This is a genomic window from Nostoc sp. S13 (genome assembly GCF_029379315.1).
Classification (GTDB): Bacteria; Cyanobacteriota; Cyanobacteriia; order Cyanobacteriales; family Nostocaceae; genus Nostoc.
In genome coordinates, this window is the sequence record NZ_JAQYWQ010000042.1 from 1 (window position 1) to 49,160 (window position 49,160).

The 49,160-nt window shown below is 41.2% G+C and carries 43 protein-coding genes, 2 tRNA genes and 2 pseudogenes; 19 read left to right on the plus strand and 28 right to left on the minus strand.

Features of this window, described 5'->3' with window-relative positions; all coding sequences use genetic code 11:
• Nucleotides 1-368 precede the first annotated feature (368 nt).
• The 12 genes from PUQ00_RS15020 to PUQ00_RS15075 form a co-directional block, all read right to left on the minus strand.
• Nucleotides 369-1,316, minus strand: a complete 948-nt coding sequence (locus PUQ00_RS15020; RefSeq protein ID WP_300417872.1) for a F0F1 ATP synthase subunit gamma — start codon at nucleotides 1,314-1,316, stop codon at nucleotides 369-371.
• Between the two features lie 139 nt (nucleotides 1,317-1,455).
• On the minus strand, nucleotides 1,456-2,976 hold the full coding sequence (gene atpA, locus PUQ00_RS15025; protein ID WP_300417875.1) for a F0F1 ATP synthase subunit alpha: 1,521 nt from the start codon (nucleotides 2,974-2,976) through the stop codon (nucleotides 1,456-1,458).
• Nucleotides 2,977-3,244: 268 nt separating this feature from the next.
• A complete protein-coding gene (gene atpH / locus PUQ00_RS15030) occupies nucleotides 3,245-3,799 on the minus strand; it encodes an ATP synthase F1 subunit delta (protein ID WP_300417877.1) in 555 nt (184 codons plus the stop codon).
• Nucleotides 3,796-4,368 (minus strand): F0F1 ATP synthase subunit B, encoded by a 573-nt coding sequence (locus PUQ00_RS15035; RefSeq protein ID WP_300417880.1) that lies wholly within the window; start codon nucleotides 4,366-4,368, stop codon nucleotides 3,796-3,798. The genes atpH and PUQ00_RS15035 overlap by 4 nt, the downstream gene beginning before the upstream one ends.
• 160 nt (nucleotides 4,369-4,528) lie before the next feature.
• The gene (locus PUQ00_RS15040) at nucleotides 4,529-4,960 is read right to left on the minus strand and encodes a F0F1 ATP synthase subunit B' (protein WP_300417883.1); all 432 of its coding nucleotides are present in this window, start codon (nucleotides 4,958-4,960) and stop codon (nucleotides 4,529-4,531) included.
• Nucleotides 4,961-5,363: 403 nt separating this feature from the next.
• Nucleotides 5,364-5,612: an ATP synthase F0 subunit C gene (gene atpE / locus PUQ00_RS15045; protein WP_196521630.1), complete on the minus strand. Its 249-nt coding sequence runs from the start codon at nucleotides 5,610-5,612 to the stop codon at nucleotides 5,364-5,366.
• A 148-nt stretch (nucleotides 5,613-5,760) separates the two neighbouring features.
• Nucleotides 5,761-6,522: a F0F1 ATP synthase subunit A gene (atpB, locus tag PUQ00_RS15050; protein WP_292801679.1), complete on the minus strand. Its 762-nt coding sequence runs from the start codon at nucleotides 6,520-6,522 to the stop codon at nucleotides 5,761-5,763.
• A gap of 60 nt (nucleotides 6,523-6,582) precedes the next feature.
• Entirely contained in the window at nucleotides 6,583-7,023 is a 441-nt protein-coding gene (locus PUQ00_RS15055; RefSeq protein ID WP_300417896.1) for an ATP synthase subunit I, read from the minus strand.
• 525 nt (nucleotides 7,024-7,548) lie between these two features.
• Nucleotides 7,549-8,751: a class I SAM-dependent methyltransferase gene (locus PUQ00_RS15060; protein ID WP_300417898.1), complete on the minus strand. Its 1,203-nt coding sequence runs from the start codon at nucleotides 8,749-8,751 to the stop codon at nucleotides 7,549-7,551.
• A gap of 82 nt (nucleotides 8,752-8,833) precedes the next feature.
• Nucleotides 8,834-9,163, minus strand: coding sequence for a XisI protein (locus PUQ00_RS15065; protein ID WP_300417900.1), 330 nt, complete (start codon nucleotides 9,161-9,163; stop codon nucleotides 8,834-8,836).
• Nucleotides 9,151-9,567 carry a XisH family protein gene (locus PUQ00_RS15070; protein ID WP_300417902.1) on the minus strand — a complete coding sequence of 139 codons (417 nt, stop codon included), beginning with the start codon at nucleotides 9,565-9,567 and terminating at the stop codon, nucleotides 9,151-9,153. The genes PUQ00_RS15065 and PUQ00_RS15070 overlap by 13 nt, the downstream gene beginning before the upstream one ends.
• The gene (locus PUQ00_RS15075; protein WP_300417904.1) at nucleotides 9,557-9,688 is read right to left on the minus strand and encodes a hypothetical protein; all 132 of its coding nucleotides are present in this window, start codon (nucleotides 9,686-9,688) and stop codon (nucleotides 9,557-9,559) included. Before PUQ00_RS15075 ends, PUQ00_RS15070 begins: the two co-directional genes overlap by 11 nt.
• A gap of 233 nt (nucleotides 9,689-9,921) precedes the next feature.
• Between PUQ00_RS15075 and PUQ00_RS15080 the strand changes: the two genes are divergently transcribed.
• The 3 genes and pseudogenes from PUQ00_RS15080 to PUQ00_RS15090 all read left to right on the plus strand — a co-directional run bounded on the left by PUQ00_RS15080 (nucleotide 9,922) and on the right by PUQ00_RS15090 (nucleotide 11,501).
• A complete protein-coding gene (locus tag PUQ00_RS15080; RefSeq protein ID WP_300417906.1) occupies nucleotides 9,922-10,125 on the plus strand; it encodes a hypothetical protein in 204 nt (67 codons plus the stop codon).
• A 15-nt stretch (nucleotides 10,126-10,140) separates the two neighbouring features.
• Nucleotides 10,141-10,695 (plus strand): annotated as a pseudogene (locus tag PUQ00_RS15085) (SDR family oxidoreductase); the annotation flags it as partial.
• 71 nt (nucleotides 10,696-10,766) lie between these two features.
• On the plus strand, nucleotides 10,767-11,501 hold the full coding sequence (locus tag PUQ00_RS15090; RefSeq protein ID WP_300417908.1) for a 2-phosphosulfolactate phosphatase: 735 nt from the start codon (nucleotides 10,767-10,769) through the stop codon (nucleotides 11,499-11,501).
• On the opposite strand, the gene galE is transcribed toward PUQ00_RS15090, so the two are convergent.
• Nucleotides 11,502-12,518, minus strand: coding sequence for a UDP-glucose 4-epimerase GalE (gene galE, locus PUQ00_RS15095; RefSeq protein ID WP_300417911.1), 1,017 nt, complete (start codon nucleotides 12,516-12,518; stop codon nucleotides 11,502-11,504). It abuts the gene before it with no gap.
• Between the two features lie 9 nt (nucleotides 12,519-12,527).
• A complete protein-coding gene (locus PUQ00_RS15100; RefSeq protein WP_300417912.1) occupies nucleotides 12,528-13,940 on the minus strand; it encodes a sugar transferase in 1,413 nt (470 codons plus the stop codon).
• A 759-nt stretch (nucleotides 13,941-14,699) separates the two neighbouring features.
• Between PUQ00_RS15100 and PUQ00_RS15105 the strand changes: the two genes are divergently transcribed.
• The 6 genes from PUQ00_RS15105 (at nucleotide 14,700) to PUQ00_RS15130 (ending at nucleotide 23,248) form a co-directional block, all read left to right on the plus strand.
• Entirely contained in the window at nucleotides 14,700-16,913 is a 2,214-nt protein-coding gene (locus PUQ00_RS15105; RefSeq protein WP_300417915.1) for a polysaccharide biosynthesis tyrosine autokinase, read from the plus strand.
• A gap of 74 nt (nucleotides 16,914-16,987) precedes the next feature.
• Nucleotides 16,988-18,514 carry an oligosaccharide flippase family protein gene (locus PUQ00_RS15110; RefSeq protein WP_300417918.1) on the plus strand — a complete coding sequence of 509 codons (1,527 nt, stop codon included), beginning with the start codon at nucleotides 16,988-16,990 and terminating at the stop codon, nucleotides 18,512-18,514.
• A gap of 29 nt (nucleotides 18,515-18,543) precedes the next feature.
• Entirely contained in the window at nucleotides 18,544-19,773 is a 1,230-nt protein-coding gene (locus tag PUQ00_RS15115; RefSeq protein ID WP_300417921.1) for an O-antigen ligase family protein, read from the plus strand.
• A gap of 73 nt (nucleotides 19,774-19,846) precedes the next feature.
• Nucleotides 19,847-21,007: a glycosyltransferase gene (locus tag PUQ00_RS15120; RefSeq protein ID WP_300417924.1), complete on the plus strand. Its 1,161-nt coding sequence runs from the start codon at nucleotides 19,847-19,849 to the stop codon at nucleotides 21,005-21,007.
• A gap of 34 nt (nucleotides 21,008-21,041) precedes the next feature.
• Complete coding sequence (locus PUQ00_RS15125) at nucleotides 21,042-21,881, plus strand: glycosyltransferase family 2 protein (RefSeq protein ID WP_300417927.1); 840 nt, start codon at nucleotides 21,042-21,044, stop codon at nucleotides 21,879-21,881.
• Between the two features lie 182 nt (nucleotides 21,882-22,063).
• A complete protein-coding gene (locus PUQ00_RS15130; protein ID WP_300417930.1) occupies nucleotides 22,064-23,248 on the plus strand; it encodes a glycosyltransferase family 4 protein in 1,185 nt (394 codons plus the stop codon).
• On the opposite strand, the gene PUQ00_RS15135 is transcribed toward PUQ00_RS15130, so the two are convergent.
• Complete coding sequence (locus tag PUQ00_RS15135) at nucleotides 23,174-23,815, minus strand: YdcF family protein (RefSeq protein ID WP_300417933.1); 642 nt, start codon at nucleotides 23,813-23,815, stop codon at nucleotides 23,174-23,176. The two genes, PUQ00_RS15130 and PUQ00_RS15135, sit on opposite strands and share 75 nt — an antisense overlap.
• A gap of 105 nt (nucleotides 23,816-23,920) precedes the next feature.
• Here PUQ00_RS15135 and PUQ00_RS15140 point away from each other — a divergent pair, with 105 nt between their 5' ends.
• Both PUQ00_RS15140 and PUQ00_RS15145 read left to right on the plus strand, forming a co-directional pair.
• Nucleotides 23,921-24,829 carry a hypothetical protein gene (locus tag PUQ00_RS15140; protein WP_300417936.1) on the plus strand — a complete coding sequence of 303 codons (909 nt, stop codon included), beginning with the start codon at nucleotides 23,921-23,923 and terminating at the stop codon, nucleotides 24,827-24,829.
• A gap of 939 nt (nucleotides 24,830-25,768) precedes the next feature.
• Nucleotides 25,769-26,752, plus strand: coding sequence for an NAD-dependent epimerase (locus PUQ00_RS15145; protein WP_300417939.1), 984 nt, complete (start codon nucleotides 25,769-25,771; stop codon nucleotides 26,750-26,752).
• 16 nt (nucleotides 26,753-26,768) lie between these two features.
• On the opposite strand, the gene PUQ00_RS15150 is transcribed toward PUQ00_RS15145, so the two are convergent.
• Together PUQ00_RS15150 and PUQ00_RS15155 are read right to left on the minus strand one after the other, a co-directional pair.
• Complete coding sequence (locus PUQ00_RS15150) at nucleotides 26,769-27,416, minus strand: YdcF family protein (protein ID WP_300417942.1); 648 nt, start codon at nucleotides 27,414-27,416, stop codon at nucleotides 26,769-26,771.
• Nucleotides 27,417-27,444: 28 nt separating this feature from the next.
• Nucleotides 27,445-27,975: a hypothetical protein gene (locus PUQ00_RS15155; protein WP_300417945.1), complete on the minus strand. Its 531-nt coding sequence runs from the start codon at nucleotides 27,973-27,975 to the stop codon at nucleotides 27,445-27,447.
• Between the two features lie 601 nt (nucleotides 27,976-28,576).
• Here PUQ00_RS15155 and PUQ00_RS15160 point away from each other — a divergent pair.
• From PUQ00_RS15160 to PUQ00_RS15175, 4 genes and pseudogenes are all read left to right on the plus strand, one after another.
• Nucleotides 28,577-31,879: pseudogene (locus PUQ00_RS15160) on the plus strand (phycobilisome rod-core linker polypeptide); the annotation flags it as partial.
• Nucleotides 31,880-32,255: 376 nt separating this feature from the next.
• The gene (gene apcA, locus PUQ00_RS15165; protein ID WP_094341663.1) at nucleotides 32,256-32,744 is read left to right on the plus strand and encodes an allophycocyanin subunit alpha; all 489 of its coding nucleotides are present in this window, start codon (nucleotides 32,256-32,258) and stop codon (nucleotides 32,742-32,744) included.
• A gap of 64 nt (nucleotides 32,745-32,808) precedes the next feature.
• Nucleotides 32,809-33,297 carry an allophycocyanin subunit beta gene (gene apcB, locus PUQ00_RS15170; protein WP_104908010.1) on the plus strand — a complete coding sequence of 163 codons (489 nt, stop codon included), beginning with the start codon at nucleotides 32,809-32,811 and terminating at the stop codon, nucleotides 33,295-33,297.
• Between the two features lie 223 nt (nucleotides 33,298-33,520).
• Nucleotides 33,521-33,727: a phycobilisome linker polypeptide gene (locus PUQ00_RS15175; RefSeq protein WP_012411143.1), complete on the plus strand. Its 207-nt coding sequence runs from the start codon at nucleotides 33,521-33,523 to the stop codon at nucleotides 33,725-33,727.
• 198 nt (nucleotides 33,728-33,925) lie between these two features.
• Here the strand turns inward: PUQ00_RS15175 and PUQ00_RS15180 are convergent, their stop codons facing one another.
• Entirely contained in the window at nucleotides 33,926-36,313 is a 2,388-nt protein-coding gene (locus tag PUQ00_RS15180; protein ID WP_300417952.1) for an EAL domain-containing protein, read from the minus strand.
• 304 nt (nucleotides 36,314-36,617) lie between these two features.
• A complete protein-coding gene (locus PUQ00_RS15185) occupies nucleotides 36,618-37,328 on the minus strand; it encodes a hypothetical protein (protein WP_300417955.1) in 711 nt (236 codons plus the stop codon).
• Nucleotides 37,329-37,438: 110 nt separating this feature from the next.
• Between PUQ00_RS15185 and PUQ00_RS15190 the strand changes: the two genes are divergently transcribed.
• The 3 genes from PUQ00_RS15190 to PUQ00_RS15200 all read left to right on the plus strand — a co-directional run bounded on the left by PUQ00_RS15190 (nucleotide 37,439) and on the right by PUQ00_RS15200 (nucleotide 39,270).
• On the plus strand, nucleotides 37,439-37,588 hold the full coding sequence (locus PUQ00_RS15190; RefSeq protein WP_300417958.1) for a hypothetical protein: 150 nt from the start codon (nucleotides 37,439-37,441) through the stop codon (nucleotides 37,586-37,588).
• Nucleotides 37,589-37,733: 145 nt separating this feature from the next.
• Nucleotides 37,734-38,936 (plus strand): FtsW/RodA/SpoVE family cell cycle protein, encoded by a 1,203-nt coding sequence (locus PUQ00_RS15195; protein ID WP_300417961.1) that lies wholly within the window; start codon nucleotides 37,734-37,736, stop codon nucleotides 38,934-38,936.
• A gap of 193 nt (nucleotides 38,937-39,129) precedes the next feature.
• Nucleotides 39,130-39,270, plus strand: coding sequence for a hypothetical protein (locus PUQ00_RS15200; protein ID WP_300417964.1), 141 nt, complete (start codon nucleotides 39,130-39,132; stop codon nucleotides 39,268-39,270).
• A 132-nt stretch (nucleotides 39,271-39,402) separates the two neighbouring features.
• Here the strand turns inward: PUQ00_RS15200 and PUQ00_RS15205 are convergent, their stop codons facing one another.
• Nucleotides 39,403-40,692, minus strand: a complete 1,290-nt coding sequence (locus PUQ00_RS15205) for a hypothetical protein (protein ID WP_300417966.1) — start codon at nucleotides 40,690-40,692, stop codon at nucleotides 39,403-39,405.
• Between the two features lie 223 nt (nucleotides 40,693-40,915).
• Here PUQ00_RS15205 and PUQ00_RS15210 point away from each other — a divergent pair, with 223 nt between their 5' ends.
• Nucleotides 40,916-41,395, plus strand: coding sequence for a hypothetical protein (locus PUQ00_RS15210; RefSeq protein WP_300417991.1), 480 nt, complete (start codon nucleotides 40,916-40,918; stop codon nucleotides 41,393-41,395).
• Nucleotides 41,396-41,468: 73 nt separating this feature from the next.
• On the opposite strand, the gene PUQ00_RS15215 is transcribed toward PUQ00_RS15210, so the two are convergent.
• The 8 genes from PUQ00_RS15215 to PUQ00_RS15250 all read right to left on the minus strand — a co-directional run bounded on the left by PUQ00_RS15215 (nucleotide 41,469) and on the right by PUQ00_RS15250 (nucleotide 48,955).
• Nucleotides 41,469-41,540: transfer RNA gene (locus tag PUQ00_RS15215), tRNA-Gln, on the minus strand.
• Between the two features lie 293 nt (nucleotides 41,541-41,833).
• Complete coding sequence (locus tag PUQ00_RS15220) at nucleotides 41,834-43,021, minus strand: glycosyltransferase family 4 protein (protein ID WP_300417994.1); 1,188 nt, start codon at nucleotides 43,019-43,021, stop codon at nucleotides 41,834-41,836.
• A gap of 371 nt (nucleotides 43,022-43,392) precedes the next feature.
• Nucleotides 43,393-44,658 carry a glycosyltransferase family 4 protein gene (locus PUQ00_RS15225; RefSeq protein WP_300417997.1) on the minus strand — a complete coding sequence of 422 codons (1,266 nt, stop codon included), beginning with the start codon at nucleotides 44,656-44,658 and terminating at the stop codon, nucleotides 43,393-43,395.
• 145 nt (nucleotides 44,659-44,803) lie between these two features.
• Nucleotides 44,804-45,601, minus strand: coding sequence for a WecB/TagA/CpsF family glycosyltransferase (locus tag PUQ00_RS15230; RefSeq protein WP_300417999.1), 798 nt, complete (start codon nucleotides 45,599-45,601; stop codon nucleotides 44,804-44,806).
• Nucleotides 45,602-46,234: 633 nt separating this feature from the next.
• Complete coding sequence (locus tag PUQ00_RS15235) at nucleotides 46,235-46,486, minus strand: hypothetical protein (RefSeq protein ID WP_300418002.1); 252 nt, start codon at nucleotides 46,484-46,486, stop codon at nucleotides 46,235-46,237.
• 32 nt (nucleotides 46,487-46,518) lie between these two features.
• Nucleotides 46,519-46,602 (minus strand) — tRNA-Leu (locus PUQ00_RS15240).
• 104 nt (nucleotides 46,603-46,706) lie between these two features.
• Nucleotides 46,707-47,831 (minus strand): alpha-hydroxy acid oxidase, encoded by a 1,125-nt coding sequence (locus PUQ00_RS15245; protein WP_300418005.1) that lies wholly within the window; start codon nucleotides 47,829-47,831, stop codon nucleotides 46,707-46,709.
• Nucleotides 47,832-48,010: 179 nt separating this feature from the next.
• Entirely contained in the window at nucleotides 48,011-48,955 is a 945-nt protein-coding gene (locus tag PUQ00_RS15250) for a hypothetical protein (protein ID WP_300418008.1), read from the minus strand.
• Between the last annotated feature and the right edge of the window lie 205 nt (nucleotides 48,956-49,160).

Below are 49,160 nucleotides of genomic sequence, written 5' to 3' on the forward strand. Positions count from 1 at the left end.
ATACAACGGGAAGAGTATCTCTATCTTATATTTAATTAAGTTGACCTACTTATAAACTTGGTTGCTATGCTCAGTGTTCTGCTTCGTCTGTAACGAAAGCACTTAAAAAATTATTGTCTCCACAATTTCGGCAAATCATACTATTATCGAACGCTCAGTATCGACTAACTGATCTTGGGTCTAAACGTTTAAGGGAAGAATTAGCCGAAAAACTGTTGCTTCAATAACTATATTGAGAGGGTCTGTATGCAGTTAATGTTATTTAGTTAAAAATTCCCAAATACTAAAAATAACCAATTGCTAATCTTAAAATAATTAGCAATTGGCTATATATTACAATGCACTACAAATAAATAATTAGCTATTCCCTAAGTTAGTGCTTCAGCACCACCAACAACCTCAAGGAGTTCTTGGGTAATTGCAGCTTGTCGGGCTTTGTTGTAAGACAGCGTAAGGGTATTAATTAGTTCACCGGCATTGTCACTGGCATTACTCATGGCTGTCATTCGCGCTGCTAGTTCACTAGCCGCAGATTCTTGCAGCGCCCGCAATAGCTGGTTACTCAGATACAAGGGCAATAGAGAATCGAGAATCTGCACTGGATCTTGCTCGAAAATCATGTCAGGAGCCAACGGGCGGACTTGCTTAGTCACTTTCTCGCGTTCTACTTCAAATTTACCGCCACGGGTTGTCAAGCGGAAGATTTCATCATCGGCTGCTTCTAGACCTTGCGGATCGAGGGGCAATAAGGTTTGCACCACAGGACGGGAGCTAACCAAGGAAAGGAATCTGGTATAGATTAACTCGATGCGGTCTACTTTTTCCGAAAGGAACAAGGAAAGTAGTTGATCGGCAATCTCATTGGCTTCCGGTGCGGTGGGAATTTGCTCTAGGCCGCTGTAAGTAGCATCAATGGGCTGATCGCGGCGTTGAAAGTACTGTGTAGCTTTGCGTCCGACGAGCACAAATGTATAGTCTATACCTTCTGCCTTAATTTCCTTGGCGCGGTTTTCTGCACGACGGATAACGTTATTATTGTAACCGCCGCATAGACCGCGATCGCCTGAAATAACCAACAGCCCGACTGACTTAACTTCCCGTTTTTTCAGTAGTGGTAAGTTTGCCTCTTCAAAGCGCAGACGGCTTTGCAAACCATACAATACTTGCGCCAAGCGATCGGCAAAGGGGCGAGTCGCTAGCACTTGTTCTTGCGCCCGACGCACTCTAGCTGCTGCAACTAGACGCATGGCTTCTGTGATTTTTTTGGTGTTTTTGACCGACTGAATGCGATCGCGTATTGCTTTTAGATTGGCCATATTCCGATTTTAGATTTTAGATTTTAGATTTTAGATTTGGGGTTTCGGATTTTAGATTTAATCCAAAATCCGTCTTGGAAAGTCTGAGCGCCGGAAACCGGCGCTCAGACTTTCCGCAAAATTCCAAAATCCAAAATTGCTAGGCTCTAGCTTTGAAGGTCTTCTTGTATTCGGTGAGTGCTTCCTTCAAGGCAGCTTCTTCTGCGTCACCTAGTGCTTTGGAGGCTTGTACTCCTTGTACATACTGGGTTTTTCCAGTCTTTAAGAACTCACGCAGACCTTGGGTAAAGCTAGTGACTTTTTCTACAGGTACATCATCTAAGTACCCATTAATACCAGCATATAAAATTGCTACTTGCTCGTATACCGAGAGTGGCGAATTTTGTGGCTGTTTGAGGAGTTCGCGCAACCGTTGACCCCGTGCCAACTGGTCTTGAGTGGCTTTATCCAAATCGGAGGCAAATTGGGCGAAGGCTTGCAGGTCGTCAAATTGGGCTAGTTCCAATTTAATCTTACCGGCAACTTTTTTCATTGCTTTGGTTTGAGCCGCAGAACCCACACGGGATACGGAAATACCAGGGTTTACAGCCGGACGGATACCAGCGTTAAACAGGTCAGAAGACAGGAATATCTGACCATCGGTAATGGAAATTACATTGGTGGGGATGTATGCCGAAACGTCACCAGCTTGGGTTTCGATGATTGGCAGGGCGGTCATACTGCCTTTACCTAATTCATCACTCAGCTTTGCTGCTCTTTCTAACAAGCGAGAGTGGATGTAGAATACATCTCCAGGGTAGGCTTCGCGTCCGGGTGGACGACGCAGCAATAGGGACATCTGCCGATAAGCTTGGGCTTGCTTGGAGAGGTCATCGTAAATTACAAGGGTAGCTTTACCCTTGTACATAAAGTACTCAGCAATACTTGCGCCTGTGTAAGGAGCTAGATATTGCAGGGTTGCTGGTTCACTGGCACTAGCAAAGACAACAACGGTGTAATCCATCGCACCTTTTTCTTGCAATGTCTGCACCACGTTAGCAACTGTGGAAGCCTTTTGACCGATCGCAACGTAAACACAAACTACATCTTCTTCTTTTTGGTTGATGATGGTGTCGATCGCGATCGCAGTTTTACCGGTTTGGCGATCGCCAATAATCAATTCCCGCTGACCACGACCGATGGGAATCATTGAGTCAATAGCTGTGATACCCGTTTGCATGGGTTCGTGTACAGATCGACGAGCAATGATACCGGGTGCTGGAGATTCAATCAAACGGCTTTCTGAAGACTTGATGTCTCCCTTGCCATCAATGGGACGACCCAAAGCGTCTACAACTCGTCCAATTAAGGCTTCTCCTACGGGTACTTGGGCAATTCTACCAGTAGCGGTTACAGAACTACCTTCTTGAATTTCCAGCCCTTCACCCATAAGCACCGCGCCCACGTTGTCTTCTTCTAAGTTCTGGGCGATGCCAATTGTGCCATCTTCAAATTCTAAGAGTTCCCCAGACATAGCCTTTTCCAGACCATAGATCCGGGCAATACCGTCACCTACTTGGAGGACAGTACCAACGTTAGCAACTTTGACTTCTTGGTCGTATTGCTCGATTTGTTTTTGAATAATGCTGCTAATTTCGTCAGGTCTAATTGATATGCTCATGTGTCTATCTTTTTTGCTTTGAGACGGAAAAATTAATTCAGTCAGGAGTGAGACGGAAAAATTAATTCAGTTACGAGTTAAGAGTTAGGAGTGATGAGTTAAAAATGCAAAAATTACAAGTTAAAAGTCAAAATAAATTATTATTTATTTAACTCCTAACCGGAGGTGGAGCGTCTCCGGCTCCGCTCCTAACTCCTGTACAGACGCGATTAATCGCGTCTCTCCTAACTCCTGTACAGACGCGATTAATCGCGTCTCTCCTAACTTTCTAGCTACTGGTTAAGCGCAATGAAAGGCGGCGCAACTGACCCCGAATACTGGCGTCAATTACCTGCGAACCTACTTTAATGATCACACCACCGATTAACTCGCCCTCTACCTTGGTTTCTAGTTCTACCTGGCGAGCATTCGTGATGGCAATGACCTTTTGGATGATTGCCTGCTGTTGAGCTTCTGTGAGGGGAACGGCTGAAATTACTTCCGCTAATACGGTTTGATTCAGCTGCCGCAACAGCGCCAGATACTGTTGAAAAATTGATTCCAAGAAGGCAATGCGCCGTTTATCTACTAGTATTAGCAAAAAATTGCGTAAGTAGGGGTTGGCGCCTTCACCGAGTATTTGTTTGATCAGAGCTTTTTTGTTCTCAGACTGAACAAACGGGTTGCTGAAGAAGTTGTGTAGCTGTTTGTCTGCTCTCAGCAGTCCCAGGAAAGTACGCGCATCTTCCCCGAACTCTTCTGTCAAATTTTTCGATTGCGCTATTGACAAAAGTGCCTGTGCATAAGGTTGGGCTACTTCGGCTGTTGCTACTTGGCTTGTCATACATTGCCTCCGAGTTGTGCGATGCTGCGGTCAATTAAACTTTGTTGAGCATCGTCGGCAATGCCGCCTTTGAGTTGCGATTCGACTTTTTGCAATGCTAGTATAGCAACCCGTTGCCGCAGTTGGGCGATCGCTCGCTCTGTTTCGGTGTTTAAATCTGCTGCTGCTGTTTGTTTCAAGCGTTCTACGTCTTGCACTGCTTTCGCTAACAAGGCTTCTTTCGCTTTTTGGGCGTTTTCTTCAGCAGATTTGCGGATGCTTTGTGCTTCTGCCTGAGATTGCTTCAACTGCTCTTGCGCTTGGGAAAGGGCAATCTTTGCCTCTTGCAAGCGCCCTTCTGCTTCCTGAATTGCGGTGGCAATATTGGATTGTCGCTCGTTCAGGATATTGCTTAAAACTTTACGTCCGAAGTAGAATAATATGCCAACCAGAATCGCTAGATTTATCAGGTTGGTTTCAAAAATGTCTAAGTTTAGACCGAAACCACCTTCTGCTGCGCCTTCTGCCAATTCAGACTGAACAGCGTTTGCTTCTGCGGCAAGTAATAAGAATGTGCCCATGATACCCATTTACAAGTGCGCTGCTCGCTTGCTAATACGTTGTATTTTCCCGTAGTAAATAAAGTATCTTTATCCAGTAGGGAAAAAGTGCCTTTTTTCGACACTTAATTAAGCGCTCTGGACTAGTGCCCAGTTGCGCGTATCCTTTGACAGAACCAGTCTTGTCAGCTTATCTAACAGGAGTTGGCCCCAATATTTTGTCTAGAATCTGGCTGCTTAAAGCATCAACTCGTTGCTCTAAGGTATGCAAAGCTTCCTGTTTTTGTTGTTCTATTTCAACAGCAGCTTGTTCTCGTTGAGACTGAGCTTCCTTTTGGGCCTCAGCGATTTTCTCGGCAGTAATTTTCTTAGCTTCCAGTTGAGCTGCTTCTACAGTAGCTTGCGATTGTCTACGAGCGTCTGCGAGTTGCTGCTCATATTCGGCGGCTAAACGCTCGGCTTTTGCCAAGCTTTCCTTTGCCTCAAGGGTATTCTTTCGGATATAGTTATCGCGATCGTCCAGTACCTTGGTCAGTGGCTTATAGAAAATTACATTCAACAAAGCTGCCAATAGCAGGAACTGCAATGCCATGAAGGGCAAGGTAGCATTGAAATCAAACATTTCTCTCCTCTTTGGCTGGAGTAGCAGTTTTCATGGCTAGCAACATCATCCAACCTTTCATATTTTAGAAACCCAGAGCCAACAAGGGGCAAGGGATTTTGGATTTTAGATTGCTGATAACGTCACGGAGAGCGAGTCTTGCTTACGGTACGCTGTTCGTGTTCGAGCGTCTTTGGGATTGATAGCCACAGCAAGCCTGCGTAGTTCAGAGATTTTAGATTGACGATTTTAGATTTGAGAGCAGGCATAGCTCAGGAGCATATACAGAAAACTCTTGATCATCCAAAATCCAAAATCTAAAATCAGTACTCAACTTAACATCAGAACGACTAGATACCCAAAATATTTTCGATTGTAGAGGCGTGATGATTCACGTCTCCACACTCACAAAAACTTTTAGGTCTTATCCTGCGAAGGGATTAGCAAACAGCAGTACCAGGGCAATCACTAGACCATAAATAGTCAGGGATTCCATGAAAGCCAAGGTTAATAGCAGAGTGCCGCGAATTTTTCCTTCTGCTTCTGGTTGACGGGCAATACCTTCTACTGCTTGTCCAGCAGCATTTCCTTGACCAATACCAGGGCCAATTGCAGCTAAACCAATCGCTAAAGCAGCAGCGAGAACTGAAGCAGCCTGCACTAATGGATCCATGTTGATTTTCCTTGCTTTGATTACAAAACTAACAAACATTACGTTAACGACTAGAAACGTGTTTTTCACGCTGCACCGGGTTCTTAGATCGCGCTTTGCGATGTTTTGAGCGAAAATGCTCTTGGAACTGTGCTATCAACTGAGAAGTTTAATGCTCCTCATGCTCTTCTTCACCATGTCCCTCGATCGCCTCATGAATGTATGCTCCAGCTAGGGTAGCAAAAACCAGGGCTTGAATGGCACTGGTAAATAAACCCAAAGCCATTACAGGTAGAGGTACAAATAGAGGAACTAGCAGAACCAGCACCGCTACTACCAATTCATCCGCTAATATATTGCCAAATAGCCGGAAGCTTAGGGAGAGGGGCTTAGTAAAATCTTCGAGAATTGCGATCGGCAATAGAATGGGTGTCGGCTCTATATATTTCTTAAAGTAGCCCAAACCCCGCTTGCTAAAACCTGCGTAAAAATACGCTAAAGAGGTCAGCAGTGCCAATGCAACAGTCGTATTGATGTCATTCGTGGGAGCTGCCAATTCACCCGAAGGCAGCTTGATGAGCTTCCAGGGAATTAACGCCCCTGACCAGTTCGATACGAAAATAAACAGAAACAATGTACCAATAAATGGCACCCAAGGGCGGTAATCTTTCTCACCTAGTTGGTCTTTCGCCAAACCACGAATAAATTCTAGGGCATATTCCATCAAATTTTGGATGCCACTGGGAATTCTTTGTGCATTGCGAGTAGCTGCTATTGAGGCCACTACTAAAATGCTAATCACAAACCATGATGTGAGAAAAACTTGCCCATGAATTTTAAGATTGCCCAACTGCCAGTAGAAATGTTGACCTACTTCTAATGCGGCGAGGGGAAAAGAATTAAAGGCGTTTAAGACACTAAGCATTTGCATTCTTCAAGCATTTTCCCCAACGAGCGAGGATGGGATTACTATGTTTGTGAGCCTGACTTTTTAAGAATCAGGAATGAACGCAATTTGCACCATATAGACGAGTAGCGTGGCTTTGTAAGTCAGAAATCCCAAAAATATGGGCAGAATCTGTAGCTCACGCCATTGAGTTGCCACGATGATTACTCCCATAAATAGAGCAAAACGAGTTTTGCTCAGACTGGTTTTCTCACTACCGAGCTGCTCAACGTCTCTAGCCAGCATTTTTAAGTAAACCACACCTGTACACGCCCCAATTAAATAATTAAGGGCAATGTTCAAGGAATAAAAAATCCACACAGAGATAAAAATAACCCCCGTCAAGACAAGCGTGATTACCAACAATCGCTGGAAGAGTTGATAGAACTCTTGCATGGACTTACCTGATTCTGTCTCTTCAGAACCAGTTTTAGCATCTTGTTGCGTTGTCGGAGTGGGCGCAATTGATTCGTCAGACAAGCTCACGAGACTTGAAACCAGTACAGTTAAACATGATGACTGCACATTCAGTCAGATGAATCATATCACGATCCGGTAACAATACTTTAGGAAAAAACAATTAACTTCTTGTCAACGTTAGACAGTCAGTATCGCGCCCCCAGCAGTGAGGGAGTGAGGGGGTGAATAATCAATAATCGCTGCCTAAAAATTCAAAATTTCTGATAATTCCAGCTTTTTTGAGGAAATAATTCTCCTCTAAAGTCGTGACATAGCATCTTGGTATTTGATCAAGTCGGTGTGAATAAAATCAACTGGTGCTTCAGGAGTGTATGGGCGTACCGCAAATCAGAAATCGTAGAGTAGCGGCTTGTGATTAAACATTGCACCATTGCTGAATTCCAGAAAACTTTAACTTTTAGGATGTACAATAACCCCGTTTCTTGGGCACTTTCCTAATTTACATTAATTTGCCGTAAGTGTTGAACAGCGAGCGCTGTTCAACACCAGTATAAATTTGTTTTGTTAACTCCGTATCTGAGTCCAGTGTAATTAAGCAGGTGTCAATAAAATCAGCTGCTGCTTCAGAAGCGTTCTTACCCCATCCAATCCCAGTTGCACACTTGCCAAAATATCTGCAACTGTGGAATTGTTATCACATCTTTGCATAAACTCAAACTCTGCTACTGATAAATTAACAATCTGGTAATCGTAATTAAAGAAACATTGACTGGGAAATCCCTGAATGCAAGGATTAAGTTCGGGAATCGCTATCAATAGGGCGTTATCGTCTGTCCAGTCGGCTTTGATTAAGGGAGGACGACCGAGGAAAAACTCGTAATGAGTTACTTCTGGATCTAATAATTCTATCAGGCGGTAAAGCTGGCGTTGGTTTAGCCCGCCGCAGGCATCGGTCAATCCTTTTACCCGTTCTAGTAACTCTGGTGCTTTCCCTAAAAGTCTCTCCAAATCCCAGAAACTCGGATTCGAGAAACCAATAAACTCCAATCCCGAAGCATCAATTAATTCAAACAGCGTCTCAATGTTGTAATCAATTTCCTGGGGATGAACGTACATATCAGCAAAGTATTCATCCTTGTAGTTTTCTAATGACCAACGTTGTTTATTGTATTTGACAATTCGGTTATTTTCTGGTAATGAAGCGAAGATTTGCCGCCCAACTTGGACGCCATCGCGGTAGTCGCCTTTTTTGTCACCTTGAATAAGTGCGATCGCTTTTTGCATGAGTTGAATTTCCCAGCGTCCCAATTCTCCATACACAAAAATGTGCATCAAGCCGCCTGGGGCTAATTTGTTCGCCAAAGCTTGAATACCGCGAATTGGATCAGGGGTATGATGTAAAACGCCAACGCAGTTAATTAAATCAAACTCACCCGGCAACTGTTCCACGTCAAACAAGCTGAGGTGATGAAATTCAACGCGATTAGCCCCTGAACGCTGACAACGTTCTTTAGCGACAGCTAAAGCGCCGCTACTGAGGTCAATTCCCACCACAGAAGCTTGAGGATTCAGGTGAACTAGGTACTCTGTACCTACACCAGTACCGCAACCTGCATCTAAAATCCGAATATCTTGCCTTTGAGGTTTTTCACCTGTGCAGAAGTTATGAGCCGCTAGCCAGTTCCAGCGCCAGTTATAGCCTGGAGGTGGTTCATCCAACAGGGCTTCCGGCGGAAAGGGGTAGGTATTGTAGAGTTTGGCAACAGCAGCACTAACAGTTTGGGAATCGGACATGATCAGGAATAACGCAGCATTTCTGAGTTTAGCGGATAGTGGATGATTAGGGCAAAGATTACTATTGCTTATTTCCTGCTACTTATCCAACAGCAAAGTCTGTAAATTCGCGTTTATAAGGAGCGTGAAATCCTAATACAATATCTTCTTTAGGTACACCAGCCGCGATTAATTCGTTAGCGATACCGATTTCTGTACCATCTCTTTGTATCCAAATTTTTTTGCCTTTGATATCAACATGAATGATGATTCCATAAATTCTCCGTTGTTCTTTCCAGCCAATATTTAAGACTTGATAATGATGGCGTTCTGCGTCAAACAACAATTGAACCTCGGTGCCATTAGCCACGTCGTTAGCGGAATGGTTACTTAAAATATCTTGAATTATTTGAGAGTAATTTATTCCTTCCATAAAACAATGTCCTGACTTAACGAATTAAATATTAAAAGTTTAATTTGATATTCTTTTAAAGAATCTTGAATAAATTGACGGGAGAAAAAGTCTTGGTATGTATCTTGGCTAATAGCTAGATATAAAAGGCGTTCTGGCTCTTCTTTTTTTAATGCTAGCCGATAATTCAGGGTTTGACCTAAAGCGAGATGAAATTCAGTTACTTCCGACGCACCTATAAAGGATTTAACTTCTACGGCTATTTTTTGACCTTGTTTTTGTGCGGCTAATAATCTTTCTGCTCCTAAATCCACAAAAAATTCAATGTCATCAACTTTCAGATGTAGTGGATTATGGGTAATGATCCAACCATCTTTTTCTAAAGCAGTGCGGACAGATTGATGAAATATATCTTTAGATGGCATAGGGAAATGGATAGGTATTGTAGAGTTTGGCAACAGCAGCACTAACAGTTTGGGAATCGGACATGATAAATAAATCTTGGGGCAATTCTGAGTTTATCGAATCTCGGATGCTAATAAGCATTGAAGAAGAATTCAGAAGTCAGAATTCAGGAGTCAGAATGCAATCAGTGGGGGATTCAGACCCGCCACTGATTGAAGACCACCAAATTTTCTTGTTTTGTGGGGGTCTTAAACGCCGTTTATTCATCCACCAGTCGCACAAAATACCCAAGTGAATTCTGGCGACTGGCACCTTTATTCTGTTTGATAAGGAGTAAAATTCAAGCCAATAGAATTAATAACGTTGTATTACAGATGGTAGATTACGGTTTGTCGGGTAAAGTTGCCCTAGTAACTGGTGTAAGCCGACACATGGGAATTGGTGCAGCGATCGCTCATTCACTTGCTGCATCTGGAGCAAATATCTTTACGACTTATTATCGACCATACGATAAGCTGATGCCTTGGGGTAGCAATTTTCATGAGGCAGAAGAAATCATTGAATCACTAAAATTATAAGGAGTCAAAGCCGCAGGGGTTGAGGTTAACTTGGCTGAGTCAGAAATGCCCAAAAAACTTTTTGACCACATTGAGGGCAGTCTGGGACAAGTAGATATTCTAATTAACAATGCCGCTCACGATCAACAAGCAGATATATACTCTTTATCATCCGAATTACTTGATACTCATTACACCGTAAATATTCGAGGTACTACATTGTTGTGTGGCGAATTTGCTAATCGCCATGATGGACGGCCAGGAGGACGAATTATCAATCTTACCTCTGGTCAAAGTCTGGCTCCTATGTCCAAAAACCTACCCTACGCTATTAGCAAAGGAGCAATAGAAGCGCTGACTCTAAGTCTCAGTGCTAGCCTAGCAAGTAAAAATATTAGTGTAAATGCCGTAGATCCTGGGGCAACAGATACAGGCTGGATGAGTAATGAAATCCGCTCAAAAATTGAGGAAAAAGCACCGTTTGGTCGTTTAGGTACACCAGCAGATGCCGCGCGTATCATATTATTTCTCGCCTCATTGCAAGGACAGTGGATTACAGGGCAAATTATTCGTTCTAGAGGTGGACAGTAACTTCATTCTGCCGTTTTCTATAAGAATGCGATAATCTTTCCATATCTTTGTTTTAACCTGTATTTACTTGTATGATTTACAACCAATCAGAGTTTGATTTACGCTGTGAATGGGGCCCACAAGGAGTTGCTCAACTCGCTCCCATAAGTGATGTAGTTGTGATAGTTGACGTTCTCTCTTTTTCTACCTGCGTGGAAATTGCCACCAATAATGGCGCGATAATTTTTCCCTATGCAATCAGAGATGAATCTGTCATAGATTATGCCAAGTCAGTGCGAGCAGAGTTGGCAAGTTATAGACAACGTTGGACTACAACAGGATATTCTCTCTCGCCAAAATCGGTGGTTCAGATTCCTGCTGGAACTAGACTAGTTTTACCCTCACCTAATGGTTCTTTTCTGACCTTACATACAGGGAATACACCAACTTTGGCTGGCTGCTTGCGAAATTGTCAAGCTGTGGCCGAGTTTGCTCAAAAGTATGGCGATAAAATCGCTGTGATTCCTGCCGGTGAGAGGTGGAAAGATGATGGTAGCCTACATCCTGCATTTGAAGATTTAATTGGTGCTGGGGCAATTCTCAGTTATTTATATGGCAGTCTATCACCAGAGGCTGAAGTGGCTGTGGCAACATTTCAGGCTTTCCAGCAGGATTTACCGGGGTACTTGAAAAAATGCAGTTCTGGTAAAGAGTTGATTGAAAAAGGCTTTGAGTCAGATGTTGAACTGTCAGCCGCTTACAATGTTAGTGACTGCGTGCCTTTATTTACTGATAATGCTTATGTAAATTACAGGCTACAAGGTTAATTAGGCATATGCCATATTTATATGCTTTTGCCTTGCCAAGTGAATTTTCTGTTTTTCCCAAGTAATGGTTGTGTCAATAATCTCATCTAAATCATTGTGCTTTGGTTGCCAACCCAAAACCCTACGGATTTTATCAGCACAAGCTGCAACACAGGCAGGATCGCCCGGACGACGTGGTGCGGCAATAACGGGAAAATCTACACCAGAAATAGCCTTAACTCTTTCAATAACTTGTCGCACGCTGTATCCTTGCCCGTAACCGCAGTTGAAAATTTGGCTTTCCCCTCTTTTTTCTAAGTAATCCAAAGCATCTAAGTGAGCAGTGGCCAAATCCTCGACGTGGATATAGTCTCGGATGGCAGTTCCATCAGGTGTAGGAAAATCAGTACCAAAAATTCGTACTTCCGGCTTGCGATTGAGTGCCGCATCACAAGCAGCCCGAATCAAGTGAGTAGCATTCGGTGACATTTGCCCCAATAGTCCACTTGGTTGAGAACCTGCGACATTAAAGTAACGTAGAATTACGTAGTGTAATGAAGATACTGCTGCATAGTCCCGGATCACCCACTCACTCATCAACTTGGAACGTCCGTAAGGATTAATGGGCTGTGTAGGATTCGACTCAGTAACAGGATTTTCTTCTACTTCTCCGTACACTGCGGCTGTGCTGGAAAAAATCAACTTGTTAACGCCCATAACGCTACAGCAGTGCAGCAAATTTAAGGTGTTGCGGGTGTTGTTTGCGTAGTAATCGAGGGGATGAGCTACTGATTCTGGAACAATCAGACTAGCGGCAAAATGTAAGACGGCGCTGAATTCATGCTGGGCAAAAACTTGATAAAGATGCTCAGTGTCTACTAAATCGCCAATAATTAGTTTCCCGTGTAGTACAGATGTTGGTGAACTTGTAGAGCAGTTGTCGTAGACCACGACATCATAACCAGCTTCCCCCAGTTGACGAACTACATGGGAGCCAATGTAACCAGCACCGCCAGTTACCAATATTTTCTTTTTCATTTTTTTTCCTTATCTACCTTTACCTAACAAAACAACTCGAATGGTTTTGAAAGCGATCGCTAAATCCAACCAAATGGAATAATTCTTGATGTAATACAGATCGTAAGAAAGCTTTTCGTAAGCATCTTCAATAGATGCTCCATAGGGATACATAACCTGTGCCCAGCCTGTAATTCCCGGTTTTACCAGATAGCGTACTTCATAGTAGGGAATCGCTTCTTTGAGTTTGACATCAAATTCTGGTCGTTCTGGACGAGGCCCAATCAGACTCATTTCACCCTGTAAGACGTTCCATATTTGAGGTAATTCGTCAATACGTAACAAACGTAGCCAGTATCCGACTCTGGTGATCCGTGGATCGCGTTGACTAGCCCACTGCGCCCCCAACTTCTCTGCATCCTGATACATGGAGCGAAATTTATAAACTTTAAATGGTTTACCGTATAACCCACTTCGCTGCTGACTGTACAATACTGGGCCAGGACTATCTAATCTAATTAGCAATGCAACCAACAACAGAAGTGGTGCAACTAATACTAGTAAAAACAGTATCAATATGACATCAATAACTCGCTTCAGTTTCTTGCTGAAGTAACCAGGCATTAGGTTAAAACCATCGCTAAATGCCAACCATTTATCTTGTAGCAGCGATGAAGGTAGTTTATACCAAAATGTTTCGTAAACATCCGGCAATGTGTAAACCGGAATACCTCGCAAGCGCATCTGCATTAACTGTTGCGCTTCAGATGTGGAAAAATTTATCTGCGCTGTAACTATGACTCCAGACCAGGATTTTTGACTCCATTGCGACAAATCGCTCAGATTTCCCTGATAACTCAGATTGCTTTTTGGTAAGTCTATGGTTTTTTGATTTTCCTCTGCTAAAACAGTCAACTTTCCTAAAGGATTAAGTCCTAGCAATTTTTGGGCAAATTTGATGGCATTATCCCCTGCTCCTAATATTAACCAACGACTTTTCTCTTCGTGCGATCGCACCAATTTCACTGCCACCAAGCGCAATATCACTGCCCAAATGGTAAAGATTCCCAAGCTAGGTAGAAAGACACTCCGCCACGACACCGGGTTATGTTTGCCAATATCTGATAAGTAAATAAGGGCAGAGATGAAGAACGCGATCGCAACGTTACAAACAATAATTCGAGCCGGCGCTCTCAAACCTGCAATTTGCCGATCTGGATAGTAAGCATCTGCTAAATAAAATGCTGCAATTATCATGCAAACAAATCCATAAGGCAATGGATTGAGCCAATGTAAAGGTTGATCTAAACGCAACCATTGTGCGATCGCTAAACAAATGAGCAAGCCAAAAATATCCCCTAACAAGAGCAATATCGGGAGGCTGCGGACTATATTTGGCAACCTAGCATTGGCAGGGTAACTAACATAACTTGTAAGAGTCATTGATTTTTATTATTTTTCAGTATCCTGGTATTTCTTGGTTAATTAAAAGCAGCAAGAAATTTCAAGATGGTAATACTAAAAACTAGCCGTATTGTGTCAAAGCATAGAGAAACGATAAATTTTCTACTGCTATATTTTTCAAAGCAATTGGGTATTGAGTATTAGAAGATGGCAGGTAAATTCTCAGTGCCTTTGCATAATATGTCTATAAAAAACACATTTTACTTGCGTTGGCTGTCCGACTCACACGCACGATGTATTTAAAGTTCTTGCCTTGACATTTGCATAATGCCATGAATGTAGGCTATATAAACTTTAAATTTAAATCATTACAGTAAATTTACTTTGAAAGTACATATTTACAGATTGATAAAATAATAGCAAAAAATTTATTCTGTCTAAGAAGATGCTGTGATCAACTTCATATCAAGGATTTTAATTGATAAGATGCTGTTATCAACTTCATATCAAGGGTTGTCATTGGTTAAGGTACAGTAATATTCACATAGATTTGGTATTAAAGTAATTTAAAATTTTAATAAAGAATATCAAAGGTACGTTGACATTTAGATAATATTTCTGGGATAAAAAAAGATGTAATAAAAAGGAAAGCGATCTGAAAAAATTACAGATAGGTCTGGCATTTTATATATATTTAGTTTTTAAATAATTAAACCTAAATATGTCCAAATGACTATCTTGGACTACCAAATTTGCAGAGCAAAATTAGTAAGTATTTCAGGTATTCGAACATATTCCATGCCTCCTAACCAACAAGACCAAAACTCCCTAGATTTGCAACAATACTCGCTGATTCTGAAAAGGCGTTGGCTAGTCATAGCTGCGGTGACTGCCTCTATTTTTGGACTGTCAGCTTTAATTGCCATCAGACAAAAACCAATTTATGAAGCAGAAGGCAAGTTGCTTTTCAGTAAAACTGACCGTGTTTCTTCGCTGACAAGTCCCTCCACACAAGTTGGAGAGTTAAACGGTGTGACTCTACTAAGCAGCCCATTGGATACAGAAGCAGAGATAATTCGCTCCAATCCAATAGTTAAGAAAACCATTACTAGCCTAAGCCTGACAGATCAGAAAGGAACACCTCTAGAAAAAGATGAGTTTCTCAAAAAACTCAAGGCTAAAAGTATCCGAGGTACAGATATTTTGGCAATTTCTTACCGCAGTAGCGATCCAAAAGAAGCCGCAGCTGTTGTGAATTCGGTGATGAAATATTACCTGGCAAACAATATTAACGTTAATCAAGCCCAGGCAAGGGTTGCAAAGAGATTTTTAAGTAACCAATTGCCTGATGTAGAGACAAGGGTAGTTAGAGCAGAGACAGCTTTGCGTAAGTTTAAAGAAGAAAACAAGGTATTTGCTTTAGACCAAGAAGCTACCACAGGTGTAGAAAGGCTCAATGAGTTATCTGGTCAGATAACTCAAGCTCAGTCAAACTTGGTAGATGCCGAGACTCGCTCACAACTTCTACAACGTCAATTGAAATTGAATTCGCTGCAAGCTGTGGATATGGGCAATTTAAGTCAATCCAAAGGTGTGCAGGAGGTGCTAACAGAATATCAGAAAGTAGAAAACGAGTTAGCGGTGGCACAGACTCGCTATACAAATGAACATCCAGCGATCGTTAATTTGACGGCAAAAGCAGCAGCTCTCAAAAAACAGTTAGCAATGCGAGTTTCGGAAAACGCGGGCAGTGAAAAATCTGTACCAACGCAAAATTTACAGATGGGGGAACTCAAGCAGACTCTAACTGCTCAGTTGGTACAGTCGGATGTGGAACGTTCAGCATTAGCCAATCGAATTAGGGTTTTGCAAGATGCATACACAATGTCCCAAAAACGGTTGGGTGTCTTACCCCAATTGCAACAAAACCAGCAACAGCTAGAGCGACAGTTGCAAGTAGCACGAGGAACTTATGAAGAACTGCTGAAGCGATCGCAAGAAGTGGATGTCGCTGTCAATCAAAATGTCGGTAATGCACAGGTGGTATCTATGGCTTTACTTCCTAACAAAGCAGCTAACAAAATTACACTTTACCTTGCGCTAGGTGGATTTTTGGGAATTTTGCTAGGTGTGGGGATAGCTTTAATGTTGGAAGCTATGGATCAATCCCTGAAAACTATTGAGGAAGCTCAACAGCTATTTGATTATCCCTTACTCGGTACAATTCCTCACTTAGGTCAAAAATCTAAAGGTGGTGAGGCAGAGTCTTTACTAGAACTGCCAATGAGAGAGAATTCTTACTCAGTAGCAAATTCAGCCTTTGAGATGCTTCAGACAAACTTGGATTTTACCGTTTTTGAGAAACCGCTAAAAGTAATTGCTGTGGTTAGTTCAACTCCAGGTGAAGGCAGATCATTTGTGGCATCTAACCTGGCAGTAGCTAAAGCACATATGGGACGCAAAGTGCTGTTAGTAGATGCGGATATGCGTCACTCCTGCCAACAACAAATCTGGAAATTACCCAACTTGCTAGGACTGAGTAATGTTTTAGTCAGTCAAGCAGAGTTTTCCCGCACTACCCAAGAAGTATTGGTTAACTTAGATGTGCTAACTGTTGGCACAATTCCACCTAATCCGGTAGCATTGCTAAACTCACAGCGCATGGTTTTGTTAATTCAAGAGGCAGCCAAAGATTATGATTATGTCATTATTGATACTCCTGCCTTGAGTCTGTTTGGTGATGGACTGATGCTAGGCAAGATGGCAGATGGGATATTGCTGGTTGTACGTCCTGGAGTGCTTGACTCTGCTGTTGCTAAGAGTACGAAGATCATGCTTGAGCAAGCGCGATCGCGTGTTTTGGGAATGGTGGTGAATGGAGTTACTGCTGATAGTGGTTATATGCACTACAGCAAGAAGGGCTATTACGACAAAAAGAGTAGCGATGCCTACGGCGGCAAGCTACGGAATAGCAAGGATAAAGTGAAGTTGCCTAATATAGAATTTTCCTAACCCTTTAGTACGAGTTTTAAGCAATTTATTCTGTATTTTGAGAGAAAGTAATTTATCTAACGAAAATATTTTTAGTGAAAAATAGCTTTTTAAAGAATGGTTTCTACAATACATTGGGGGGAGCAGTCCGAATCGGATTAGCTGTACTCACAATTCCCATACTAATTCGGATGCTAGGAATTGAGGAATATGGGTTGTGGACATTGGCTTATGCGGTAGTGCAAGTAGTTAATTTAGCCGAGGCAGGTCTTTCTGTCGCAACTACAGTATTTGTCTCACACGACATAGAAAAAGAAGATACCGATGATTTATCCAATTCTCTTTCAGAGACATTGACTGTAACTTTTGGGGGGATGCTAATATTTGCAACCCTTGCCGCTATTGCCCTGTTATTTGGTGCTGAAGCAATTGTTAGTTTATTTCCTAAATTAGGGCAAGTCCAACAACTAACAATTCGACATGCTTTACAGATTGGTGGGTTAGTAGTGTGGGCAAGATTGCTTCAAAGGGTTTTAATTGGTGTGGAACAAGCCTATCAACGTTATGATTTGACAAATTTATTCAATACAATTGAATCGCTATTCCTTTCTTTTGGAATGTTAATAGTGACTTGGCTAGGAGGACGGACAATCGCCCTGATGCAGTGGCAAGCTGTAGCAGCTATAGCAATTTTATTGAGTCATGTCTGGGTGTTCCGAACTTTAACCTATAACATAAAACTGCACGTAAACTGGAACCAAAAAAGAGGATTAGCAATAGCTCGATATAGTCTGATGACTTGGCTAACCTCGTTAGGGGGAATGATTTTTGCCAGAGGCGATCGCCTAATTGTAGGAGCTTTATTAGGTTCTAAAATATTGGGAGTTTATGCGACAATTACCGATCTCACAACAGTGATTAATCGATTATCAGATTTACCTGTACAGCCTTTACTTCCTGCTCTCAGCAAGATAATAACAATATTAGATAAAGAGAAAAGTAAGCTGCAACAACAGATTAAGCAAGCAGTTGAAATTAATACACTAGTTGCATTAGGGCTAGGAACTATATTTTTTACACTGGCACCGTTTCTTATCCATGTAATGCTTGGAGATGTAGTTACCAGTGAATATATTTTGGCATTCCGAATTGAGATTATCATTGGGACACTCTATTCGTTGTATGCAGTAGGATATTACGTTTTATTCAGTGTGAATGCAGTTGTAGAGAATCTAGCAATTCACTTATTCAGTAGCCTATTTTCTATTTTGTTAATTTTCATTTTCTCAAGTAGGTTTGGATTAATAGGAGCGGTTCTAGGTAATGCAGGATTTTTGTGTGTTTTGTCAATTATATTTTTGGGGATGAAGTATCTCAATATAAATCCAAATTCTTGGTTAAGATGGTATAGTTTTCCATTGTTTTCTTTTATTGTTTTTGCTATCGTTGGATTTCTTATTAAGGATAGTTTGGAGTGTATTTTATGCTTATGCATTGTACAAGTTATCATGTTGATTAAGTGGTTTATTGATTCTCAGGCAACAGAAAAGGATGTGATTATTGAATATTTATATAATAAAATATTAAAAAATTCATTATTTCATAAAAATAAAAAATACTAATATTTACTTTTTTATTTCATATATAATCTATGAATTTTCAAGTTAAACTGGCGCAATTATATATTATGCTAGTACCATTTATTACTGCTTTCTCGCTAACTCCTTGGCTGCCACTACCTCTTTTATATATGATGCCTGTATCTATTTATTTGATAGTAGTAAGACGATTGAAGATATTTAAAGAAGATTTAGAAATTATATTAATGGTGATTCTAGGAATTCTAGGTATGTTCTTTGCATTAGATAAACTAGGCATCAAGAATCTGAATCATATTTGTGCAATCCTTACTTCTATATTTTTCTTCTACATTGTTTTTAAAAGTTTAATTAATAGATTTAAATCCATTAATGTATTGGCGAGTAGTTTGGCTTTTTCTCTTGCATTTGTTTCTATTTTTATAATTATTGAGTTCATAGTAAGTAATTATTTAGGCATTACCATTAGTGACTTTGTTCCCTATGGTAATACTAATAAATTAACAGATGCTACACTCATGGGAAGTATTATCAGACCGCGCGGTCTAGCTATAGAAGCGGGTCACATGGCAACTTTTTATGAATTGGCTTTACCACTTTCTTTCATCTACTTAAAAGATAAGCCGTTATCTATACTAATTAGCTACTATTCCCTTGTACTATCAGGTTATATACTCCTATTCAGTGCAGCGTCATTTGTTGCACTTCCATTAGCAATATTAGTGAGTGCGGTTATCAGAATTCGTTCAAAAAGTTCTATTGCTTTAGTGATTGGGATAGTCATGATTACGTTTATAGCTTTATCTTCTGATATCGCACGACCCTATATCAATGAAACTGTAGGTGTTAGATTAGAAATATTTTTAGATCCCTCTCAACGAGAAAACTCTGTTGCAGATGATAGAAGTGATATATATCAGACAATATCCAATTTATTCCTGGTTGCACCATTCGGAATCGGTTGGGGTACAGCTTCTCAAATGGCGGTGGATAATGAGGCATTTGCAGGCATTATGATGCCAGAAGGTGGAGGGTTTATCAGTTTGTATGGTGAGATATTAATTGCTTCTGGGTTACTCGGCTTACTACTTTTTTTAAGATTTATTACCAAGAAGATTATTCAATTATTGAGATTAAGTTCCTTAGAGTCTCAATTGGTTTTAATTGCTGTATTATCTCTTTCTATACATTACATATTTATATCTAATTACTGGTTTCCTATGCTTTGGCTGTCTTTAGTATTGGCAGATCATGTTTATAAAAATGAAAAATTTATCGCGTAATTTGCAAAGCCAAGTAAATTAGGCTTGAATTTTTACGTTATATGTCAGGATTTAACACTTCTGGTGAAATACAATGCAAATCTCATTTGAAACAATGCAGCATAAAATTCTAATCCTATCTACTAGTTTGGGTTTAGGGGGAGCTGATCAGCAAGTAATAGAACTGGCTTCTAATCTTATTCAGAGAGGTCATCAAGTTAAAATTTTGTCAATGGTGCCTCTTGGAGTTATGGGATTAGAAGCTCAGTCTGACGGATTTGATATTGCGACTCTTAATATGTCACCAGGCGTTCCAGAACCGAGGGTAATCCCGAAATTAATACATCTGATAAATGACTGGCAACCTCACATTATACATTCTCATATGTTACATGCAAATTTATTAGCCAGAATCGTCCGACTTTTTACAAGGGTTCCAGTTATCATCTGTACAGCTCATAGTGTAGATGAAAGTGAGGGTGCGCGTTGGCGAGACATAGCCTACAGATTTACTGACTTTCTTTGCGATTTGACAATTAATACAAGTAAAGCTGGAGTAGAACGTTATATTCAGATAAAACTAGTTCAAAGAAATAAAGCAAGATTTATTCCTAACTTTGTGAATACAAATAAATTTAAGTTTGACTCAGAATTAAGAAGTAATATTCGTTCTAAATTAGGACTTGGAGATAAATTTATATGGTTAGCAGTTGGACGCTTCGATCCACTGAAAGATTATCCTAACACAATCAAAGCATTTGCGATTGTCTTAAAGCAAAACTCAAATGCTTTATTAATTATTGCCGGGATAGGAAAACTAAAATCAGACATTGAAGAATTAGTAAAAGAAATAGAAATTGAGTCAAATGTCAGATTCTTAGGTGCTCGTAGTGATGTGGTGGCATTAATGAATGGCGCTGACGCATATTTAAAGTCTTCGGCTTGGGAAGGAATGCCAATGGTTTTATTAGAAGCAGCAGCAACACAACTACCAATTATTTCTACAGATGTTGGTGGTTCAAAAGAGACAGTATTGGATGGCGAAAGTGGATTTTTAGTACCATCAAAAAATCCTCAAGCACTAGCCGAAGCAATGTTAAAAATGATGGCAATACCAGAGGTAGAACGATTACAAATGGGGCAAAAGGGGAGAGAATTTGTTGTTGCTAACTACAGCACAGAAGAAGTCGTTACACAATGGGAGCATTTGTATTGCAACCTACTAGAACAACGTCAAATTGCAGCTTCTATTTAGGGTAAATTTAATTACTAACTTGGGAATATTTTCTATGTTGAAAAAGCTTTCAGTTGTCACCACAGTTTATAATGGGCAGCAATATTTTGATAGAGCAATTCCCAGCATTTTAAATCAGACATACAGTGATTTTGAATGGATTATTGTAGATGATGGTTCGACAGATACAACTCCTGAAATGTTGGCAAAAGTTGCACAACAAGATAGTCGAGTCAAGATTTTTACTTCTGGACACTTAGGTCGTGCGAAGGTTCTGAACTATGCCATTGAAAAGGCGCAAGGAGAATATATAGCTAACCAAGATTTTGATGATATTAGTTACCCAGAGCGGCTCCGCCTCCAGGTAGAATTTTTGGATGCTCATCCAGAAGTTGGTGTTGTTGGATGTAATTACATCCTAGAAGACGAGAATCGAAAAGAACGTTATGTCAGAATGCCTGCAACTGAGCATGACCAACTTATAAAGACAATGGCAAAATGCATACCTTTTGCTCATACACTAGTCGCTTTCAAGAAACAAGCTTGGTTACAAGCGGGAGGATATCCTGATGTGGAGGATTCAGAAGAGTTACGGTTGTGGATTACATTTGCCAAACATGGTTGGCTTTTGGCAAGTATTCCCGAAACTTTAGGTACACATTGGGTTTACCCAAAAAGTTTTTGGCATCAAAATTTTCAATATTCCCAGCGTCAAAAACAGTTAGCTGGTGTACAATGGCAAGCCATTCGGGAACTGAATTTGCCATTGTGGATGGGCATTTATCCTATAGGACGACAGGCATATTTATATGCACCGAATCAACTAAAGTCCTTTGTGCGCCGTTTTTTAGCCGGCTCAAAAGAAAAAACTTTGGAATATAGCAAATCTAATTAATAACCCAAGTTGCTAATTATCAAAAAACGCCTATTTGTAAATACATAGTCTTAGTTATTAGTATTTATAGATACATAAAAGTTCGATTTTTATATCTAATTGATCCGATTATTGGGCACTAACTAGCAACTTACGTTAATATTCTTTGTCACAATTTTGTAACTCAGGTGAGGTTGCTATGTATGAAATATTCCCAAAAACCTGTCGTACTCTATATCATTACAAAATCAGAGCTTGGTGGTGCTCAAAAAAATGTTTATGATTTAATCGAAAATTTTCACAAAGACTATGAAATCCACCTGGCAACTAGTCAATTAGGTTTACTAACAGAATTTATTAGTGATTTAGATGTTGGTGTACATTTAATTTCTAACTTAAGTCGTGATATTAAATTCTCAGGTGAATTTCTCGCTATCAAAGAATGTATTTCATTGATTAATAAAATTAAACCTGATATCATTCATGCACATAGCAGTAAAGCTGGTGTCATAGCACGTATTGCTGGATGCATATCGAAGACACCTGTTGTCTTCACGGCGCATGGTTGGGGTTTTACTCAGGGAACGCCTCCACTTCAACGAACCGTGGCGCTGATAGCTGAAAAATTATTGGCACCACTGTCTGCGAAGCTAATTTGTGTCTCTGAAAGCGGTCGTCAGCAAGCCCTGAAGTTTGGTGTTGGCAATAAAAATTCACTCCACGTCATTCATAATGGCATTGCGAATATTCCTCTGTGCATGGCGAATTCTTCACAACAGCCACCTCGACTAATCATGGTGGCACGATTTCAAGAACCAAAAGACCAACCAACTGTACTTCGAGCGATCGCTCAACTGCAAAACCCCTCGATTCATCTTGACCTAGTTGGTAGTGGTCCATTCCTAGAGTCATGTAAAGCTTTAGCGCAATCGTTGGGAATTGCAAAGCAGGTTTCTTTTCTAGGCGATCGCACAGATGTACCCGATTTATTAGCGCGATCGCAAATTTTTATACTTAGCTCGCATCATGAAGGCTTACCTATCAGCATTTTAGAAGGGATGCGTGCGGGCTTGCCAGTTGTTGCAACTAACGTAAATGGTATTCCCGAAGAAGTTGAAAATGGAAAAACAGGCTTATTAGTACCGCCTAAAGACATAAATGCATTGGCTAATGCCTTACAAACTCTGATTGAGTCTCCTGATCTTCGTCTGCAAATGGGTGAAGCAGGTAAATTAAAATTTGAGCAAGAATTTACAGTTGAGCGGATGATAAATGAAATCAAAATAGTATATGAGAACATACTCAATCAAAAATCAAATAAATTTGTTCGATTTAATTTGGGGGTTAAAGCTGGCACCAGTTCGACCAGTCGCAATCCAAATTACTGAGCGAACGCAATCTCGTAAAATGTGTACCCGAGATTCAAATTCAAATCCTCTTGAAGGTACTACAAGTGGGCTGACAATAATCCCGCGACTTCCCAAAACTATTGATGCGATCGCTTTTGCTCTACTCATGTGATAATCCGACGTAATCAGGTAAATATGGTTGAACTTTTGGGCAACAAAATCTTCTACCAAACTCGTAAAATTAGTTACAGTATCTGTGGCTCTCCCATCCAAATGTAATTGTCGCTCTGGAATATTAAACCGCTGAAAAATACGGCGATTAATTTCTAAGTACGAAGCATAATCAGAAACCCAAATATCCAAATTTTTGTGACATTGCCAAAAGCGACCAGCAAATTCCATCCGTTCGCTATCACTCCCTAACACAAAAATTGCCTGCGGAATTGGGGCTAGATGGAGTGCAACTGCTAGCCTAACAGGAATAATACTAATCAAAATTAGTAAAGCAATTAAAACTAAGGTTAACTGTCCTTGTTTGCGCTTGAAGTAAAAACGCAACTTTTGTTGAGAATGGTTTTTTCGCAAACCATGTTTACGGTTTTTCATTCAAATCGCTTTATTAATTTGTTATCTAACAAAACTTCCTTGTTATCTATATTATAATTCACAATGAAATCCCTAAAAAAAATCATTAGAAAGCCGTACTATCAATTGGTTAATAGCCTTCCTAAAACCATAGCTAATCAATTACTATTAATTAGTAGCTTAATTAATAGTAATACGTGGTCTATTGGAATTTATGTTGGTGATTCTCCTATAAATGTCACTGCACCTGCAAATGTAAAAAATCCAGTACTGACTCACCAAGATGTATCTGATGTTAGAGCCGCATTTGTTGCAGATCCCTTTATGATTAAAGTTGGTCCAACCTGGTTTATGTTTTTTGAGGTTTTAAATAAAGATACACGTCGAGGGGAAATTGGACTTGCAACGAGTGAAGATGGAACTAATTGGAAATATGAACAGATTATAATTGCCGAACCATTTCACTTATCTTATCCATACGTTTTTGAATGGAATAATGAATATTACTTGATTCCAGAAAGTTATCAAGCAAACTCAATCCGACTTTACAAAGCATTAAATTTTCCCACAGAATGGAGTTTCTTTGGCAATCTCCTTAATGATGCATTTTTTGTAGATTCCTCTATTTTCCGTTACGCTGACAAATGGTGGATGTTTGCTGAAACTAATCCCGATCACAAACATGACACCCTGCGTCTTTACTATGCAGAGAATTTGCTCGGTTCTTGGTTGGAACACCCAAAGAGTCCAATTGTCAGTAACAATGCACACATAGCTAGACCAGCCGGTAGAGTTTTGGTGATGAACGATCAGATTTTTCGTTTTGCCCAAGACTGTCAGCCAGCTTATGGTACTCAGGTAAGAGCATTTGAGATTACCGAGTTAACGATTACAAGTTATCAAGAAAGACCAATTGAACAAAATTTAGTGTTGAAACCGAGTAATAATGGTTGGAATAGTAGTGGTATGCACCACATCGATGCTCATTTCATCGATGAGGGAAAATGGATCGCTTGTGTAGATGGTCGAGCTTAAATCCTGATATTAATATACTTTTTAACAGGTTCACATTCAGGTAATTTGACTTCATAAGTATGAAGTGCCACTGGATGAAGGATGAATTAAATGAAGCGGTATATGCCTCACTCCTTGTAGGCGAAATTTGGCAAGCTGCTTTCTCGTTGCTTCAAGCCCCATCCCTTTATCGGTGGGGTAATTTCATTTTTCTGATTTCTATGATTTATTTGCTTTACAAAAAGGTTTGTCCAAGATGAACAGGAGTAAGCTAAAAAGACGCACAGCAGCTGGAGTTATCTTTCATGTGTCAAATTAAAAGATGGTAGTCCTCTGGTTTGGCATGTTTACTATCGTAGTCAAAATAGAGTGAGTCTTTTGTATTCTGCGTCTAGCAAAAAAATGACGATACTTTTTATCAGTCAATCTTAGAAACGGCAAATCATTACCATTACTGTCAGGATATATAGCAGTCCGCTTTGATTTTTAAAATTATTTGTGTAGACAGTGAGTGGGGAGTGGGGAGTAGGGAGTGGGGAGTGGGGAAGAAGCCTTTTCGGAGTGTACTGATTTTTTTAAAAAATTAAATAGGAGTCCTATAGTGAGATTCAAAAACTCAGAAATTGCGATTTATGATTTGGGAAGTTGGTATGTTGGTAATACAAATATGTAAAAACTAGGCATTAACGAGTTTAAAAATAAATTTGGTGGATAAATCGTCAGAAATTTTAACTTTTATCATAGTATCACTATAAAGGGCAAGCTTTATTTAAAATTACTGAAGATATTTTAGGGACTACCATTTTTATTTAAAGCTGCCCTCCAACGTAGATTACGTGGGCTGTAGTCAAGCCCGTCAACTTATGCGGCAACTATTTTATGCCAACTTAATGGTGCAACAAATCGAAGGAATCTACGATCGCGTACTAGCAGACAAAGTTAAGAAAAAAAGATAAGACTATGAGTTCTATTCTAGTTACAGGTGTAGCAGGTTTCATTGGTTTTTACCTTTGTCAAAAGCTGCTATCTCAAGGTGATACAGTTGTCGGCTTAGATAATTTAAACGACTATTACGATGTTAAACTAAAATGCGATCGCCTTCAACAACTAAAGGAAAATGAGAACTTTAACTTTTATAAATTAGACTTAGCAGATCGAGAAAGTATAGCAAAATTATTTAGAAATCATCAGTTTGATATTGTAGTTAATCTAGCTGCTCAAGCAGGCGTGCGTTACTCCATCAAAAATCCCCATGCCTACACAGACAGCAATTTAGGCGGTTTCATCAATATTTTGGAAGGTTGCCGTCATTCCCAAGTCAAACATCTAGTATTTGCTTCTTCAAGTTCCGTATACGGAGCCAATACCAAGATCCCCTTTTCTGTAAACGACAATGTTGATCGCCCCATCAGCCTCTATGCCGCCACAAAAAAAGCTAATGAACTGATGGCATACACCTATAGTCATCTGTATTGCCTTCCAGCTACAGGACTACGCTTTTTTACGGTATATGGGCCTTGGGGCCGTCCTGATATGGCTTACTATTCCTTTACAAAATCCATCTTGGCAGGTGAACCAATTAACGTATTCAATTATGGCAAGATGCAACGAGACTTTACTTACATCGACGATATTATTGAAGGTGTGGTGAGAGTTATTGATAAAATCCCTACACCAGATTTAGATGCGAGCATTCCTCCTTACAAAATCTATAACATCGGCAACAATCAACCCGTAGAACTACTACACTTTATTGAAGTGCTAGAAAGTCATTTGGGTAAAAAAGCACAGAAAAACTTTTTGCCAATGCAGCCGGGTGACGTTCCAATCACATATGCCGATGTTGATGATCTCGTTCGAGATGTCGGGTTCAGACCGAGTACACCAATTGAAGTAGGATTAGATAAATTTACATCGTGGTTCAAATCTTACTATGGCATTTAGTGCTTGGTAGATAAAATCATAGTTTTTCAAGACGCGGATTAAAACTAGCTCCCGTCCTCCCAGTCACAATCCACAAAATTGATCGCCCACAATCTCGCACCACCCGCATCAAGGTTTCTGACTCCTCTCCTTGCGAAGGAACCTCCACAGGTGTAACCGCAACCCCGTGACTACCGAGAACGATCGCCGCGATCGCTCTTGCCCTCTTCATGTGATAATCGGATGTAATTAGATAAATATGCTGTAACTTCTGCCTGACAAAATCTTCTACCAAAGTCGTAAAATTAGTCACAGTATCCGTTGTACCATCTAAGTGCAACCGCTGATTCGGAACGTCAAACTGTTGGAAAATACGGCGATTAACATCCAGATTCCTAGCATAATCAGAAACCCAAATATCTACATTAGTGTGAGATTGCCAAAATCGGGCAGCAAACTCCATTCTTTCGGAAGCACTCCCCAAGACTAAAATAGCCTGGGGTATTGGGGCTTGATGGAGTGCAACAGCTATTCTTATAGGAATAATACTAGCGAAGAAAAAGGCGATCGCTAAAACGAGCATTACCAATATTTTTTGGGTATTGAAACTCAAAAGTATGCTGCTACTGTTAGCTACTACGAAACCAGGAATCAAGCCGAGAAATTTACGTCGCCCCTTCAGCATAAAATGTTAAATTTCAAAACAGGGTTAATTAAATGTCACACTGATTAGTTTGGCAATATTTGGCATTATCTATAAATCCCTGCAACTTATTCAAGGGAATTATCTGAAATGATGACCCACCCTGTACCTCAGCAGCGATGTAAGCAAACTTTTGCCCGCGATAAAACTGGTCACGTCCAACTTTGGTGATATATCGAGACTTCTGGAAGTCATTGGCAATGTTGGAATTATAAATATTTTGTAAGAGTTTCACTGCATTAGCATTTTTTGTGGCGAATTTGAGGCTTGAGTCACCACTGACAGTTATTCCTTCTTTAGTCACTGTCCCATTTTGAGAAGTGACATCAGCATAAAAGTATAATTTTCCCTTTGTACCTTCGTAGCCGTGGGCTTCGCTGTTGTATCTCAGAGTTGGTAGTTGAGGTCTGGTCTTTGCCCATTTGACAACGGTGCTGATGTTTTGCTCTGGAAGCGCATTTGCCGGAGTGACAGTCAAAATAACTGCGATCGCACATAGGGTAACATTGAATAAATAGTTAAATTTATAACTTTTAAGCATAGTATTTTCCCATTAAAGAATGCTCATAGCTAAAGCTAAAACCACCACAAGTTGACAATTATTTCCACAAAGGCCTTATTTCCGACAATCAAGTTAGTAGTAGCAAAAACAACTTAGCATCTCCGAATGACTACTGTCCACTAGCGTTGGGCATGGTCTACCGATACCGAAAACCTCGATTTTGATGCTTGTGGCACACTGCCCGCCCTGCTGACTTGAAAGTGCTGTTAGCTTTCTTTGGGGCGTTTAGTCAGTGCTGAGTAAAAAATATTACTCACTAAATCCTAATCCCTCTTTTATGTGTTCTGGTAGATGCAGTTCATCAAGGCTATTTAGTTACAAAACTTATATTTTATCTGAGCCAAACAAGAGTATCCATTCTTAAGACTGGATACATTCAAGATAGAGGTTCTACACACTTCTTAATAAACCAGCCTGGAGAACGCAAAACGTTCTAATCTAAAGCTAACTGGGTTAATTTACTGGCAGTTTTGCAGGCAATACTCTCAAGCTCATAAAGCACAGACACACCGATGTGTCAAGCCTCAAAGCGACCCAGACTTAACACATAAACGCTTATGATGGGAGTTTTACAAATCCGATGAGTGTTAAGGCGAGTGGTGGAAGCTCAGTTGCGCGTCCGCAACTATATCAAACCCTAGCTGTAGCTACAATTACCCAAGCGGAGCAGCAAGACCGCTTCTTGGGAAGTGGTGAATTAAATGAACTGGCAAGCTATTTTGCATCTGGTGCAAAGCGTCTAGAAATTTCCCAGAGGCTCACGGAAAATGCCGAGATTATCGTATCTCGAGCTGCCAACCGGATTTTTGTCGGTGGTTCGCCAATGGCTTTTTTAGAAAAGCCCAGAGAAGTAGAAATAGTACCTGTTACTGCTGGTGCTAATGTTCAACAAGGGATGCAACTGGGAACTGTAACCTACGTTGAAAGTCGTGGTGGGTTCCTAGAAAATTTACGCTCAATATTTAACTCATCCCCTAGTGGCCCGACACCTCCAGGTTTCAGACCAATTAACATTGCTCGTTATGGCCCGAGCAACATGGCCAAGAGCTTGCGGGATTTATCCTGGTTCTTGCGCTACGCTACTTATGCGATCGTTGCTGGCGACCCCAACATCATAGCGGTGAATACACGGGGTTTGCGGGAAATCATTGAAAATGCCTGCTCTGGTGAAGCAACGCTAGTAGCTTTGCAGGAAATCAAAGCTGGGTCACTTTCCTTTTTCCGCAATGATGCTGAAGCTACAGAGATTGTGTCTCAGTACATGGATGTTTTGTTAACAGAATTCAAAGCAGCCACACCTTCAAATAAACTGCGCCAACGCCCCTCTAGCGACCAGCAAGGGTTGCAACTGCCCCAAATTTACTTTAATGCGGCAGAACGGCGTCCGAAATTTGTGATGAAGACTGGGTTATCAAGTAGCGAAAAAAATGAGGTAATCAAGGCCGCATATCGGCAAATCTTTGAGCGCGACATTACCCGTGCTTATAGTTTGTCTATCTCTGACCTAGAATCCAAGGTGAAGAATGGCGACATCTCTGTGAAAGAGTTTGTCCGTCGTCTAACTAAATCTCCCCTTTACCAAAAACAGTTTTACCAGCCTTTTATTAACAGCCGAGTCATCGAACTAGCTTTCCGTCACATTTTGGGACGGGGCCCAAGTAGCCGCGAAGAAGTACAAAAATACTTCTCGATTATTTCTAAGGGTGGTTTACCAGCCTTGGTAGATGCCTTAGTAGATTCTGCTGAATACAGTGACTATTTTGGTGAAGAAACAGTACCCTACCTGCGCGGTCTGGGTCAAGAAGCACAAGAATGTCGCAACTGGGGGCCGCAGCAAGACCTGTTTAACTACAGTGCGCCTTTCCGCAAGATACCTCAGTTCATTACCACATTTGCTGCTTACGAGCAACCCCTACCAGATCAACATCCCTACGGTTCTGGTAATGACCCCTTGGAAATTCAGTTTGGGGCGATTTTCCCGAAAGAAAATCGCAACCCCAGCACCAGTCCGGCTCCTTTTGGCAAAGATACCAAACGTATCTTGATTCACCAAGGGGCAGGGATTAATAACCAAAATAGCAATCCCAAAGCACGGGGTGAAGCTCCTGGTACCCTTGGGGCTAAGGTGTTCAAGTTAGACCAACTGCCTGGTACTAGAGGTAAAAAGGCTGCCAAAAATTCTAGCGTTAGATACTCCGAAAGCTCGACGCAAGCATTGATTAAAGCTGCTTACCTGCAAGTTTTCGGTCGTGATCTTTACGAAGGTCAGCGTCCGAAGGTATTGGAAATCAAGCTGGAAAACGGCGACATCTCAGTACGAGAGTTTATCCGTGCTTTGGCTAAGTCTGATGTATTCCGCAATCTGTACTGGTCATCGCTCTATGTTTGTAAAGCGATCGAGTATATTCACCGCCGCTTGTTAGGTCGTCCGACTTATGGCCGGCAAGAAATCAACAAGTACTTTGACATCGCTGCTAAACAGGGCTTTTACGCAGTGGTTGATGCCATTATTAACACCGTAGAATACAGCGAAGCATTTGGTGAAGATACAATTCCTTACGAACGGTATCTGACTCCTGGTGGTGTATCAGGGCGACAATTGCGCGTTGGTAGCATTCGTGATGATGTTGCGGCGAAAATCCAGAAGGAAGTAACGCCGAGCTTTGTGACACTGGGTACAGTCACAGAAAATCGGTCAGAACCAGATATTCAGTTCCGCATTAACCAAGGTGTCAGCAAGCAACGCGAACAAACCAAAATCTTCAAGTTGGTGGCGAATACTAGTGACAAAGTTGCAGTAAAAACTTTGATTAGCGCTGCCTATCGTCAGATTTTTGAGCGGGATATTGCACCCTACATCGCCAAAAACGAATTTACAAAATGGGAAAGCAAGCTGGGGAATGGCGAAATTAGTGTGAAGGAATTTATTGAAGGTTTGGGTTACTCTAACCTCTACCTGAAAGAGTTCTACACACCTTACCCCAACACTAAAGTGATTGAGTTGGGAACTAAACACTTCCTCGGACGTGCGCCACTAGACCAAGCAGAAATCCGCAAGTATAACCAGATTTTGGCTACTCAAGGTATTCGTGCTTTTATTGGTGCCCTGGTAGATAGTGTGGAATATAACCAGGTATTTGGTGAAGATACAGTGCCTTACCGTCGTTTCCCGACCCTACCTGCGGCAAACTTCCCGAATACGGAGAAGCTGTACAACCAGCTAACCAGGCAAAATGATGACGTAGTTGTACCTAGCTTTAAGCCAGTGCAAGCCCGCGTCGGAGCTAGCGATACGCCGCTTTTGACGCAGGCGATCGCAGATATAGCAGCGCAAACAAATGGTATAAACGAGAACAAGCCCTCATTTGCTGAACTGGGTCGTTCCTACAACGATGGTAGCGGACAATCCGTAGAACTGGGTGTGCGTAAACATGCACGCATTTACCGTCTAACCCAAAGCAGCAACCAAGCCGAAAAACAACAGGCAATCAACGCGATTTACTGTCAAGTGTTGGATGTATTTAGCGGTGAAGTGCCTGATAATTTCCGCCGTACTGAACTAGACAGCAAACTCCAGAATGGTGAAATTTCCGTTCGGAAGTTTGTGTGTGAACTAGCTAGTTCCCAAATCTATCGCCAGCGCTTCTTGTCACCTTATCCTCATGCCAAGGTGATTGAGTTCCTCTTCCGTCACCTGTTGGGGCGTACACCCGCAACTCAGGAAGAAATTCACCAGTATAACAAGCTGCTAGCCGATAGCGGTTTGTCAGCTGCTGTAGAAGCAATAGTTGAAAGTCCAGAATATAGCCGCTACTTCGGTGAAGATGTTGTACCTTACAACCGCTTCCCATCTCTGCCAGCAGGTAACTACCTCGGTAGTGTAGGAGTTGATTAGGGAATAAAAAATAGGGAATAGGGTACAGATTATTTCCTGTGCCCTGTGCCCTGTCCCCTTCGTAACCTTTCGTAATAACGCTCTCAGATTGCAGTTAAAACAGTAAATTCTGAAAAGCAATATTACAAAGTGTTAAGAGCAGTCATAAATGCTCAACAGAATGCCGGAAAATGTTTTGCGGAAGGTAACTGAGTTTGAAAGCTTGTGTACTTATGTTGACTCAAGCAAGCTTGTAATTTATCAGCCGTAGCAGTTATGAAACTGTTGTGTCTAAAAGAACGAGAAAACAAACTCAGTAAACCAAATTTAAAGTCGCACCAGTTTAATCAAATCCTGGTTTCATTCGTATTGGAGGAATCCATTAATGAGTATCGTCACGAAAGCTATCGTGAATGCTGATGCAGAAGCCCGCTATCTCAGCCCTGGTGAGTTAGATCGGATCAAATCCTTTGTTGCAAGTGGTGAGCGCCGTGTGCGGATTGCTCAAATTTTGTCAGAAAATCGCGAACGCCTGGTTAAGCAAGCTGGCGATCAACTGTTCCAAAAGCGTCCTGATGTTGTGTCTCCCGGTGGGAACGCTTACGGTCAAGAATTGACTGCTACTTGTCTTCGTGACCTCGATTACTACCTCCGCCTCGTTACCTACGGTATCGTTGCTGGTGATGTTACCCCGATCGAAGAAATTGGTGTTATCGGCGCCCGTGAACTGTACAAGTCTTTAGGAACTCCTATCGATGGTGTTGCTGAAGGTATCCGTGGGTTGAAGAATGTAGCTGGTACATTGCTGTCTGGTGATGACGCTAGTGAAGCTGGTAGCTACTTCGACTACCTAGTTGGCGCTCTTTTAGGATAGGGTAAAGCTGTTTACCTACTTAAACAGAAGATTGCAATACGGTTGGAAATAAGGAATTAACAACATGGCTCAAGACGCAATTACCGCTGTCATTAACTCCGCAGACGTTCAAGGTAAATACCTAGACTCTTCTGCTTTAGAGAAGCTAAAAGGCTATTTCTCCACTGGCGAACTGCGGGTACGTGCAGCTAGCACCATCAGCGCTAACGCTGCTGCGATCGTCAAAGAAGCTGTAGCAAAATCTTTGCTATACTCTGACATCACCCGTCCCGGCGGCAACATGTACACTACTCGCCGCTATGCTGCTTGCATCCGTGATTTGGACTACTACCTCCGTTATGCCACCTATGCTATGTTGGCTGGCGATCCTTCCATTTTGGATGAGCGTGTACTAAATGGCTTGAAGGAAACCTATAACTCCTTGGGTGTTCCCGTCGGTGCTACTGTGCAAGCTATCCAAGCAATCAAGGAAGTAACCGCCAGTTTGGTAGGTTCTGACGCCGGTAAGGAAATGGGCGTTTACTTAGACTATATCTCCTCTGGCTTAAGCTAAGAAGTAGTTTGCGCTTAAGAATTTAGGTGCGGCTTTATTAAGGTCTGGAAATCAACCGTGAGTGCTAGAACGTTATATTGCTTATCTTGGTAAATTATCAGTGATGAGTGTTGGTGGTCTAGTATTGATGTTTGATTTCCAGCCTTTGAATGATTAAAAGATTTGCACTCAAGATTTTGAGATAAAAAAAGTTTTCATAAAGTATACAGGAGATTTTCAAAATATGTCCCGTTTGTTTAAAATTACTGCTCTAGTTCCCAGCCAAACCCGAATTCGTACCCAACGCGAACTACAAAATACTTACTTCACTAAGCTAGTTCCCTATGAGAACTGGTTCCGCGAACAGCAACGCATTCAAAAAGCAGGTGGCAAAATCATCAAGGTGGAACTAGCAACTGGTAAGCAAGGTGCTAATACTGGCTTGTCGTAATTCTGTAAATAGAAGATTATTTTAGGGAATTGGTAAGAGGTCGAAAAAGACCTCTTTTTTGTTGCCTAGATTTTTGAAAGTTAGAAAATGCGATCGCTCACTGGTGATTCTGCTAACAATCCTTGTATCATCATATCTCCTAAAAGCCAAGCAGTTAATCGGATTAAGTCATTGAGTTATAGTAAAAAATTGCCATAATCACCACTGACGATTAGCCACGATTAAAGCCTCTGCTGTTGAACTGTCCAAGGGCTTTGAGAAAAAATTTCCCTGGCCATATTCACATTTCATTGCTCTCAGGAGTGCTAGTTGTTCTGCCGTTTCCAAGCCTTCTGCTGTGACAGTTACACCTATTTTTTTAGACAGAGTGACAATTGTCTCAACAATATCTAAATTTCCTTCATCAACACTGCTTCCACTAACAAAGGAGCGGTCAATCTTCAACTCATGAATCGGAAAGTGGTGAAGGCGACCTAATGAAGAATAGCCTGTACCAAAGTCATCAATAGCCAACTTAATTCCTAAATTTCTTAGTAGATTTAACGTGGTGGTCACATTCTCGCCGTTTTCCATAATTACGCTTTCTGTGATCTCCAATTTCAAACTCTGTATGTCTAAACTAGTCTCCTGTAAGACTTGATTGATGTGCAGCAGTGGCTTTTGTTGACTGAACCAAGAACTACAAAGATTGACGCTAATCGTCAAGGCTTGCTCACCCAACTTCCCTGATTTTGGAGGGAATAGCTCTTGCCACTGCTGTGTCTGGCGGCAGGCTTCACGCATCACCCACTCATCAATTAAAATACTCAGCCCAGTTTCTTGAGCAGTTGGCAGGAAATCTTCTGGAAAAATAATACCCCGTTCTGGATGCTGCCACCGCACCAGTGCTTCAAAACCAGTTATCCTCCCGGTAGTAAGTGACACAATTGGTTGATAATGAATCCGAAACTCCTGACGTTCAATAGCTCGTCGCAGAGCCGTCTCCAACTGCAAGTGTGCCATTACCTGAATATGCATATCAGTATTAAACATCTCGTAGCGCACCTTGTCTTGTGCCTTAGCTCGGTACATTGCAATGTCGGCGTTACGCAGAAGGTCTTCTGGTTGGTTATAATCTGTCATGCTCAAGGCAATACCAATACTGACTGTGGTAAACACTTCTTGCCCATCTAAAACTACGGGAATTGCCAGTTTTTCTTGTATCTGTTCAGTCATACGTACTACGTGGTTGACATCCTGAATTCCTCCCAACAGGATTGTGAACTCGTCTCCTCCCACCCTTGCAGCTACATCTATAGAGCGCAGGCATTCCTTTAGCCTTTGAGCAATAGTCAGCAGTACTTGGTCACCAAATGTGTGTCCCAAGCTGTCGTTGATAAATTTGAAGCGATCTAAGTCTAGAAACAGCACCGCAAATAAATAATCTGAATGCCGCTTTGAATAATCGATCGCATTTCTGAGACTATTCATAAATAAAGTGCGGTTTGGCAACCCCGTCAGTGCATCATGAGATGCCAAATGTCGCAGTTGTGATTCTGCTCGCTTACGCTCTGTAACTTCAATTAGCAATTCCTGATTTGTTTTCGCTAGTTCTGCTGTTCGTTCTCTGACACGAGTTTCTAGCTGATCATGAGCTATTCGTAACGCCTCTTCTGCTTGCTCTAGTTTCTGATTCTTTTGTGAAAGTTTTTGAATGTAAGTTGCGATCGTTTGGATAAGGTTATTGAAGGATATTGACAATAGACCGATTTCATCTGATGTGGTGACAGGAACTCGCAAAGTAAAATCTGATGAAGAACTAACAAGTTGAGCAACCTGAGTCACAGCTTCAATCGGCCGGGCGATCGCTCGACTGGTAGAGAAGGCTAAGACAGCAGCAAACAAGACTGAGAGTACCATACTGATCGGAATAATCTGGTTTCGCAGATCCTCTGCTTTTGTCAAGGCGTACTTTGCTTCTCTCTCTTGCTGTCCAGCGCTTTTAATAAAAGTTGTGAGCTCGTAAGCAGAGCTAACAATTACACCAAATTCGGGGCCACCTGTAAAGTCTGTGATTTGTTTCTTAGCTGCACCACTTGATTGTGGTTGTAACATCTGCGGCTTTATCTGGTTGAGCACGACTTGAAGCTGTTGGTAGAATTTTTCCGCCGCCTGATAATCTTTGGACAACAAACGATCCAAGTTTTTTGTAGCTGTGGTTTGTGGTGATCGCTGGAGTTCGTTGATCAGCTGCTTAATTTTTTCTGCTCGCTCAGACAATTCCGACTTGTGTTGCTCAAACTCTTTCGGCTTTTTGAGTAAAGGTACAAACTCTCTGGTAGGTAGAGTTCGAAGCATGGCTACTTGCAAGTCACTCAATAGATCACCTTGTTGATTAGCACTGTCTTGACTGGTAATCGCTTCTTGCTGGTAGTAATTGCCAAGGGTCAATCCAGCGATCGTTCCTCCTAGAGCAATGCTCAGAGCTACAGCATAGCCGCCAATAATTTTATTTCTCAAACTCAAACGGCGCAGGATGTCTGATATCCTGTTTGAACGAATTTGTAATGGGATAAATCGACAGATGAGATTGGGTTGACTCTTCACAAGATTCTGGCTTTTAGAGTAAAGAATTCTGCTACACTTATATAAATCAAAGGAAGTAGCCTTCATTCTTGTACTCTAACCCGTACAGCAGGGTGCAAATAAACCAACCATTTAAAATGAGTGAAAACCTTATTTGGTAAGCTTTCTTAATTTTGAATTCTACGTAGCGGTACTACGCTTAGGTATTCTATCAAGCCCTTCAGAAGAGTCTAAAACTTTGTTGCAGCAAAGGTTTTAGATTAGCCGGCATTTTATCGGAGCTACTCTAAATATTACTCCCACTACAGTGATGAAACAGAGCTAATTAACTCTCAACAGTATTGATAACAGAAGGCAGTATAAGTTCTGGTGAACTCATCCACCAGCGAATAATTCTTTCTTCTTTAACGCTGCACTGTACGGCACCCCCCACTGCTGTTAGATATGTAATAACCTCTGGCAAAAGCTGACGAATCATTTTGCGTGTTCCTTGAGCAGTAAAGATTTCTACTTCCCCAAATGATTTTTCCATATAGACTGAGTAGAATCCCATATCTCGCAAGGAATTAATTAATCTTGGGTCTGACTGCTCCCGCGATAAAGTAATGTGCAGTTCATCTTGACGAAATGTTCCAGGTGCTAAAGATGCCAACTTCAGCTTAAAAGGAATTTCAATTTCTGGATTGAAAGATTTTTCCTCAATTTCTATGTCAACGGGAATATATTCCGCCTCAATGTACCCTTCTATAGCTTCAGAATTATCCTCTAAGTAGCGGAGAATACTAGCAAACTTTTCTCTAACTTGTGATGCACATTTAGTTTTTATTGTCAAGTGCTTTTTGGGAGGACGATGAGCAAGTCCTTCGGGATGACCTGAGAAATCGGAATTCCAAAAGTTCTGAGTCTCGATCAGAAATTTTTCAAAAGGAGTTGAAAGCGTCTGAGCATCTATATGAATGTGAAACTCACCTACTAATGCTGGACGAGTAGATTTACGCACAATTGTGTTTGTGGTGGTTTTGCTGCTATTCGTCATATTGACGCAAGCTTTTTAAATAGTTCCATTAACCATAGCCCTGAGAAAGTTAAGCCACTACCGTAATATTACTGAAACTTTATCTGGGCTTTGTATGAGAAACTTTCTGGATGCGTGACAAATTAAAAATTTTTCGGTTTGTCAAAAGTCAAATCAAGGAAAGCAAGAAGTATTGTGTTGTCAAATTTGGTAGTGGTCTGAGAAAAATATCCTTTGTATCAACTAGCGATCGCCAGAACAACCCCAGTCAAGGCGACTAGGAATTAGATTAATAGTTGCTAGCTGAGTGTATTCAAGTTGACCATTATCAAATGTATCGTTGTCAAACCTACTTAAGAGTTATAAGTTATGATTTATGAGCTTTATTACTAACTCCTAATTCCTAACTTTTTACCTGTACTGATCGTGAATCTACGCCGCCTGATTCCAATTTTTGATATTTCCGTCTCCAACTGGGGATTAGAAGCGCGGTTGTTGCGCTGGTTAACATTGATTTGGCTGTTCGTCGGCTTGATCATGCTATTTTCAGCATCTTATCCCGTTGCTGATGCGCGTCAAAATGATGGGTTGTACTACTTTAAGCGTCAACTGCTTTGGGTCTTAGTTTCCTTAATCGGATTCAATATTATAGTTAATTTGCCGTTGCAGAAAATTTTGGGACTATCCCATTGGTTTTTGTTGCTATTTTTGGCGTTAATTTTTGTCACACTGATCCCAGGATTCGGAAAAAAGGCTTTTGACGCAGCGCGTTGGATTGCGATCGGGCCAATTCCGATTCAACCTTCAGAATTGATTAAACCCTTTTTGGTGCTGCAAAGTGCGCGGCTTTTTGGTCAGTGGGAACGAATCAGTTGGCGGGTTCGCTTGGCTTGGTTGGGTATTTTTGGTCTGGTACTTTTAGGAATTCTTGCCCAGCCAAACTTGAGTACAACAGCACTTTGCGGCATGACTATTTGGCTAATTGCTCTAGCGGCTGGCTTACCTTACAAATACCTGGGAGGAACAGCAATTGGTGGAGTGATGTTGGCCATACTCAGTATTAGTATTAAAGAGTATCAGCGTAAGCGGGTGATGTCATTCCTCAATCCGTGGGCGGATGCTACAGGAGATGGCTACCAGTTAGTGCAAAGTCTACTAGCTGTGGGTTCTGGTAGAACTTGGGGATCTGGATATGGGCTTTCTCAACAAAAGCTGTTTTATTTACCAATTCAGGATACCGATTTTATTTTTGCGGTGTTCGCGGAAGAGTTTGGTTTTGTTGGCGGTATGGTATTATTGGCACTTTTAGCTACATTCGCTACTCTCGGATTAATCGTGGCGCTGAAAGCTAAAAATATAGTACATCGATTGGTAGCGATCGGTGTGACGATTTTGATGGTAGGACAATCATTGCTCCACATCGGTGTTGCTACAGGTTCCCTACCGACTACTGGCTTACCTTTGCCCATGTTTAGTTATGGTGGCAATTCTATGATTGCTAGCTTAATAGCTGCTGGGTTGCTGATTCGGGTAGCACGCGAAAGTAGTGAAGCTGAGGTAGTACCGTTGCGAAAACCCCTGCTTGAAAATGGGCGCAGACGCCGAGCTTTTCAGAAAAATAGGAATTGAGTTAGTAATAGCCAAGGTAGACAAAGTTTTACGCTCTTTACACAGATCAAATTGGGAGCATCTCAATGAGTGTAAAAAGCCTTGTAAAACCTCACCCCAACCCTCTCCGTGGGTTCAAAGAGGGAGCAAGAGTCTTGTTTCTCATCTGATATATTTGCTTTCACTGAGATGCTCCCATCAAATTGAATACATTATGAAAGACGTAAAACAAACAATAATTAGTTACTCCATGATACTGCTGGGGATGATGCGATCGCTTGACGAGTGTGTCCACCGATACAACCCCAGATATCAGGCTATAAATCTGGTAGTTGGTAGTAAGATCATCGTCTAGCGCTCAGTTCTAGCTTGTAACGACTGTCTTAAAAGTCAAGCGATCGCTTCTTTAAAAACTCAGTTGGGTGAGCAAGATGCCCGCCCATTTTTGTTACCTTCTGATGATTGTCATTTTGAATGAGCGAATTACTTACGACTGATCTAATCGCCGTTGCCATTCAGCGTCAATTTGTGCAGAACGCTCAACTTCCTGGTCGAGTAAGTCAGTTTCGCTAGAATAGACTAAATCTTCGCTGCCAATGACTTTTTCTGTCGCAAATTGTTGGGCATAATCGATTTTTTGTTGCAAAGGCGCATCAGGACTTGTCAATATCCTTGCTCTGGAAATGCGATCGCGGTTGCGATCGGCTATTTTGCGATTACGCCACTGAATCCAGAAATAACGCAATAACGGTATGGCTAAGAAACCTGCTCCGTAAGCCAATAGCAGCCAATAAATTCCTTGCACAAAAGCTGCTAGTCCACCTAATTGGGCGGCAACTGTGCCATCTCTCAACAAACTTCCCAGTACTAAAGCACCAACAAAATTTAGTACACCCAACCCAGCACTCAGCATAATTTGCCCGGAACTGGCGGCACTAAAACGCCACAGAAATTCCTCCAAGTGATCTGATATTGCATGACGGCGCTTTTTAGTTGCACTCACCTGCAACTCTGGGAAGTAATAAACAATTTGCCCTTCTGGACTTACCGTCGGTTGCCCATTAAATCGCGTCAGAACGGGCAGCATATAATCTTCATACTCTGTTGTATATCCTTCGCCAATGTCATCCAAATATGGAGAAATTTGTTCCGCTACCACTGCGCCACGGTTACTCCGAATCACCGTAGCAATTTCTTGCCAGCGACGTTCTTCTAAATTGACGTTAGGATTACCATCGCCAAACAAAAACGAAAACACAGCTTCAAAGAAATTTAGATTGCTTTCTTGACGCCTTTCACGTCGCCGTTCCTGGTAGTGGTTGTCATAATTTGGGCTAAGATACCAGAATAAATTTGGAAAATAGAAGAACCCCCCACCACCGAAACTACTGCCCCGATTGTTGCCATTACGATCTGAGTTGGTAGAGGTAATGATAATGTAGATGGTAATAGTTATCAGGACGATGGAAACAGTTAAGAAAATTCCAAAAGAAATACGAATCAAGTAAAACAGAACATTCCAGACCTTTTTCCACCATTCCTGCAATCGTAACCGGAAGTATTTATTACGCAAAATTGCTCGGAAATTTTCTGGGAAAAGGTAAACTATATCACCTGAATCCGCTACCTGCAAATGTCCCCCAGCATCAGATGCCAGGGCTAACAAGCTTTGATTAGCTTCAGCGACATTCAATCCTGCCTGAGTTGCCACATCTCCAACGGTGACACGGTAACCCAGTTGTTCCACAGCTTGCATGATGGTGGGACTAGGAGCCATTGCTCTCCTCTCCTGTTGAAACTTATTCCCCTTTTCTTAAGTATAAAGTTTTATTTTGAAGGACTTGGCAGGGGCAGGATTGAAGCATGAAATCATTAGATATATAAATCACATGAATTTGGCAAACCGACACTAAAGTTGAGAAATCAACAAATGACCTGACAGACAACATGTTATAATTATTTGCTTCAGCTTGGTTAACCAGCAAATTTTCTGCTCAAATATGGTTCAGTACACTCTCGCTCAAAGCCCAGAAATTATCCTTACTGTTTCTGGAAAAGATTCAGCCAAAGCCCGTGATAAAGCAATGGATCAGCTCATGGAACTGATGGATGCAGGTAAGCTACCCACGGAACTCGAAGAAGGATTTGGCCCTCAACAATTAATTGAGGTTAAAGAGTCAACTATTGATACCGCTAGCGGTGAGGATACCATTACACTAGCTGTTCAGGTTCTGAGTAACCTGGCCACGCTCAAGCTGAAAGTTCAGGAGTCACGAGCTGAAGCGTTAGAAATTCGCAAAGCGGTTGATGTTCTGTTCACCGACGAGTCGGTGACAGAAGAGGAAATTACTCGACTCAAGGAAGGTTTTAAAGTTCTCAAAAATTTTGCTCAAGCTAATGTACGTTACCAGGAAGCGCGATCTAAAGCAGAACAGGCTCGGCAGACTCTGGATCAAGCTCTCAAATCGCCTGAGAAGTAACAGATTGAGACGCATCTTAAAAATGTAATTAAATACTCTAAAAGACAGGCATAACAGCCTGTCTTTAGATTTACTGGGGCGCTAGGATTCGAACCCAGGGATGGCGAGACCAAAACCCGCTGCCTTACCACTTGGCGACGCCCCAACGACTTTACTCTAGTTAATATAGCACTTAATCGTGGGTTAATGTCAAGTACTTTAATAGTTGATTTCAGATAATGGGTTTTTACAGCAGGACATTGATTGGTCGGAATCCTTGCACTTAGCCTCTTTCATCACTTTGGAGTCAACCCTTGAATCAATGTTTGGCTATATCGTCAAACTGACGTTAATTTATCCGATAGTGATTAAAGAGGGTTAAGGGACAAAATTGGGCGATCGCAATTCCTTTGCATCTAAAATCTGCTTCACTTGATGATCAACGCCTTAGGGTACAGACTATTTATTTTTATTGATGACTTGTTGGTAAATTGCCATCAACTGCTGATAATTAGCTTCAGGAGCATACTTAGTCTCATAAACCTGGCGAGCATTTTTGCCCATAGTTCTCATCGCTTCCGGATGAGTGGTTGCCCATTCAATTTTGGCTGCCATATCCGTATGGTTGCCGGCTTCAAAATGTAAACCAGTTACTCCATCCTCTACAATTTCTACCATGCTACCTAATTTGGACACCAGTACAGGTAAACCGCAGGCAAAAGCTTCAGCGATAGTTAAGGGAAAACCTTCGTACCAAATGGAAGGAAATACTAAAAATCGTGCATTCTGCATTAGTGCTAACACTGTTGGCTTATCCTGAAAGCCTAAAAATTCGATGAAATTTTCGGAACTGGTATTTTTAATCTGTTGCTGTAACTTTTGACGGCAAGGACCATCACCCACAATTTTGAGTGGTGTACATAAGTTCTTCTGTATATAGGCATCGATTAAAACAGAAACTCCCTTTTCTTCAGACAATCTCCCAACAAAAAGTAAGTAGTCACTATGTTCACCATTTTGGGTTCCAGAGTCTGGAGCAAATACAAAATTAGGTTTGATGTACAACTTTTTTGCCGGCAGTCCAGCCTGTAACATTTTGTCTTTTTGAAATTGGGTAAAGACAATATAAGCATCTACCTGTTCCTGCCAAGTACCACGCAACCGATGCCAGCTGTTCATTGCTGCTATCACCGAGCTTTGTAGACGTGAGTTGCGGTAGCAGCCATGTACAACACTAGACCACGGCACTGTTTGTCCAAAGCAATCCACACAAACCTTTGCATCTCGAAAAGGTATTGCTTTGGGACAAGCAAGCCGATAGTTGTGAAGAGTTTGGACAATACTTAGCCCATGCTCTCGACAAGCATCATATATGGAAGGAGAGAGTAGAGGAAAAAAGTTATGTACATGGACAACATCAGGGCGCAGTTGGGAAATTTTGATGCGAACTTGTTGTTTTGCTGAATATGAATAAATTGCACTAATAGCAGTTGCAACTTTATCCCAGGTATTTTTAATATCATGATTACTGACTTCTAGTAAAGATACCTGATGATTATTTGCTTTAAGTAAGGATTGTTCAGCTTTCACTACTCCATCCTCACCCCCTGCAAATTGATAACGGTTATGTATCAACAGCACTTTCATGCAGTTAACTCTCTGAATAGTGGAAGGAAAGAACCAACTAGTAGATCATGCAAAGCAATTACACCCTGATTTACAGTAGTTTTACTTTTCTATAGCCAGTTTTTCTACAATCGGCAACACTACAGCCAATTTTTGATGGAATTTAACAACAGAGGCAGCAAAGTTTAAGTTAAGAACCCCAAAATCTCCGATTTGGTGGCTTGGAATTAGATGGGGGGTTGAAGCCTCATTGTTTATTCCTACCTCCTGCCTCTTACCTGCTGCCTTCTTTACTTAGTTTTTTACTTATGTATGCTACCAGTATCGCTAAAGGAGCTATTGAGAAGATATATACTATGACGTTATCATTAATCATCCCTATAGCCATAACTCTAATTCAATTTCAAGTAGGATTTATTCTGGTTTGAAATTTCTTCGTAGAGTTGAATTAACTGCCTTCCCTTACTTTCCCAACTGAAAGTCTCCCTTACCCTCTTCTGCCCGGCTTCACCCATCAATAATCTTACCTCTGGGTTACTAGCCAAATACGTCATAGCCTTAGCAATATCAGTTACTGCTTGCTCAGGTGTATTTGCCTTAATTTTAAAGCCAGTTTCCTCTGTAACCTGAACTGCTGGCCCTCCTAAATCTAGGCAAATCACTGGTCGCCCTGCCGCCATTGCCTCTAAACACACAAATCCTCCAGATTCATGCAAGCTGGGATGAACTAACACATGGCAGTTCTGTATTTTACTCCATGTATGTTCGCGAGACAGATTACCTAAAAACTTGACTTGTTTACTAATATTCAGATATTGAGTTAATATTTCTAGCTGTTTGCGTTCAAATCCTTCTCCTACAATCCAATACTCAGCATTATGTAGGTTTGCTTGGGCAAATGCTGCTAATCCCAAATGAAACCCTTTCCAGTGCAGAAGTCTACCTACGCTAATAAATCGAATTACAGAATTGTCGAGAATTACAGAATCTGAAAGGTTTGCTATTTCATCCTTAGATAAACCTAATGGAGAATAAATTTGGACATTTTTTGTGCCCACTTGGCGCAAGCGTTTAGCTGTATCTTCTGTGGTAGCGCGGGCTAAGACACTTTGTTGTGCAGTGAGGCGAACTAAGGGATCGCACTCCCCTATCCAGCGAGCCAAATTTCGCAAAACCTCGTATATCTTCCCACGGAAACTAAAATCTTGACAAAAACTTTTGGGAGATGATTCCCCACCACCAACTGGGCCCCAGATGAAAGGAACTGGTAGCAGTGAAATTAAACTAGGGCTTGAATACCTCACATAAGTTACATGATGTAGGATATCAAAGCCAATCTGCTTGTGGAGTGAACTGCTGATAAAATATGCCCAAATCTGCCAAAGGTAATAATGAACATAAACTCCCCATTGTTTTCCCATTCTCTGATGACTCCAGTCTATGATCCAGCCTAGAGGATCTAAGTAAACAACGTGCAAATTGGGCAGGGGGTTACGTGCTAGTTCAGTTTCAAGACCTTGACGGTGACAGTTAGATGTGAGTACCCAGATTTGGTGATACTTGCTTACCTCCCTAACAACATTCCAACCTACTCCTGGTTCAGAACCCTTTCCCGGTTCACAAGCATATGCACAGATGAGAATTTTTAACTGTTTCATACGCGACATTTCCTCAATGTCGCTAATATCGTTCCAACCATTGCTCTGGTAGTTGTTAAATGTAGCTTTGAATATCAAAGCTAGGGGCAGCGAGATTATTTCTTTTCATGCCAGTCAGTCTCACCCTATTTCCTTTTCCTTCTCCTTAATCCCCAGTCTCGTGAAGGAAGACTGCTGCAATCCGACTTGATGATAATAGTTGCTTCGTAGCCAGCCAGATAAATAGTGGAATCGTCTTAGCATAGCGGCCGCAAAGTCGGCGCGGTTCTTGAATCCATCTATACAGCCATTCAAGTCCTAAGTCTCGAACTATGCGCGGTGCCCGCTTGTGAATTCCTGCATAAACTGGGAAAACTCCACCCAGTCCAATCATTACAGCTTGTATTTTACCCTTATGTTGAGCTATCCAATTTTCTTGCTTAGGACATCCCAGAGAGACTAAGACGGCGCTAGCACCACTAGAATTAATCTTTTGAATCAAAGCTTCGTCTTCAGTTTCACTCAGGGGACGAAAGGGTAGAGGTTCCATCGCCGAAATCTTTATCTGCGGAAATTCCTGCTCTAACCTTTTTCGCATCCTAGAAAGAATTTCAGTTTGGGAGCCTACAAAGAAAATACTAAGATTTTGTGTTTGAGTTAGCTGACACAATGCTAGGAAAATATCCATTCCTGCCACACGGTCTTGGTAAAGCGCTCCCATTTTTCGCATCATCCATACAAGAGGCATACCATCAGGAGTAACTATATCTGCATTTCGTAATACTGTGGCAAACTCTGGATTCCAATGAGCTTCAATGAGCATATGTACATTGGCTACATATACAGTTTTACTCTCATGCCTACTCGCCCACTTCACTATTGTTTGTACCTGATCGTCAAAGCGCAAAGCAGTAATAGGAAAATCAAGCACTTTTTTAGTTGGTAGAAGCACTCTCGCCACCATCAATAACTCCTGTGTCCAATAAAAAAATCCATAGATTGCCTAGATCAATCCGAATATTGAAGAATTCGGATTGGATTACTCCTGACTTTTTGTAGGCTTGTGTCATCGTTGGAAGTTAACACATGGAGATGCAATTACCTTCTTAATATACTTCTGGCTTAATCAGTAATACTGGAATTACTTGTTGTGTCCTAGCTTACTGTTTTAAGTAAGAGATTTCAGACACTACTTGGCAAAATTCATACTTCCTTCATAATTAATTGTTGATTTGTTCATATAATCATTACAATTGCGATAAGTTCCTTATAAATATGTGTTTAATTGCGTAATATTTGCTACATAGAAAAATTAGATCATGAAGGAAAATACTAGACACTTAGTACAGCTTTGCGTAAAATCGTGGCGAATTGAGGGTTAAAATTTAAACGCAAAGGGGAGGCAGCGCGTTGCGGGGGTTCCCCCGGTTGTAGCGACTACCTCGCGCAGAGGGAAGCGCAGAGGCACGCAGAGAATTCGCTATGAATTAATGAAATGTTGTACTAAGTATCCGGTTAAGAGGTTCAATTTAAATTAGTATATTTTCAAGAAGAGGTTAATAATTTTTTCTTATGACTGTCGAAATTTATTACAAATTTAATTTAGTCTATGTATTGAAAAATCCCTAAAATTTCTTTTTTTATGAAATAAAAGCCCAAAAAAGAAGGGAAAGATAAACTTATCTTCCCCTGCTCTGTTGTTTTTGTTGTTGTCTGGTTTGTTAGTTTCTTTAAGTCTTTGCCGTAACATTTGCCTTTGCTTTTTGAGCTGCCGCTTCCTAGCCGAACCACCTCTACCTTTCTCATTCCTGCCTTCTTTACGGGGTGATTCCCATCTTTTCAGGCGCATAACTTTTAACCTCTCTAGTAGTTGTTTGGTAGTGGGCAGGAGGAGAATCGAACTCCTATGACCGCAAGGCCGCCACATTTTGAGTGTGGTGCGTCTACCAATTCCGCCACCCGCCCTTATGTCCAATCTTAACTATTATACTCTAATTGAGGGATTTTATAACAACTCGGAAAATTAATTATCAAAGCTTTGCTAGAACAAGCTCTGATAATTCTAAAGCTTAAAGGCATGGCAGCGTCAATAAACTAGGGTCAATATCCTCTAGTTTTGCACAGCCGCTAAGTGCCATTCCCACATTTAACTCATCTTGTAGTAGTGAGATGACGTGAGATACACCGGCTTGTCCTGCTACTGCTAGTCCCCACAAAATGGGTCGTCCGATCAGTACCGCTTTTGCTCCTAATGCCAGAGCTTTGAGAATGTCTGTGCCCCTACGAATGCCTCCATCCAACAGTACTTCTACTTTACCATCCACTGCGGCTACTATTTCAGCTAGGGCATCTAAAGAAGCGATCGCACCATCGAGTTGTCTGCCACCATGATTGGAAACAATAATTGCTTTGGCTCCATATTCCACAGCCCGCACAGCATCATCTGGGCGTAAAATTCCTTTGATGACTAAAGGTAGTGGAGATAAAGACTCTAACCATTCTAAATCGTGCCAAGTTACTGCTGGGTTTAGCTGTTGGGCAAAATAGGTAAATAACCCAGATTCGCCTTTTTCATGGGAAATATCTAGCCCTGAGATAGTAGCGAGATTAGCTAGGTGTAAGTCTAGGGGTAAGGCAAATTCGTTACGTTTATCTCTCTCCCTCTGTCCGAGAACAGGTGCATCTACAGTCAGACAAAGTGCTTTGTAGCCTGATTTATAGGCTTTCTCTACCAAAGCACGAGTTAATCCCCGATCTTTATGGATGTAAAGCTGGAACCATTGCAGAGAATCTGAAAATTTATCACATGCAGTCGCTACTTCTTCAATGCTCTTTGTTGCCATTGTACTTAACACCATGCCCACACCAGCTGAGGCGGCAGCTAGGGCTGTGGCAACTTCTCCGTCTGGATGGGCTAGACATTGAAAAGCCATCGGCGCAATTAACAAAGGTAGTTGCAGGGGTTGTCCTAAAATGGAGGTAGTGAGATTGCGATCGCTGACATCAACTAATATCCGAGGTCGCAGCTTGACTCGCTCAAAGGCCGCACGATTATCCCGCAATGTAATTTCGTCCCAAGCACCACTACTATAGTAATCAAGTGTAATTTGAGACAAATGCTCTTTTGCTAACTTTTCGTACTCAAAAAGGTTAATGGGTTGAAAGCGATCGTCGTTAGATAAGTCGGTAGACATAATTAAATATAAGAACTTTTGTTCGTAGTGAGCGGTTTCTCGCTCTGCATAAGATTTTAAATCACTAGAGCCGCTTACCCTTCGGATATTCTCTAATCCGATTGTCTGATTGAACAGGCTTAAGTAATCATCTATTTATTAATAAAGATGGAGAACCCAGTATCTCCGACTGAGTTTTTCTAAAGGAACCTAGCTAATAATTCTTCCCTGGATAGTTGCAGTAATAAAGGAGTAAATTCCTCTGGTGATAATGCTGACAAAGCTTCAATAATTACTCTTACTTCTGCATCTAAAAAACCAAAGCGAACTCGCAACAAATTCTCTATAACATTCCGACGTTCTGCTTTAATTCCTTCTTTAATTCCTTCTTGGATTCCTTCTTGGATTCCTTCTTGGATTCCTTCTTGGATTCCTTCTTGTTTAGCTTCTGCTAATTTTTGCTCGTAAATAGGTGATAAGCGCATAATTAAATCTCTATCCTCCTCGTCTATATTTTGATTGAATTCTAAGGTGGTCTTTAAACTCAGTAATAAATCAATTGCTTTGGAACGTAAGGGATTATTTAGGGGAAGTGCTTCTAGTTCATTTATTGCTTGTTGCTGGACTCTTCCCTTACCTAAAATTCTCAACCATAGTGTTTCTTGTGTACATGGTAATTGGTGAATTGCCACAATTCCTGTTCTCAAATAATCACCTAAAAAATGTACTCCTATTCCCCAAACTTCTTCATTTAGGTTAGTTCTAAAACCATCCAATATAGATTCAGAAGCTGTAGGTGAAAAAATCCATAAACGTGGTAAATCTGATTCCGCAATCCGATTTTTATCACCTTTAGTGTGACGCTTAACTTCCGCGAAAATATCAAATAATTTATTCATACAACTACGAATTTCCGCAATTGTAGCTGCATTTCTAAATGGTTCAATTAATGCAGGTTCAGCCGCAAATTTTCCTAATAGTCCTAATTCTATTGTATCGCTTGTGGATTGCGGTGAAGGTAGAAAATAAACATCAATCTCTCGGATTTGGGCCGGAACTTTCCGACTTGTTTCCACTTCTCCCAATGGCTGTAATAATTCTTTAAGATAGTCTTTTGCGAACTGGTCGTAGGGAAACCTGGTCATTAGCTGATTTTCTGGCTGTACCAATATTTTACATGAGTGGGTAGACGCATATTCCTATGGAGAAAGAAGTAAGCTACGGGGAGCGGCTGATCGCCAGACATTGCATTTATAATATTGACAAATAGATTAATTAATGCCTAATATAACTGCTATAGCGTTTTCTGGTCTAGTGAGGTACGGTTGGTAAATTAGGTTGTGCATTTTA

What these genes read in the sequence shown, in the direction of transcription:
- PUQ00_RS15070 (WP_300417902.1), bottom strand. Translation starts at nt 9,567, where the DNA reads ATGCCATCTAAAGATATATTTCATCAATCTGTCCGCACTGCTTTAGAA.
- PUQ00_RS15065 (WP_300417900.1), bottom strand. Translation starts at nt 9,163, where the DNA reads ATGGAAGGAATAAATTACTCTCAAATAATTCAAGATATTTTAAGTAAC.
- PUQ00_RS15210 (WP_300417991.1), top strand. Translation starts at nt 40,916, where the DNA reads ATGGTTCAGTACACTCTCGCTCAAAGCCCAGAAATTATCCTTACTGTT.
- PUQ00_RS15125 (WP_300417927.1), top strand. Translation starts at nt 21,042, where the DNA reads ATGTTGAAAAAGCTTTCAGTTGTCACCACAGTTTATAATGGGCAGCAA.
- atpE (WP_196521630.1), bottom strand. Translation starts at nt 5,612, where the DNA reads ATGGATCCATTAGTGCAGGCTGCTTCAGTTCTCGCTGCTGCTTTAGCG.
- PUQ00_RS15200 (WP_300417964.1), top strand. Translation starts at nt 39,130, where the DNA reads ATGAAAGACGTAAAACAAACAATAATTAGTTACTCCATGATACTGCTG.
- atpA (WP_300417875.1), bottom strand. Translation starts at nt 2,976, where the DNA reads ATGAGCATATCAATTAGACCTGACGAAATTAGCAGCATTATTCAAAAA.
- PUQ00_RS15230 (WP_300417999.1), bottom strand. Translation starts at nt 45,601, where the DNA reads ATGGTGGCGAGAGTGCTTCTACCAACTAAAAAAGTGCTTGATTTTCCT.
- PUQ00_RS15130 (WP_300417930.1), top strand. Translation starts at nt 22,064, where the DNA reads ATGAAATATTCCCAAAAACCTGTCGTACTCTATATCATTACAAAATCA.
- galE (WP_300417911.1), bottom strand. Translation starts at nt 12,518, where the DNA reads ATGAAAAAGAAAATATTGGTAACTGGCGGTGCTGGTTACATTGGCTCC.
- PUQ00_RS15035 (WP_300417880.1), bottom strand. Translation starts at nt 4,368, where the DNA reads ATGGGTATCATGGGCACATTCTTATTACTTGCCGCAGAAGCAAACGCT.
- apcB (WP_104908010.1), top strand. Translation starts at nt 32,809, where the DNA reads ATGGCTCAAGACGCAATTACCGCTGTCATTAACTCCGCAGACGTTCAA.
- PUQ00_RS15135 (WP_300417933.1), bottom strand. Translation starts at nt 23,815, where the DNA reads ATGAAAAACCGTAAACATGGTTTGCGAAAAAACCATTCTCAACAAAAG.
- PUQ00_RS15185 (WP_300417955.1), bottom strand. Translation starts at nt 37,328, where the DNA reads ATGACGAATAGCAGCAAAACCACCACAAACACAATTGTGCGTAAATCT.
- PUQ00_RS15020 (WP_300417872.1), bottom strand. Translation starts at nt 1,316, where the DNA reads ATGGCCAATCTAAAAGCAATACGCGATCGCATTCAGTCGGTCAAAAAC.
- PUQ00_RS15100 (WP_300417912.1), bottom strand. Translation starts at nt 13,940, where the DNA reads ATGACTCTTACAAGTTATGTTAGTTACCCTGCCAATGCTAGGTTGCCA.
- PUQ00_RS15115 (WP_300417921.1), top strand. Translation starts at nt 18,544, where the DNA reads ATGAATTTTCAAGTTAAACTGGCGCAATTATATATTATGCTAGTACCA.
- PUQ00_RS15175 (WP_012411143.1), top strand. Translation starts at nt 33,521, where the DNA reads ATGTCCCGTTTGTTTAAAATTACTGCTCTAGTTCCCAGCCAAACCCGA.
- PUQ00_RS15060 (WP_300417898.1), bottom strand. Translation starts at nt 8,751, where the DNA reads ATGTCCGATTCCCAAACTGTTAGTGCTGCTGTTGCCAAACTCTACAAT.
- PUQ00_RS15235 (WP_300418002.1), bottom strand. Translation starts at nt 46,486, where the DNA reads ATGCGCCTGAAAAGATGGGAATCACCCCGTAAAGAAGGCAGGAATGAG.
- PUQ00_RS15225 (WP_300417997.1), bottom strand. Translation starts at nt 44,658, where the DNA reads ATGAAACAGTTAAAAATTCTCATCTGTGCATATGCTTGTGAACCGGGA.
- PUQ00_RS15040 (WP_300417883.1), bottom strand. Translation starts at nt 4,960, where the DNA reads ATGTTTGATTTCAATGCTACCTTGCCCTTCATGGCATTGCAGTTCCTG.
- PUQ00_RS15090 (WP_300417908.1), top strand. Translation starts at nt 10,767, where the DNA reads ATGATTTACAACCAATCAGAGTTTGATTTACGCTGTGAATGGGGCCCA.
- PUQ00_RS15105 (WP_300417915.1), top strand. Translation starts at nt 14,700, where the DNA reads ATGCCTCCTAACCAACAAGACCAAAACTCCCTAGATTTGCAACAATAC.
- apcA (WP_094341663.1), top strand. Translation starts at nt 32,256, where the DNA reads ATGAGTATCGTCACGAAAGCTATCGTGAATGCTGATGCAGAAGCCCGC.
- PUQ00_RS15145 (WP_300417939.1), top strand. Translation starts at nt 25,769, where the DNA reads ATGAGTTCTATTCTAGTTACAGGTGTAGCAGGTTTCATTGGTTTTTAC.
- PUQ00_RS15245 (WP_300418005.1), bottom strand. Translation starts at nt 47,831, where the DNA reads ATGTCTACCGACTTATCTAACGACGATCGCTTTCAACCCATTAACCTT.
- atpB (WP_292801679.1), bottom strand. Translation starts at nt 6,522, where the DNA reads ATGCAAATGCTTAGTGTCTTAAACGCCTTTAATTCTTTTCCCCTCGCC.
- atpH (WP_300417877.1), bottom strand. Translation starts at nt 3,799, where the DNA reads ATGACAAGCCAAGTAGCAACAGCCGAAGTAGCCCAACCTTATGCACAG.
- PUQ00_RS15080 (WP_300417906.1), top strand. Translation starts at nt 9,922, where the DNA reads ATGGTAGATTACGGTTTGTCGGGTAAAGTTGCCCTAGTAACTGGTGTA.
- PUQ00_RS15220 (WP_300417994.1), bottom strand. Translation starts at nt 43,021, where the DNA reads ATGAAAGTGCTGTTGATACATAACCGTTATCAATTTGCAGGGGGTGAG.
- PUQ00_RS15190 (WP_300417958.1), top strand. Translation starts at nt 37,439, where the DNA reads ATGCGTGACAAATTAAAAATTTTTCGGTTTGTCAAAAGTCAAATCAAG.
- PUQ00_RS15155 (WP_300417945.1), bottom strand. Translation starts at nt 27,975, where the DNA reads ATGCTTAAAAGTTATAAATTTAACTATTTATTCAATGTTACCCTATGT.
- PUQ00_RS15150 (WP_300417942.1), bottom strand. Translation starts at nt 27,416, where the DNA reads ATGCTGAAGGGGCGACGTAAATTTCTCGGCTTGATTCCTGGTTTCGTA.
- PUQ00_RS15205 (WP_300417966.1), bottom strand. Translation starts at nt 40,692, where the DNA reads ATGGCTCCTAGTCCCACCATCATGCAAGCTGTGGAACAACTGGGTTAC.
- PUQ00_RS15075 (WP_300417904.1), bottom strand. Translation starts at nt 9,688, where the DNA reads ATGCTTATTAGCATCCGAGATTCGATAAACTCAGAATTGCCCCAAGAT.
- PUQ00_RS15250 (WP_300418008.1), bottom strand. Translation starts at nt 48,955, where the DNA reads ATGACCAGGTTTCCCTACGACCAGTTCGCAAAAGACTATCTTAAAGAA.
- PUQ00_RS15120 (WP_300417924.1), top strand. Translation starts at nt 19,847, where the DNA reads ATGCAAATCTCATTTGAAACAATGCAGCATAAAATTCTAATCCTATCT.